General features: G+C 66.9%; 58 protein-coding genes and 1 tRNA gene (2 of these 59 cut by a window edge). 25 read left to right on the top strand and 34 right to left on the bottom strand.

Annotated features, from left to right (window positions below):
- From topA to LOK44_RS05790, 3 genes are all read right to left on the bottom strand, one after another.
- A protein-coding gene (gene topA / locus LOK44_RS05800; protein WP_237569083.1) for a type I DNA topoisomerase crosses the window boundary here: on the bottom strand, window positions 1-1,926 show its 5' portion. Its footprint begins 894 nt before the window's first position; only the first 1,926 of its 2,820 coding nucleotides appear in the window; it begins with the start codon at window positions 1,924-1,926; its stop codon lies off the left edge, out of view.
- Between the two features lie 134 nt (window positions 1,927-2,060).
- Window positions 2,061-2,651, bottom strand: coding sequence for a hypothetical protein (locus LOK44_RS05795; protein WP_237569082.1), 591 nt, complete (start codon window positions 2,649-2,651; stop codon window positions 2,061-2,063).
- 148 nt (window positions 2,652-2,799) lie between these two features.
- A complete protein-coding gene (locus LOK44_RS05790) occupies window positions 2,800-3,003 on the bottom strand; it encodes a cold-shock protein (RefSeq protein ID WP_163921351.1) in 204 nt (67 codons plus the stop codon).
- Between the two features lie 337 nt (window positions 3,004-3,340).
- Between LOK44_RS05790 and sftH the strand changes: the two genes are divergently transcribed.
- Both sftH and LOK44_RS05780 read left to right on the top strand, forming a co-directional pair.
- Complete coding sequence (gene sftH / locus LOK44_RS05785) at window positions 3,341-5,680, top strand: DNA 3'-5' helicase SftH (RefSeq protein ID WP_237569081.1); 2,340 nt, start codon at window positions 3,341-3,343, stop codon at window positions 5,678-5,680.
- 273 nt (window positions 5,681-5,953) lie between these two features.
- Window positions 5,954-7,024, top strand: coding sequence for a PAS domain-containing protein (locus LOK44_RS05780; RefSeq protein ID WP_237569080.1), 1,071 nt, complete (start codon window positions 5,954-5,956; stop codon window positions 7,022-7,024).
- A 34-nt stretch (window positions 7,025-7,058) separates the two neighbouring features.
- On the opposite strand, the gene LOK44_RS05775 is transcribed toward LOK44_RS05780, so the two are convergent.
- The 7 genes from LOK44_RS05775 to ssd form a co-directional block, all read right to left on the bottom strand.
- Window positions 7,059-7,415: an Rv3654c family TadE-like protein gene (locus LOK44_RS05775; protein WP_283817748.1), complete on the bottom strand. Its 357-nt coding sequence runs from the start codon at window positions 7,413-7,415 to the stop codon at window positions 7,059-7,061.
- A complete protein-coding gene (locus tag LOK44_RS05770; protein WP_237569078.1) occupies window positions 7,393-7,686 on the bottom strand; it encodes a TadE family type IV pilus minor pilin in 294 nt (97 codons plus the stop codon). Before LOK44_RS05770 ends, LOK44_RS05775 begins: the two co-directional genes overlap by 23 nt.
- Before the next feature lie 23 nt (window positions 7,687-7,709).
- On the bottom strand, window positions 7,710-7,910 hold the full coding sequence (locus LOK44_RS05765) for a DUF4244 domain-containing protein (RefSeq protein ID WP_237569077.1): 201 nt from the start codon (window positions 7,908-7,910) through the stop codon (window positions 7,710-7,712).
- A 66-nt stretch (window positions 7,911-7,976) separates the two neighbouring features.
- Window positions 7,977-8,540 carry a type II secretion system F family protein gene (locus LOK44_RS05760; RefSeq protein WP_237569076.1) on the bottom strand — a complete coding sequence of 188 codons (564 nt, stop codon included), beginning with the start codon at window positions 8,538-8,540 and terminating at the stop codon, window positions 7,977-7,979.
- Window positions 8,537-9,337, bottom strand: coding sequence for a type II secretion system F family protein (locus LOK44_RS05755; RefSeq protein WP_237569075.1), 801 nt, complete (start codon window positions 9,335-9,337; stop codon window positions 8,537-8,539). The genes LOK44_RS05760 and LOK44_RS05755 overlap by 4 nt, the downstream gene beginning before the upstream one ends.
- Window positions 9,334-10,494 carry a TadA family conjugal transfer-associated ATPase gene (locus LOK44_RS05750; RefSeq protein WP_237569074.1) on the bottom strand — a complete coding sequence of 387 codons (1,161 nt, stop codon included), beginning with the start codon at window positions 10,492-10,494 and terminating at the stop codon, window positions 9,334-9,336. Before LOK44_RS05750 ends, LOK44_RS05755 begins: the two co-directional genes overlap by 4 nt.
- Complete coding sequence (gene ssd / locus LOK44_RS05745) at window positions 10,491-11,549, bottom strand: septum site-determining protein Ssd (RefSeq protein WP_308192715.1); 1,059 nt, start codon at window positions 11,547-11,549, stop codon at window positions 10,491-10,493. Before ssd ends, LOK44_RS05750 begins: the two co-directional genes overlap by 4 nt.
- Window positions 11,550-11,669: 120 nt before the next feature.
- Between ssd and LOK44_RS05740 the strand changes: the two genes are divergently transcribed.
- The 3 genes from LOK44_RS05740 to LOK44_RS05730 all read left to right on the top strand — a co-directional run bounded on the left by LOK44_RS05740 (window position 11,670) and on the right by LOK44_RS05730 (window position 15,020).
- Window positions 11,670-11,987, top strand: coding sequence for a DUF6317 family protein (locus LOK44_RS05740; RefSeq protein ID WP_237569073.1), 318 nt, complete (start codon window positions 11,670-11,672; stop codon window positions 11,985-11,987).
- Window positions 11,984-13,750 carry an alpha/beta hydrolase gene (locus LOK44_RS05735; protein ID WP_237569072.1) on the top strand — a complete coding sequence of 589 codons (1,767 nt, stop codon included), beginning with the start codon at window positions 11,984-11,986 and terminating at the stop codon, window positions 13,748-13,750. The genes LOK44_RS05740 and LOK44_RS05735 overlap by 4 nt, the downstream gene beginning before the upstream one ends.
- Before the next feature lie 412 nt (window positions 13,751-14,162).
- Window positions 14,163-15,020, top strand: coding sequence for an HAD-IB family hydrolase (locus LOK44_RS05730; RefSeq protein WP_237569071.1), 858 nt, complete (start codon window positions 14,163-14,165; stop codon window positions 15,018-15,020).
- A gap of 432 nt (window positions 15,021-15,452) precedes the next feature.
- On the opposite strand, the gene LOK44_RS05725 is transcribed toward LOK44_RS05730, so the two are convergent.
- A complete protein-coding gene (locus LOK44_RS05725; protein WP_237569070.1) occupies window positions 15,453-16,199 on the bottom strand; it encodes a Fic family protein in 747 nt (248 codons plus the stop codon).
- Window positions 16,200-16,369: 170 nt separating this feature from the next.
- On the opposite strand from LOK44_RS05725, the gene acs reads away from it, so the two are divergent.
- Complete coding sequence (gene acs, locus LOK44_RS05720) at window positions 16,370-18,322, top strand: acetate--CoA ligase (protein ID WP_237569069.1); 1,953 nt, start codon at window positions 16,370-16,372, stop codon at window positions 18,320-18,322.
- Window position 18,323: 1 nt separating this feature from the next.
- Here the strand turns inward: acs and LOK44_RS05715 are convergent, their stop codons facing one another.
- On the bottom strand, window positions 18,324-18,986 hold the full coding sequence (locus LOK44_RS05715; protein WP_237569752.1) for a S1 family peptidase: 663 nt from the start codon (window positions 18,984-18,986) through the stop codon (window positions 18,324-18,326).
- A gap of 191 nt (window positions 18,987-19,177) precedes the next feature.
- On the opposite strand from LOK44_RS05715, the gene LOK44_RS05710 reads away from it, so the two are divergent.
- Together LOK44_RS05710 and LOK44_RS05705 are read left to right on the top strand one after the other, a co-directional pair.
- Entirely contained in the window at window positions 19,178-19,684 is a 507-nt protein-coding gene (locus LOK44_RS05710; RefSeq protein WP_237569068.1) for a phage holin family protein, read from the top strand.
- Window positions 19,685-20,659, top strand: coding sequence for an alpha/beta fold hydrolase (locus LOK44_RS05705; protein WP_237569067.1), 975 nt, complete (start codon window positions 19,685-19,687; stop codon window positions 20,657-20,659).
- On the opposite strand, the gene marP is transcribed toward LOK44_RS05705, so the two are convergent.
- The 4 genes from marP to nth are packed head-to-tail and all read right to left on the bottom strand — an operon-like array spanning window position 20,656 to window position 24,048.
- Complete coding sequence (gene marP / locus LOK44_RS05700) at window positions 20,656-21,843, bottom strand: acid resistance serine protease MarP (protein WP_237569066.1); 1,188 nt, start codon at window positions 21,841-21,843, stop codon at window positions 20,656-20,658. The two genes, LOK44_RS05705 and marP, sit on opposite strands and share 4 nt — an antisense overlap.
- The gene (locus LOK44_RS05695) at window positions 21,840-22,622 is read right to left on the bottom strand and encodes an NUDIX hydrolase (protein ID WP_237569065.1); all 783 of its coding nucleotides are present in this window, start codon (window positions 22,620-22,622) and stop codon (window positions 21,840-21,842) included. Before LOK44_RS05695 ends, marP begins: the two co-directional genes overlap by 4 nt.
- Entirely contained in the window at window positions 22,619-23,266 is a 648-nt protein-coding gene (locus tag LOK44_RS05690; protein ID WP_237569064.1) for a TlpA family protein disulfide reductase, read from the bottom strand. The genes LOK44_RS05695 and LOK44_RS05690 overlap by 4 nt, the downstream gene beginning before the upstream one ends.
- A gap of 29 nt (window positions 23,267-23,295) precedes the next feature.
- On the bottom strand, window positions 23,296-24,048 hold the full coding sequence (nth, locus tag LOK44_RS05685) for an endonuclease III (RefSeq protein WP_237569063.1): 753 nt from the start codon (window positions 24,046-24,048) through the stop codon (window positions 23,296-23,298).
- A gap of 94 nt (window positions 24,049-24,142) precedes the next feature.
- Between nth and LOK44_RS05680 the strand changes: the two genes are divergently transcribed.
- On the top strand, window positions 24,143-24,481 hold the full coding sequence (locus LOK44_RS05680) for a hypothetical protein (RefSeq protein ID WP_237569062.1): 339 nt from the start codon (window positions 24,143-24,145) through the stop codon (window positions 24,479-24,481).
- 104 nt (window positions 24,482-24,585) lie between these two features.
- Window positions 24,586-25,260 (top strand): Crp/Fnr family transcriptional regulator, encoded by a 675-nt coding sequence (locus tag LOK44_RS05675; RefSeq protein WP_163795365.1) that lies wholly within the window; start codon window positions 24,586-24,588, stop codon window positions 25,258-25,260.
- A gap of 49 nt (window positions 25,261-25,309) precedes the next feature.
- On the opposite strand, the gene LOK44_RS05670 is transcribed toward LOK44_RS05675, so the two are convergent.
- The 3 genes from LOK44_RS05670 to sp36 are packed head-to-tail and all read right to left on the bottom strand — an operon-like array spanning window position 25,310 to window position 26,796.
- Window positions 25,310-26,128, bottom strand: coding sequence for an MBL fold metallo-hydrolase (locus LOK44_RS05670; RefSeq protein ID WP_237569061.1), 819 nt, complete (start codon window positions 26,126-26,128; stop codon window positions 25,310-25,312).
- Window positions 26,129-26,167: 39 nt separating this feature from the next.
- Complete coding sequence (locus tag LOK44_RS05665) at window positions 26,168-26,638, bottom strand: RidA family protein (protein ID WP_237569060.1); 471 nt, start codon at window positions 26,636-26,638, stop codon at window positions 26,168-26,170.
- Window positions 26,635-26,796: a Sp36 family protein gene (gene sp36 / locus LOK44_RS05660; RefSeq protein WP_237569059.1), complete on the bottom strand. Its 162-nt coding sequence runs from the start codon at window positions 26,794-26,796 to the stop codon at window positions 26,635-26,637. Before sp36 ends, LOK44_RS05665 begins: the two co-directional genes overlap by 4 nt.
- Window positions 26,797-26,870: 74 nt before the next feature.
- Between sp36 and bagA the strand changes: the two genes are divergently transcribed.
- Together bagA and bagB are read left to right on the top strand one after the other, a co-directional pair.
- Entirely contained in the window at window positions 26,871-27,899 is a 1,029-nt protein-coding gene (bagA, locus tag LOK44_RS05655) for an ATPase BagA (protein WP_237569058.1), read from the top strand.
- A 67-nt stretch (window positions 27,900-27,966) separates the two neighbouring features.
- Window positions 27,967-29,091, top strand: coding sequence for an ATPase BagB (bagB, locus tag LOK44_RS05650; protein WP_237569057.1), 1,125 nt, complete (start codon window positions 27,967-27,969; stop codon window positions 29,089-29,091).
- Window positions 29,092-29,095: 4 nt separating this feature from the next.
- On the opposite strand, the gene LOK44_RS05645 is transcribed toward bagB, so the two are convergent.
- A complete protein-coding gene (locus LOK44_RS05645) occupies window positions 29,096-29,452 on the bottom strand; it encodes a WhiB family transcriptional regulator (RefSeq protein WP_163921279.1) in 357 nt (118 codons plus the stop codon).
- A 314-nt stretch (window positions 29,453-29,766) separates the two neighbouring features.
- Here LOK44_RS05645 and ponA2 point away from each other — a divergent pair, with 314 nt between their 5' ends.
- The 4 genes from ponA2 to LOK44_RS05625 all read left to right on the top strand — a co-directional run bounded on the left by ponA2 (window position 29,767) and on the right by LOK44_RS05625 (window position 34,823).
- Window positions 29,767-32,232, top strand: coding sequence for a transglycosylase/D,D-transpeptidase PonA2 (gene ponA2 / locus LOK44_RS05640; RefSeq protein WP_237569056.1), 2,466 nt, complete (start codon window positions 29,767-29,769; stop codon window positions 32,230-32,232).
- A 95-nt stretch (window positions 32,233-32,327) separates the two neighbouring features.
- Window positions 32,328-33,287, top strand: a complete 960-nt coding sequence (locus LOK44_RS05635; RefSeq protein ID WP_237569055.1) for a metallophosphoesterase — start codon at window positions 32,328-32,330, stop codon at window positions 33,285-33,287.
- Window positions 33,284-34,408 carry an L-cysteine desulfhydrase Cds1 gene (cds1, locus tag LOK44_RS05630; RefSeq protein WP_237569054.1) on the top strand — a complete coding sequence of 375 codons (1,125 nt, stop codon included), beginning with the start codon at window positions 33,284-33,286 and terminating at the stop codon, window positions 34,406-34,408. Before LOK44_RS05635 ends, cds1 begins: the two co-directional genes overlap by 4 nt.
- A gap of 341 nt (window positions 34,409-34,749) precedes the next feature.
- Window positions 34,750-34,823, top strand: a tRNA-Pro gene (locus LOK44_RS05625).
- Window positions 34,824-34,876: 53 nt separating this feature from the next.
- Here the strand turns inward: LOK44_RS05625 and LOK44_RS05620 are convergent.
- A complete protein-coding gene (locus tag LOK44_RS05620; protein ID WP_237569053.1) occupies window positions 34,877-35,941 on the bottom strand; it encodes a tyrosine-type recombinase/integrase in 1,065 nt (354 codons plus the stop codon).
- Window positions 35,942-36,213: 272 nt separating this feature from the next.
- Here LOK44_RS05620 and LOK44_RS05615 point away from each other — a divergent pair, with 272 nt between their 5' ends.
- The 3 genes from LOK44_RS05615 to LOK44_RS05605 all read left to right on the top strand — a co-directional run bounded on the left by LOK44_RS05615 (window position 36,214) and on the right by LOK44_RS05605 (window position 38,648).
- On the top strand, window positions 36,214-36,411 hold the full coding sequence (locus LOK44_RS05615; protein WP_078316144.1) for a helix-turn-helix transcriptional regulator: 198 nt from the start codon (window positions 36,214-36,216) through the stop codon (window positions 36,409-36,411).
- 134 nt (window positions 36,412-36,545) lie between these two features.
- Complete coding sequence (locus LOK44_RS05610) at window positions 36,546-38,114, top strand: AICE element replication initiation protein (RefSeq protein ID WP_237569052.1); 1,569 nt, start codon at window positions 36,546-36,548, stop codon at window positions 38,112-38,114.
- Between the two features lie 75 nt (window positions 38,115-38,189).
- Window positions 38,190-38,648, top strand: a complete 459-nt coding sequence (locus LOK44_RS05605) for a transposase (RefSeq protein WP_372481193.1) — start codon at window positions 38,190-38,192, stop codon at window positions 38,646-38,648.
- Between the two features lie 32 nt (window positions 38,649-38,680).
- Here the strand turns inward: LOK44_RS05605 and LOK44_RS05600 are convergent, their stop codons facing one another.
- Both LOK44_RS05600 and LOK44_RS05595 read right to left on the bottom strand, forming a co-directional pair.
- Window positions 38,681-39,574, bottom strand: a complete 894-nt coding sequence (locus LOK44_RS05600) for a hypothetical protein (protein WP_163795376.1) — start codon at window positions 39,572-39,574, stop codon at window positions 38,681-38,683.
- Window positions 39,575-40,114: 540 nt separating this feature from the next.
- Window positions 40,115-40,801: a TetR/AcrR family transcriptional regulator gene (locus tag LOK44_RS05595; RefSeq protein WP_163795377.1), complete on the bottom strand. Its 687-nt coding sequence runs from the start codon at window positions 40,799-40,801 to the stop codon at window positions 40,115-40,117.
- 102 nt (window positions 40,802-40,903) lie between these two features.
- Here LOK44_RS05595 and LOK44_RS05590 point away from each other — a divergent pair, with 102 nt between their 5' ends.
- From LOK44_RS05590 to LOK44_RS05580, 3 genes are all read left to right on the top strand, one after another.
- Window positions 40,904-41,416 carry a PaaI family thioesterase gene (locus LOK44_RS05590; protein WP_163801367.1) on the top strand — a complete coding sequence of 171 codons (513 nt, stop codon included), beginning with the start codon at window positions 40,904-40,906 and terminating at the stop codon, window positions 41,414-41,416.
- Window positions 41,413-42,084 carry a TetR family transcriptional regulator gene (locus LOK44_RS05585; RefSeq protein ID WP_163795378.1) on the top strand — a complete coding sequence of 224 codons (672 nt, stop codon included), beginning with the start codon at window positions 41,413-41,415 and terminating at the stop codon, window positions 42,082-42,084. Before LOK44_RS05590 ends, LOK44_RS05585 begins: the two co-directional genes overlap by 4 nt.
- Before the next feature lie 77 nt (window positions 42,085-42,161).
- The gene (locus LOK44_RS05580) at window positions 42,162-42,599 is read left to right on the top strand and encodes a DUF6188 family protein (protein WP_163795379.1); all 438 of its coding nucleotides are present in this window, start codon (window positions 42,162-42,164) and stop codon (window positions 42,597-42,599) included.
- Window positions 42,600-42,674: 75 nt separating this feature from the next.
- Here LOK44_RS05580 and LOK44_RS05575 read toward each other — a convergent pair whose 3' ends face one another.
- The 11 genes from LOK44_RS05575 to LOK44_RS05525 all read right to left on the bottom strand — a co-directional run bounded on the left by LOK44_RS05575 (window position 42,675) and on the right by LOK44_RS05525 (window position 53,845).
- A complete protein-coding gene (locus LOK44_RS05575) occupies window positions 42,675-43,724 on the bottom strand; it encodes an LLM class flavin-dependent oxidoreductase (protein ID WP_163795380.1) in 1,050 nt (349 codons plus the stop codon).
- A complete protein-coding gene (locus LOK44_RS05570; RefSeq protein WP_163801368.1) occupies window positions 43,721-44,317 on the bottom strand; it encodes a TetR/AcrR family transcriptional regulator in 597 nt (198 codons plus the stop codon). Before LOK44_RS05570 ends, LOK44_RS05575 begins: the two co-directional genes overlap by 4 nt.
- Before the next feature lie 239 nt (window positions 44,318-44,556).
- On the bottom strand, window positions 44,557-45,096 hold the full coding sequence (locus LOK44_RS29660) for a PaaI family thioesterase (RefSeq protein WP_163795381.1): 540 nt from the start codon (window positions 45,094-45,096) through the stop codon (window positions 44,557-44,559).
- A gap of 181 nt (window positions 45,097-45,277) precedes the next feature.
- Complete coding sequence (locus LOK44_RS05560) at window positions 45,278-45,940, bottom strand: transglutaminase-like domain-containing protein (protein ID WP_011895428.1); 663 nt, start codon at window positions 45,938-45,940, stop codon at window positions 45,278-45,280.
- Between the two features lie 10 nt (window positions 45,941-45,950).
- Complete coding sequence (locus tag LOK44_RS05555) at window positions 45,951-47,036, bottom strand: BtrH N-terminal domain-containing protein (protein ID WP_011895429.1); 1,086 nt, start codon at window positions 47,034-47,036, stop codon at window positions 45,951-45,953.
- A gap of 389 nt (window positions 47,037-47,425) precedes the next feature.
- Window positions 47,426-48,532 (bottom strand): NDMA-dependent alcohol dehydrogenase, encoded by a 1,107-nt coding sequence (locus tag LOK44_RS05550; RefSeq protein ID WP_163795382.1) that lies wholly within the window; start codon window positions 48,530-48,532, stop codon window positions 47,426-47,428.
- Between the two features lie 42 nt (window positions 48,533-48,574).
- Entirely contained in the window at window positions 48,575-50,203 is a 1,629-nt protein-coding gene (locus LOK44_RS05545; RefSeq protein ID WP_197748315.1) for a fatty acid--CoA ligase, read from the bottom strand.
- 36 nt (window positions 50,204-50,239) lie between these two features.
- On the bottom strand, window positions 50,240-50,650 hold the full coding sequence (locus tag LOK44_RS05540; protein WP_163795384.1) for an SCP2 sterol-binding domain-containing protein: 411 nt from the start codon (window positions 50,648-50,650) through the stop codon (window positions 50,240-50,242).
- Window positions 50,651-50,913: 263 nt separating this feature from the next.
- On the bottom strand, window positions 50,914-52,116 hold the full coding sequence (locus tag LOK44_RS05535) for an NAD(P)/FAD-dependent oxidoreductase (RefSeq protein WP_163795385.1): 1,203 nt from the start codon (window positions 52,114-52,116) through the stop codon (window positions 50,914-50,916).
- The gene (locus LOK44_RS05530) at window positions 52,113-53,504 is read right to left on the bottom strand and encodes a cytochrome P450 (protein WP_174266741.1); all 1,392 of its coding nucleotides are present in this window, start codon (window positions 53,502-53,504) and stop codon (window positions 52,113-52,115) included. Before LOK44_RS05530 ends, LOK44_RS05535 begins: the two co-directional genes overlap by 4 nt.
- A gap of 20 nt (window positions 53,505-53,524) precedes the next feature.
- Window positions 53,525-53,845 (bottom strand): 2Fe-2S iron-sulfur cluster-binding protein, encoded by a 321-nt coding sequence (locus tag LOK44_RS05525; protein WP_163795386.1) that lies wholly within the window; start codon window positions 53,843-53,845, stop codon window positions 53,525-53,527.
- Window positions 53,846-53,966: 121 nt separating this feature from the next.
- On the opposite strand from LOK44_RS05525, the gene LOK44_RS05520 reads away from it, so the two are divergent.
- The 3 genes from LOK44_RS05520 to LOK44_RS05510 form a co-directional block, all read left to right on the top strand.
- A complete protein-coding gene (locus tag LOK44_RS05520; protein WP_163795387.1) occupies window positions 53,967-54,974 on the top strand; it encodes a helix-turn-helix domain-containing protein in 1,008 nt (335 codons plus the stop codon).
- Between the two features lie 217 nt (window positions 54,975-55,191).
- Complete coding sequence (locus LOK44_RS05515) at window positions 55,192-56,700, top strand: carboxylesterase/lipase family protein (protein ID WP_163795388.1); 1,509 nt, start codon at window positions 55,192-55,194, stop codon at window positions 56,698-56,700.
- A 239-nt stretch (window positions 56,701-56,939) separates the two neighbouring features.
- Window positions 56,940-57,225 carry the start of an enoyl-CoA hydratase/isomerase family protein gene (locus LOK44_RS05510; protein ID WP_163795389.1) on the top strand. It continues 482 nt past the right edge of the window, so only the first 286 of its 768 coding nucleotides appear in the window; the start codon lies at window positions 56,940-56,942; the stop codon falls past the right edge of the window.

The following is a 57,225-nucleotide window of genomic DNA, read 5'->3' as shown; positions in this document are numbered from 1 at the left end:
GTCGAAGAGCTTGATGGAGTTGACTTCTCGGGCGTCGATGTCCTCGAGGTTGCCGCCGACGAGCTTCTTCAGACCACCCGAACGGGCAATCGAGCCGTCGGCGCCGTGCTCGCCACCGAAGTAGAAGTTGTTGAGCCAGTTGGTCCGCTGCTCGGTGCCCGACGCGATCTGGTCGAGTTCGTCCTCCATCGCGGCGGTGAAGTCGTAGTCGACGAGACGGCCGAAGTGCTGTTCGAGCAGCCCGATGACGGCGAACGCCACCCAGGACGGCACCAGCGCGCTGCCCTTCTTGTGGACGTACCCGCGGTCCTGGATCGTCTTGATGATCGAGGAGTACGTCGACGGGCGACCGATGCCGAGTTCTTCCAGCGCCTTGATCAGCGAGGCCTCGGTGTAGCGGGCGGGCGGGCTGGTGGTGTGGCCGTCGGCGGTCAGGTCGGCGGCGTCGACGCGCTGGCCCTGGGTGAGGTTGGGTAGCCTGCTCTCGGCGTCGTCGGCCTCACCGCCTGCCTGCTCGTCGACGGTCTCGACGTAGGCCTTGAGGAAGCCGGGGAACGTGATGGTGCGGCCGCTGGCGTTGAAGACGACCTGCTCGCCCGAACTCGCCGTGCCGGAGATGCGCAGCGACAGCGTCGTGCCACGCGCGTCGGCCATCTGCGAGGCCACGGTGCGCTGCCAGATCAGCTCGTAGAGCCGGAACTCGTCGGTGTCGAGCTGCGCGTGTAGCTGGCCCGGCGTCTGGAACACGTCGCCGGCTGGGCGGATGGCCTCGTGGGCCTCCTGCGCGTTCTTCACCTTGCGGGTGTACTGGCGCGCCGTCGGGTGGACGTACTCCTCGCCATAGAGCTGACGGGCCTGGTTGCGCGCGGCGTTGATGGCCGACTCGGACAGCGTCGTCGAGTCGGTGCGCATGTAGGTGATGTAGCCGTTCTCGTACAGCCGCTGCGCGATGCTCATCGTGCGCTCGGAGGAGAAGCGCAGCTTGCGGCCGGCCTCCTGCTGCAGCGTCGACGTCATGAACGGCGGGTACGGCCGGCGGGTGTACGGCTTCTGCTCGACCGAGGACACCTCGAGCTGCGCCCCGCGCAGGCCGGTGGCCAGACCGGTCGCCGCGGCCTGGTCGAGAACCAGCACCTCGTTGGGCTTCTTGACCCCGCCGAGCGAGTCGAAGTCCCGACCGCTGGCGACCCGGCGGCCGTCGACGGTGTTGAGCTTCGCCGTGAACTTCGGCGGCGAGGCCTCGGGATCGGAGACGCTCGCGTCGAGTTCGGCGGTGACGTCCCAGTAGCCGGCGCTGCGGAACGCCATGCGCTCCCGCTCGCGCGACACGATGATGCGCGTCGCCACCGACTGCACGCGTCCCGCCGACAGCTTCGGGGCCACCTTCTTCCACAGCACGGGGCTGACCTCGTAGCCGTAGAGGCGGTCGAGGATGCGTCGCGTCTCCTGGGCGTCGACCAGGTCGATGTCCAGGTCGCGGGGGTTCTCGGCGGCTGCGCGGATCGCAGGCTCGGTGATCTCGTGGAAGACCATCCGCTTGACCGGGACGCGCGGCTTCAGCGTCTCGAGTAGGTGCCAGGCGATGGCCTCACCCTCGCGGTCACCGTCCGTCGCGAGATACAGCTCGTCGACGTCCTTGAGCAGCGCCTTCAGTTCGGTGACGGTGCTCTTCTTCTCCGGGCTGACGATGTAGAGGGGTTCGAAGTCGGCGTCCACGTTCACGCCGAGGCGCGCCCACGGTTCCGACTTGTACTTCACGGGGACGTCGGCGGCTGCTCGAGGCAGGTCGCGGATGTGTCCACGCGACGATTCGACGATGTAGTTGGAGCCGAGGTAGCCCGCGATTTTGCGCGCCTTGGTCGGCGACTCGACTATGACGAGTCGCCGCACCCTCCCGTTGCCGCTGCCACCATCCTGGTCAGCCAACCTCGTACACGCTCCACTCTTGAGTCGCGATGGGTGTCCGGATCAGGTAGTAGATACCCACCCTGGGCCATCGGCAACTGACAATTTCGCATTACGCGGCAGCGTACGCAAACCGGCTCGCTTCGAGACAGACGTCAAGTACGTGGCCACATGGAGAACGCCTCGGTGTCCCCCGGAGGTTCCCCCACGTTCTCTACCAGGCGTAATAGCCTTCGGCGACCACTGATGCGCAGTGCCGGACGGGACCCCCTGGTACCGATCAGGGTCGGAGCGATGCCGATCCGCATCATGGCCGATGCGAGTGCGGAATGCGTATCGGGTGCGTGCGGGTCGAGGCCGAGCAGGTATCGGTCGGCCTCCGGGTAGCCGGCCGCCAGCGTCCACGCCCGAAGTTCCCGCGGCCCGGGCAGCCACTGTGGCGGCACCGTCTTCACCGCGCCGCGCGTCCACGCGGCCGCGATCGGCGTCAGGCGCTCGTCCACGGCCGTGCGCACCAGCGGACTGTCCTCGTCGGTGCGGGCGATCTCGGCGGTGAGACCCGCCTCGTTGATCATGTCGGCGAGCGCCTCGGCCCGCCACAGCCGATCCACGACCACCGAGAGTCGCGCTGCCCGCTGCCCACCCTCAGTCACCAGCACCGCCTGGCCCGGCGCGGCGAGGATCCCCGTCAGATCGGAGACCGCAGGCGGCACCGACTCAGCCGAGAAGAAGGACAGCTGACTCATCAGCGTCGGTTCCTCGCGAAGGCGCTCGTCACGATCCCGACCCTAGGCCAGCGAGCGCCCGGTCACGCCTCACCGGGCCGATGACAGATAGGGAAACCCCCGCAGTCCCGGACGAGAGCTGCGGGGGTTCTCTGTCAGCCGGCGTCGCTCAGACGGTGCGAACGCTGAGCGCTTGCGGGCCCTTGGGGCTGTCCTCGATCTCGAACTCGACCTTCTGGTTCTCTTCGAGGGTGCGGAATCCGTTGGACTGGATCTGCTTGTAGTGAACGAAGACGTCGCCGCCACCGTCCTCCTGTTCAATGAATCCGTAACCCTTCTCCGGGTTGAACCACTTGACAGTTCCCTGTGGCATTTGGTGCTTCTTTCCTTCTACTACAGCGGGTGCGGTCCACCGTGCTTCGGTGGGCCGGGCCCGTTCCGACCGCCATACCAACGCGTGAGTCGTCGGAACGATCCGGCTTCGACCCTCGCAGGGACCGCGACCGCAACGACGTTCCTGCGAGTGCTGACACACGAACACAGAAGCTGCGACCGCCATAAGTCAATCACGTAGAACGCCCACGCGACAGGTTCCCGATCAGTAGGTGGGGAACAATTGTCAGGGGGTGCCGGGAAGGGCCTGAACGCACCGCGATCGGACCGTTCGCGAACCGCACGGGGACCACCCCAATAACGTAAGGAGGCAACCCGTGTCGGGTCTGGCGCCGGACTTCGGTCGAGAGCTTCTCGACTGCGCCGTCGCGGGCGGCGAAGCCGACGAACACCCGCTGCGCCACGTCGCCGATCTGGCCGCGCGCAGCGCCCGCAGGCGGCCGTGGCCGCACTGGGCGCCGCGCGACGTCGTCGACGCATTCATCGCGCGCGGCATCACCGAACCGTGGACCCATCAGGTGACCGCAGCCGACCTCGCGCACTCAGGGCGCCACGTCGTGCTGAGCACCGGCACGGCGTCGGGTAAGTCACTGGCCTACCAGCTTCCGATCCTCACGGCCCTCGCGGACGATCCCCGGGCCCGCGCGCTCTACCTGTCCCCGACGAAGGCGCTCGGCCACGACCAACTGCGCGCGGCGCAGTCGCTGACCGACGCCGTCGAGAGACTGTCGAGCGTGGCACCGTGCCCGTACGACGGCGACAGCACCACCGACGCCCGGCAGTTCGCCAGGGAACGGTCGCGCTGGTTGTTCTCCAACCCGGACATGATCCACTTCTCGATGCTGCGCAACCACGCCCGCTGGGCAGTCTTCCTGCGCAACCTACGATTCATCGTCGTCGACGAATGTCATTACTACCGCGGAATCTTCGGCTCCAACGTTGCGATGGTGCTGCGCCGTCTGATCAGGCTGTGCGCCAGGTACTCGGCCGACGGATCCGAGCCCACGGTGATCTTCGCCAGCGCCACCACCGCACAACCCGCGGAGACGGCGTCGGAACTGCTGGGCCACACCGTCGCCGAGGTCACCGAAGACGGCTCCCCGCACGGCGGACGAACGGTCGCACTGTGGGAACCCGCGCTGCGGACGGACCTGGTCGGCGAGAACGGGGCGCCGGTCCGGCGGACCGCGGGCGCCGAAGCCGCCCGCGTGATGGCCGATCTCGTGGTCGAGGGCGCGCGCACGCTGACGTTCGTGAGGTCGCGCCGCGGAGCAGAACTCACGGCGCTCGGAGCCCGCGCCCGGCTCGAGTCGGTGGCACCCGATCTGACCGATCAGGTGACGTCGTACCGGGCGGGCTACCTATCCGAGGAGCGCCGCGCACTGGAGACCGCCCTCGCCGACGGCACGCTGCGCGGGCTGGCCACCACCAACGCACTCGAACTGGGCGTCGACATCGCGGGCCTCGATGCCGTGGTGCTGGCAGGCTTCCCGGGCACCGTGGCGTCGTTCTGGCAGCAGGCCGGGCGGGCGGGCCGACGTGGTCAGAGCGCCTTGATCGTGATGATCGCCCGCGACGACCCGCTCGACACCTACCTGGTCCACCACCCGGCGGCGTTGTTGGACAAGCCGATCGAACGCGTCGTGATCGATCCGGCCAATCCGTACGTACTCGGCCCGCAGCTGCTGTGCGCCGCGACCGAACTCCCCCTCACCGAGGCGGAGGTCCGGACGTGGAACGCCGAGGAGGTCGCGGCGGCACTGGTCGACGACGGCCTGTTGCGCAAGCGCCCCAGCGGCTACTTCCCCAGCCCCGGCGTCGATCCCCATGCCGCAGTGGACATCCGCGGCTCCTCCGGCGGGCAGATCGCGATCCTCGAGGCCGAGACCGGCCGCATGCTCGGCACCACCGGTGCCGGACAGGCCCCCTCGACCGTGCACCCGGGCGCGGTGTACCTGCACCGCGGCGAGACCTACCTGGTTGACTCGCTCGACTTCGAGGACGGCATCGCATTCGTCCACCCGGAGGATCCCGGATACAACACGTCCGCACGGGAAGTCACCGACATCGTCGTCACGGGCCCCGGCGAACGCAGCAGCCACGGCGACGTCACCATCGGGCTGGTTCCCGTGTCGGTGTCGCACACCGTGACGAGCTATCTGCGGCGCAGACTCAACGGCGAGGTGATCGACTGCGTCGAACTCGACATGCCCACGCACACGCTCGACACGATGGCCGTCATGTGCACGATCACGCCGGAAGCCCTGCAGCGCAGCGGGATCGATCCGCTGCGGTTCCCCGGGTCGCTGCACGCCGCCGAGCATGCGTCGATCGGCCTGCTGCCGCTGGTGGCCAGCTGCGACCGCGGCGACATCGGCGGCGTGTCGACGGCGGTGGGTCCGGAGGACGGGCTGCCGACGATCTTCGTCTACGACGGGTATCCGGGCGGGGCGGGTTTCGCCGACCGAGGATTCCGTCAGATCGTCACCTGGTGGTCGGCGACGGCCGACGCGATCGAGGCCTGCGAGTGCCCGAACGGATGTCCGTCCTGCGTGCAGTCGCCCAAGTGCGGCAACGGCAACGATCCCCTGGACAAGGCGGGCGCGGTGACGGTGCTGCGGCTGGTCCTTCGCGAACTCGGTCGCCGGCGTACGTGAACCCGGCCGTGGCGACGACCCACCCCTCGATGGTCGTCGGCCACGGATGCCGGTTCGCCCCGGGCCGAGCCAAGGGACAACGGACGCCACAACGTGATCCGTCGTTCGCCACGGCCAGCAGGGCGTAGTCGGAAAGTACCCCTCAGCTGGAGCAAGGGCAAGCCGTTTCGGCCCATCGACCGACGGTTGGACCAGGCAGAACGGGGAACCGGTACGAAATTCGCATCGGTCGATCCGCCCGGTCCGAAAAGTTCGCGCCGTTAGAATTCGCCCATGACCCCCGACTGGCTCCTGGTGGAGACTCTCGGCACCGAACCGGTGGTGGTCGCACAGGGCAACCACACCTTGAACCTGGTGCCGGTGAGCGCCTTCCTGCGTCGCGACCCGAACTCGATGACGATCCAGACGGCGATCGCCGAGACCGTTCGTGCAGGTCAGGGCTTGAGCAGCATCACGCCGAAGAACGACCGGGTGGTGCGCACCGAGGTGGTGCAGATGACCGACGGCACCATTCACGGCGTGCACCTGTGGGTCGGGCCCCCGAGCGTCGATCCGCCGGCACGGCCGCTCCCGGGGCCGCTGAAGTGGGACCTCACCGACGGCGTTGCCACCGACACGACGGAATCACTCGCCAACAGCGGCCGCGACCCTTCGGTCGAGACGACCCACGGCCGGGCCTTTGCCGAAGACTTGCCGACCCGTGACTTCAACGAACGGGAAGCGCACGTGCTCTCGGCGGCCATCGAGCCCGAGCCGGGCAAGGTCTACTGCAGTTCGTGGGACCTCACCGACCACGCGGGCAACCCGATCGTCGTCGGCTTCGTCGCACGGATCATGGCCGAGAGCGACGGTGGCCCCGACCGGCTGATCTGCCGCGCGATGAACTGGCGCAGCGTCCGCGACGACTCCACGATGAGTCCCGCCGACGTCGGGCGCAGCGTGATCGACGAGGAGCCCCAGCCTGGCGTGCACCGGGCGCTGGTCGACCTGAAGTCGTGGACGTTGCTCAAGTGGCTCGACGAGCCGTGCCCCTACTACGACTGGCGGCACCGCGACGACGGCGAGCCGATGGTGCATCCCGACGACGCCGACGACGTCGCCGCGATGACGGCGGACTTCGGGTCGAGGGACTTCGGATCGCAGTCCGCGTCGCGGGTGCTGCGCCTGCACGGCAACGACGGCGGCTGGACGCCGATCCACGTGACGGTGAACCGCGTCGAACTCGGCGACGGCGTCTACGCGGGGATGCTGTCGCTGCGCGAGCCGACCGAGGCCGAGCGTGCCGACTACGAGGGCCGCCCCTCGCGGCTTCGCCTGCTGCGCAACAGGATCGCGCGGTCCTGAGCCGTACTCATCCGGGACGGGCCGCCCGGCCGGCTCATTCCTCGGGCCCCGCTCTGGCCGCTGCTCGCGCCGTCCCGAAATCCCACCGCCCCACTTGGGCGGTGACGTCCACCCGGACCACGACGTCGAGACCGTCCACCACGCACTCGGCCACGCGTCCGTGCATCGCGGCGGCGATCGACTCCGCCCACGCACACGCGGCGTCAGGTCCGAGCCCGAGCCGGCCTGCGGCCGCCAGAGCGGCGAGGTCGGCGGCTGCCTGAGCGCGATGGCGCGCGGAGACGGCCGACCCCACTGCGACACCGCCGAGCGCCACGGCCACCAGTACCGCGACCATCGCTGCCGCCACCACGGTCGCCGAGCCACGGTCATCGGTTCTCCAGCGCGGCAACGGCTTCGGCGGAGATGACGATCCCCGGCAGCAGCGGCGACGTCGAGGTGACGCGCGCGACGACTCGACCCGCATCGTTGCGCACCTCGAGCCGCGCGCCCGTTGGGCCCGCACGGTCGAGCACCCCCGACGCGTCGTCACCGCGAGCCGCGAGCCGGGCGGCCTCGCGCGCCGCATCCACGCAGCGCACGTGCGTCGCCACCGCGGTGAGACCCGCCAGGCACAGCACCAGCACCGCCACCAACGACGCGACCGCCAGGGCCGCCTCCACGGTGACGCTGCCGGCATCACGGGTCAGACGTTGGTCGTGAGCGCGCGGCTGATGATGTTCGTCAGCGCACTGACGATCGAGTCGCCGGTCACCACCGAGTAGAGGATGGCGCCGAACGCGGCGGCCGCGATGGTACCGATCGCGTACTCGACGGTCGACATGCCCGTCTCGTCGACCGCCAACAACGTCAGCCTCGTCCTCAACCATCGAATCGCGTTGCCCATGATCGTTCTTCCTCTCCTTCATCGTGACCGCGGGCCGTCCGCAAGCCAGTCCGTCGTCGTGCGATCTCACAGCACACCGGAGGTCAGCACGTCGCCCGCGAGCCCGACCACCACCGGCACGATGCCGAGGCACAGGAACGCAGGCAGGTAGCAGAGTCCGAGCGGACCGGCGATCAGCACCGAGGCACGTTCGGATGCGCCCGTCGCCGCGTCGGCCGCGTCGTGCCGCGCTTGCTCGGCGAGTTCGATGACGCCCTGGGCGAGGGCGGTGCCCGACGCGGCCGACCGCCTGGCGAGCCGAACAAGTGCCGCGATCGCCACGTGGTCGCTGGTCGGGTCGGCCCACGCGCGGGCCGGATCGGCGCCCATCGCAAGCAGATCCGCTGCTCGCGACAGCACCTCGGCCAACGGCTGCGGCGCCGACCACGCCGCCGCGGACGCAGCACCTGCCACCGTCATCCCGGACGACAGACACGCCGCGAGGACGTCGAGGCTCGACGCCATGGCCAGCGGGTCGTCGGAGTCGTCCGTCCGCGCGCCCGAGACGGGACGACGGCGAGACGTCCCGGGTCGGCGCGACGTTCCGCCGAGGAGCACCGCAGTTGCCAGTAGTAATGCCGCCCACGTCACGAGACGACCCGGTTCACGATGCCGTCGGACCACAGCAGCCCCGCGCAGACCAGTCCCGTGCCAACCAACAGCAGCCACCCGCCCAGGCCGTCGCTCAGCAGGAAGCGCACGGGGTCTGCGCCGATGAGCTGACCGAGGGCGATCCCGAGCATCGGCAGACCGGCGAGTATCGCGGCGGTGGCACGCGCGCCCGCCATGCCCGCCCGCACCCGGGACGCGAACCGTTCGCGCTCCACGATGTCGCGCTGCGCAGTGCGCAGCAGCGTCGCGATGGCCAGACCGTGGGCCTGCGCCAGCCCCCAGCACGCCGAGAGTCGCTCCCAGTACGCCGGCGACGCCGAACCATCCGCAACCGCCAGCAGTCCCGACCCGACGTCCGCACCGAGGCGCGCCCGCGCGGCGACGTCGCTCAGGGCCGCGGCGACCGGCCCGTGGGTCTCGCGGGCGGCGGTCTCGAACGCCGCGACGGGATGCGCGCCCACCCGGAGTTCGCCGATGAGGACGGCCAGGCCACTCTGCAACACGCCGGCCTCCTCCGACCGCAGGCCGTCCCGCCGGGACGCGTACCTGCGCCTGCCGAGCGTCGCCGCCAGGACCGCGGCCGCCGCGACCACCGGGATGGGCACGACGACGACCAGGGCCACGAGCGCGGTCAGCGCCGCCACCGTCACCGGTCCACGCCCCAGACTTCGCCGTGGGGCCTCGCGCCGGACCAGCCGGGTGCGCGGCGACGCCGGCGCCAGCAACACAGCGGAGGCGAGCGCGAGAGCTGCCACCGCCACCGTCGACCCCGTCACCGCCGACCCCGTTCGGCCAGCATCGAGCGCAGCCGCACCATGCCCGCCCCCGCGCCGCCGTCTGCATGCCAGGCCGTCTCGGTCGACACCTCGCCGCCCGATCCCCTCACGAGCACGGCGATCTCGGTGAGACGCCGTCGCCCGCCTGCGTCTCGGCTGACGTGCAACAGCACCTGGACCGCGGCGGCAAGCTGGCTGTGCAGTGCCCTGCGGTCGAGTCCGCCGACGGCGGCGAGCGCCTCGAGCCGCGCGGGCACCTCGGCCGGGTTGTTGGCGTGGACCGTTCCGGCTCCCCCGTCGTGGCCGGTGTTCAGCGCGGCAAGCAGGTCGACGACCTCGGCACCGCGCACCTCGCCGACGACGATGCGGTCGGGTCGCATCCGCAGTGCCTGGCGAACCAGGTCGCGCACGGTGACCTCGCCGATCCCCTCGACGTTGGCGGCGCGGGCGACGAGCTTGACCAGATGCGGGTGGCGCGGCGCCAACTCGGACGCATCCTCGACGCACACGATGCGCTCGTCGGCGGCGACCGCGCCGAGCGCTGCCGACAGCAGCGTCGTCTTGCCCGCCCCGGTCCCGCCCGCCACCAAGAAGGCCAGCCGGGCCGCGATGATCTCGTCCAGCAGTCCCGCCGCCTCCCGTGCGATCGCGCCCGACCGCACCAGCGCGGCGAGGTCTTGGCTGGCGGGCCGAAGCACCCGCAGCGACAGGCAGGTGCCCGCCTCCGCAATGGGCGGCAGCACCGCGTGCAGCCGGACCGTGAACGCACCGAAACCCGTGAGCTGGCCGTCGACCCAGGGCTGCGCATCGTCGAGCCGACGGCCGACCGCCAACGCCAGCCGTTGCGCGAGCCGTCGCACCGCTGCCTCGTCGGCGAAGCGAATCATGCTGGGCCGCAGTCCAGAACCGTCGTCCACCCATACCCCGTCCGGCGCGGTGACGAGAACGTCGGTGGTGCCGTCGGCCCACAGCAGCGGCTCCAAGATGCCCGCACCGGTCAACTCGGTCTGCATGACGCGCAGCTCGTTGAGCACCTCGGTGTCGCCGAGCACGCCGCCCGACTCGGCGCGGATGGCGGCCGCGACGACGTTGGGCCGCAGCGTGAGTGCCTCACCAGCCAGCCGCTCGCGCACCCGCTCGACTCGCGAAGCGCTCACGCCGCACCCACCGCGGACTGACCGCCCAGCACCTGGTGCACCTGGCGCGCCGCTACTGCGAGCGGCGACCGGGCCCGCACGGACAACCCACCGTGCTCGAGGACGTTCGACAGCTGGGGTTGTGGCCGCATGGCCGCCAGCAGAGGCAGCCCGGTCAGAGCCGCGACGTCGGTGGCGCGCAGTCCGCCGGGCGCCGGCCCACGCACCACGATGCCGACGTTGGGGTTGAGCCCCGTCACCCAACTGCCGACTGCCGCCGTCGCTGCACACGACCGCACGTCCGCAGACGTGACGAGCACGACCAGATCGGCTGCCTCGAGCACCACTTCGGTAGCAGGACAGGCGCGCCGGGCGACGTCGCAGACCGTCACCACGCCGCCGCGCGTCGCTGCGTCGAGCACCGCAGCGAGCGCCCGGGCGTCGATCTCGTGGGCGGTCCGGCCGGCCGAGAGCACGGTGACCCCGCGCTTGCTGGGAAGCGCATCGTGCAACGCGGCATAGGCCAGCCGACCGCCCTGTAGCGCCAGGTCGGGCCAGCGCAGACCCGCCGACGACTCGCTGCCCACGACGAGGTCGATACCGCCGCCCCACGGGTCGACGTCGACCAGGAGTGCCTCGGTGGCGACCATCGCGACCGCCGTTGCGAACACCGACGCACCCGCCCCACCCCGGCCTCCCAGGACGGCGATCACCGTGCCGCGACGGCCGCGCTGCGGCTCCCCCGCATCCGACAGCTCCGCCACCAGTTCGGCCTCGCCGTCCGGCAGCGTCAGCACCCGCCGCACCCCGACCGCCATCGCCGCGCGCCATTGCTCAGCGTCGAGTTCGCGGCGGCTCACCAAATACACGTGGTCGCGCCGGGCCAGTGCGAGATCGAGGCAGCGACGCGCGGCCTCGGCGTCCACGACGACGGCTGATGCGGCCGACCAAACCTGCTGTCCCGACGGCTGTTCGGCGTGCACCACCCGTAGGCCGACAGCAGCCGCGATGCGGTCGACGTCGGATCGCAGACCGGTATCGAGGACCACGCAGAGGATGCCACCACTCGAACTCACGACGACCACTCTGCTGCGGTGGACCGACGGAATGCGATACCCAGAACGACATCTGGGGATGAATCCGGGACTGTGGATGAATCCGACACCACCTACGAGCGCGGCCATAGAGTTTCCGCCATGGCTTCGTCGTCGAAAGTCGACCCATCCGCACTGTGTGCCACTGCCGCCACGAATTCCGAGGTCGCCGGGTTCATGTCCGAACTCCCTGTCGCGCAGTCGATGACGCGCGTAGCGGGGGACCTGGTCGATCTAGTGAGCGGATCGGCCTGCCGGTTCGTGGGCGACGTGCTGGACGGCGTCGCTCGCTCCCTGGCCGACGAGCTGTCGACCCACTCGGAGCGCCTCGTCGCCGCGGCCGAGCGGTATCGACGAGCCGACGAGGATCTCGGCCGGCGCCTCCGGATGACCGACTGCCATTCAGTGTCGCCGCCATGAGCCTCACGATCAGCGCGGTCCGCGCCTCCCGACCCGGAGAACTCCGTCAGGCCGGGCTCGACGTCGCCGACGCCGTCGGCGCCTTGGCGGCGCAGGAGTGCTCCCACCGTGCTGCGGTGCACGGGCTGCGCGCAACGTGGCACGGGCCGGCATCGGACGCCGCCACCCGTGTCGCGGAGTCGACGACCGAGCGGATGGCGGTCGTGTTTGCCGCGCTGACCCGATTGCAGTCCGCGCTCCGCACCGGCTCCGACGCGTTGACCTCCGAGCGCAGCGCCATCCTGTACGCCGTCGATCGACTCGACGGTCAGGGCTGGTCCGTCGCGCCCGACGGTTCGGTCTCGGTGCGCCCGGGCAGCGCGCTGGCGACCTTCGCCGCGACGAGCCCGGTCGACGCGATGCGCGTGCGAGCGTTGGCCACGGACCACACCGCTCAGCTGACGGAGCTGCTGTCGTTGTTCGACGTAGCCGACCGCCGCCTCGACCGGACCCTTCGCGACGCCATCAGTGGCGTGCGGTTCGGCGACATCCCGATCGCCTCCGGCGACCCTCCGGACAGCGGGGAGCACGGACCGGCCGTCCCGGTCGACGGCGACCCCGTCGAAGTGAGGGACTGGTGGAACGCGCTCACGCCCGCCGAGCGCATTCGGATCGTCGCCGAACACCCGGATCAGCTCGGCGGCCTCGACGGCGTTCCCGTGTCTGCGCGCAGCGACGCCAACGTGCGAGTCATGACCCGGGACGTCGACCGAGTCGAACGGCGGGCCGCCGTCACGGGCGGCACCGTGGATCAGCTGAGAGCGAACGCCGAGCGATTCGGCCTGACCTCGGCGGCCGTCACGCGGTACGACAACGCACTGCGGGTGCGGTCGGCGCTGGCCGCGAACTCCGCTAAGACCGGTGGCGTTCCGGCCTTCCTATACGTCTACGAGCCAGAGACATTCGGTGGCGAGGGGCGCGTCGCGGTGGCGATCGGCAACCCCGACGAGGCCGACAACACCACCGTCGTGGTGCCGGGCGTCGGCAACGGAGTGCACACCGGCTGGCTGTCGGGTGACGACGCGGTGAACGTCTACGCGGAAACGTTCGCCGCAGATCCGAGCCGCAAACTCTCGGTCGTGGCCTGGATGGGCTACGACGCACCGGACAGCCTGGTCGATCCCCAGATCGCGCAACCGGCTCAGGCCCGCCACGGCGGCAACCTGCTCGCCAACGACGTCAACGCCCTGGACGTCACCAACCGCGGCGACTCGCACGTCACCGTCGTCGGTCATTCCTACGGATCGACCACCGTGGCCGACGCATGCGCCGGCTACGACATGCGCGCCGACGACGTCGTGCTGATCGGGTCGCCGGGCACCGACCTCGCGCGCACCGCAGACGACTTCGGCCTTCCACCCGGGGGCCAGGTCTTCGTCGGTGCGGCGTCCACCGACCCGGTCACGTACCTCGGCGTAGACACCCGAGGCACGGACGTCGGCATCGCCCTAGGAGCCGACCCGGCCCAGGCCGATTTCGGCGCCACCCGCATCAAGGCCGAGGTCACCGGACTGTCGACACCGTGGGATGACCACAGCGGATATCTCGCGCTCGGCGGCGAGTCGCTCTACGGCATCGCCGAGATCGCCTCCGGCCACGCCGATCTGCTGGACGATCGCGGCATGATCGCCGGCCGACGGCGCACCGTGGCGCTGCCGGGCATGCCCGATCTCGAGTTCGATCCCGAACTGTTCCGGCCGGCCACCGGCGGACACGCACATTGACCGGGCTCGAGGGATTGGCGAGCGGGCGACTTCCGCGTTGGTTGCCCGGAACGTCGAAGTGATTCAAAGGAGTATGAGGTGACGTGGCTGCCCGGCTACCTCTGGAGCGGCACTAGCGAGTGCGTCCGAGCGGGGGTGCCAGCAAAATCTTCCCCAGAAAAGGGACGACCCCCGCCAGGGGGGGAGGAGGCGGAGGTCGTCGTGTATCAGCCCCGGGGGGTCGGGCTGATCCACACCCGGCATAAGCCGAGTGATGTTCACTATACACACGCCGACAGGTCGCAGCGCAAGACTTGCCCGTTGCCGAAACCACGTCGTGACCTGGAATGTTGCAGCCACCCGCAGGTGGCTGACTCTGCCACCCCGCCGGCGGCTCGGGGGCGGGTCACACCCGGCCACCTATGCTGAGATCGTGACCGCCTCCGACTCGGCCTCGGACGACGCCCGCACGGTTCCACCGGCGCCCGAGGCCGACCACCCGGTGCGTACGGCCGCGTTCTTCGACCTGGACAAGACCGTGATCGCCAAGTCGAGCACTCTCGCGTTCAGCAAACCCTTCTTCGATCAGGGCCTCATCAACCGGCAGACGGTGCTCAAGTCGGCCTACGCGCAGTTCCTGTTCCTGATGTCCGGCGCCGATCACGAGCAGATGGACCGGATGCGCTCGTACATCACCAACATGTGCACCGGGTGGAACGTCGACCAGGTGAAGTCGATCGTCGCCGAGGCGCTGCACGACATCGTCGATCCGCTGGTCTTCGCGGAGGCCGCGAATCTCATCGCCGACCACAAGCTCTGTGGCCGCGACGTCGTCGTCGTCTCGGCGTCCGGCGAGGAGATCGTCGCGCCGATCGCGCGCGCCATCGGGGCAACGCACGCCATGGCCACCCGCATGGTGGTCGAGGACGGCAAGTACACCGGCGAGATCGCGTTCTACTGCTACGGCGAGGGCAAGGTCGACGCCATTCGCGAGCTGGCTGCGCGCGAGGGTTATTCGCTCGAGCATTGCTACGCCTACTCCGACTCGATCACCGATCTGCCGATGCTCGAGGCCGTCGGCCACCCCACCGTGGTGAACCCCGACCGGGCGCTGCGCAAGGAGGCCGCGGCACGCGGTTGGCCGGCGCGCACCTTCAACCGGCCGGTTCCCCTGCGCGATCGGATCCCCGCTCCGTCGGGCGCCGCCGTCGCCACCTCGGTCGCGGTCGGCGCCAGCGCGTTGGCAGCCGGTGCGCTGACGTACTCGCTGCTGCGCCGATTCGCGTTGTGAGCCGCCGGACGACGTAGCTGAGCGCTTCGGCCGTAACGATCCGGCGACGCGCTGCTTTTGGCCCTTGATGTGACCGCCGTCACGGAGTACAAAGGAAGCACGGAAGCTCGACGAGGCCAAGACCGCACCGGAAGAGAAGGTACGTTCTCCCGACTCGAGTTACCCAGCACGGATCCCCGGTACCCACGCGGAGCACGCCGCGATATGGCAAAAGTGTTGCGGGCCTGCGGAATCGAGGAAAGCGAGCGGTGACGACGACTTCTTGGGTGGAGTCACAGCCGTAGCGCATCGCGAGAACGCCGAGGCCAACCCACGCAGCCCACCAAGCACGCTTGGTAACCGGGTTCCGTGCTAGCGGGCGACGAGCAGAGTCACATCTCGAATGTGGATCGGAGCGTCGCCCGCTTTACGTTGCTGGGACCGCCCGGCCGCTCACTCGGACAGCGCCTGAGCGATGCTCAACGCTTCCCGCGCGCCGGCATGCAGACCGCGCGCACTATTGATCAGCCAGGCCGTCAACCCATCGGGCGTACCGGCGGCGAACCCGCGAGCCGAGGCCTTGTAATCGCCCGACTGCCGCATCCAATACATCTCCGGCACGCCGAGGCCGTGCGGATCCAGTCCGCTGTTGATGGTGATGAGCCGGGACACCGCCCGCGCCACCACGCCGTCGGCCACGCCGAACGGCGCCAACGTCAGCAGCTCACCGTGTGCGACCGCCGCCAGGACGTGGGCGGGCACCTTCGTGCCGCTGGTCATGATGTCGCCGAGCAGTTCGAGGCGACGTGCCGCGTCACCGTCGGCCCGCGGCCTGCCCAACCGGTCGTCCTCGGCGAGATCCGACGCCGCCAGCGCGTGTAGCCGCGCGATCGCCTGCAGTGGCGCGCGCTGCCACACCCCGACCAGCGCCGTCGCACCGCCTTCCAAAGCCTCGGCGACCCGCAGCGCGCCGGAAAGTATGGGGTCGGCCTCCCCCGCGTTGGCCAGGTCCAGGGTGCCGCCGTCCAGCACCGACGATGCCCGAGCGGCGCGCACCGACGCCTCGGCGGCCGCCGTGGGCCAGCCCCGCAGGTTGTACTTGTGACGGTGCGCGCGGCCGAGGGCTTCACGCGCCTCGTCGCCTGCCGCGGCCACACCGGGGAGGTCCGCGAGCGGGGCAAGGGGATCGAAGTCGGCCACGACCGCACACGGTAATCCCCCTCGTGACACGGTCTCCGCACGGTGTCCGGGCCGCAGCGACGACCGTTGAGCCCGGCTCTCCGCTCGCTCGTCGCTCCTGCAGCACCGCCCGCAGCCGACGATGTGAGTCAGCAACCGCAGTGCAACCTCTGGTGACTACAGTCACATCCATGTCCGACACGCACACCGAGGCCCAGTCGTCCTACGCGCCTTCCGCCGACTTTGCCTCGAACGCCAACGCCACCGGTGAGCTGTACGACGCGGCCGAGCGGGACCGGCTCGCCTTCTGGGCCGACCAGGCCAACCGGTTGTCCTGGGAGACACCGTTCACCGAGGTGCTCGACTGGTCGGAGGCACCGTTCGCCAAGTGGTTCGTCGGCGGCAAGCTCAACGTTGCCTACAACTGCGTCGATCGCCACGTCGAGGCAGGCAACGGCGACCGGGTCGCCATCCACTGGGTCGGTGAACCGGTCGACGATCAGCGCACCATCACCTACGCCGAACTCAAGGACGAGGTGTGCAAGGCCGCCAACGCCCTGACGGATCTCGGCCTGGTCGCCGGTGACCGCGTCGCGATCTACATGCCCATGGTTCCCGAAGCCATCGTCGCGATGCTGGCGTGCGCGCGACTCGGCGTCATGCATTCGGTGGTGTTCGCCGGCTACTCCGCGTCTGCGCTGCGGGCGCGCATCTCCGACGCCGAGGCCAAGGTCGTCATCACCACCGACGGGCAGTACCGCCGCGGCAAGGCGGCGTCGCTCAAGGAAGCCGTGGACGAGGCCGTCAAGGGCGAGACCACCGTCACGAACGTTCTGGTGGTGCGCCGCACCGGGATCGACGTCGAGTGGACCGACGGTCGGGACCTGTGGTGGCACGAGGTCGTCGATCGCGCCTCGACCGACCACGCGTACGAGGCGTTCGACGCCGAGCACCCGCTGTTCCTGCTGTACACCTCGGGTACGACCGGCAAGCCCAAGGGCATCATGCACACGACCGGCGGCTACCTGACGCAGTCCTCGTACACCCATTACAACGTCTTCGACGTCAAGCCCGAGACCGACGTGTACTGGTGCACAGCCGACATCGGCTGGGTCACCGGGCACACCTACATCGTGTACGGCCCGCTGTCGAACGGCGTGACGCAGGTGGTCTACGAGGGCACGCCGACGTCGCCGACCGAGCACCGGCACTTCGAGGTCATCGAGAAGTACGGCGTCACGATCTATTACACGGCGCCGACCCTGGTCCGCACGTTCATGAAGCTGGGCAGGCAGATCGCCGCCGAGCACGACCTGTCGAGCCTGCGCCTGCTGGGCTCGGTGGGCGAGCCCATCAACCCCGAGGCGTGGCGCTGGTACCGCACGGTGTTCGGTGCCGATACGACGCCGATCGTCGACACGTGGTGGCAGACCGAGACCGGCGCCATCATGATCTCGCCGCTGCCCGGCGTCACCCACGCCAAGCCGGGTTCGGCCATGACGCCGCTGCCGGGCATCTCGGCCAAGATCGTCGACGACGACGGCAATCAGCTCGAGCCGGGCACCGATCACGGCGAGCAGGCCAACGGCTACCTGGTGCTCGACAAGCCGTGGCCGTCGATGCTGCGCGGCATCTGGGGCGACCCGGAGCGGTTCAAGGAGACCTACTGGTCGCGGTTCGCCGAGCAGGGCTGGTACTTCGCCGGCGACGGCGCCCGGTACGGCAAGGACGGCGAGATCTGGGTGCTCGGCCGCATCGACGACGTCATGAACATCTCCGGGCACCGCATCTCGACCGCCGAGGTCGAGTCGGCACTCGTCGGACACTCCGGCGTCGCCGAGGCCGCCGTAGTAGGGGCGACCGACGAGCACACCGGTCAGGCCATCTGCGCGTTCGTCATCCTCAAGGCCAGCGCCCACGGCGGCGCCGAGGACATGGTCGACGAACTGCGTGCCGAGGTGGCCAAGGAGATCTCCCCGATCGCCCGGCCCCGCGAGATCCACGTCGTGCCGGAGCTGCCGAAGACCCGCAGCGGCAAGATCATGCGCCGACTGCTGCGTGACGTGGCCGAGGGCCGCGAACTCGGCGACACCTCGACGTTGGTCGATCCGAGCGTCTTCGAGGCGATCCGCGCCAGCAAGTAGGTCAGGCCGCGGGGACCGCACCGACCGGGACGAAACCGGATCCGGGGCGGTTCTTGGCGGTGATGTCGGCCAGCACGGCGTTGATCGACATCGTGACGGCAGGCGTGTGCAGCGGGACGAACTTCACCACGCACGTGGGCAGTTCCTCGCTGAAGGCGCCGTGAATCATGCCGACGAGCCGGTTGTTGACCGTGACCGGCGCGCCCGAGTCACCGGGCTGGCCGCACACCTGGCTGACGATGGTGCCGGGCTCCTTGCCGGGGCCCCACGTGACGCCGCAGGAGTAGCCGGTGGTGCGGCCGAGCTTGCACGACACCTCGCCGAACGCGGGGTCCGGGCCGATGCCGTCGATCTGGAAGCCGTTGACGTTGTTGACCGGCAACACCCGGGCGCGGTCGAACTGGATGACGGCGTAGTCGAGCGCGTCGTTGCCCGCCACCATCGTCCCGAGGATGCCCTGGTCCTCGGCGGCCTCGGACGCGACCTGTGCGCCCGGGCCTCCGCAGTGTGCCGACGTGAAACCGATCAGGTTGCCCCGGCTGTCGTTGCCAATCGCGGTCAACGTGCAGAACGCCTCGCCGTTGATCACGATGCCGGAGCCACCGCCCAGCGGCACCAAGTCCGCGGCCCCGGCCGGCGTGACCGTCGGAGAGAGCAGCGCCATCGCGACGGCGACGACGCTCGCGACGACGGCGCCGCGCCACCACTGTGTTCTTTGCTGCACTCCTGGCACCTCTAACGTCTGCCCCGACCCGCTGAACGCGAAACTCGGTCAGTCTAGGCCGGGCGGGACGGTTGAGCCCCGCGCGACATGGCAACATGATCCGCAATGACCCCGACGCGGAGGACCCGTCCATGAGCGCTGGCGACCGTAAGAACGGCGTGCCGACCACGGTGGCGTCGATCCCTCTGGTGGATCCGCATGCCCCCAAGGCCGACCCATCGGTCGGCGACCTGGTGAAGGATGCGACGGCACAGGTGTCGACGCTGGTGCGGGCCGAGGTCGAACTGGCCAAGGCCGAGATCACGCGCGACGTGAAGAAGGGCCTGACCGGCAGCGTCTACTTCATCCTGGCGCTCGTCGTGCTGTTCTACTCGACATTCTTCCTGTTCTTCTTCGCCGCCGAGCTGCTCGACACCTGGATCTGGCGGTGGGCGGCGTTCCTGATCGTGTTCGGCGTCATGGTGCTGACGACCATCCTCTTCGCGCTGCTGGGCTACCTGAAGGTCCGCCGGATCCGAGGTCCGCAGAAGACGATCGAGTCGGTCAAGGAGGCCCGGGAGGCGTTCACCCCCGGCGGCCACGACCCCAAGCAGCCAGCCATTCCGGCGCAGTCGACCACAGACCCCTCGGGCTGGTAGGTGGCCGGCCGCTCACGCGGTGACGTCCGGCAGCCGCCCGACCCGTCGGTCGTGCGGATCGACGGGCCATGGCGGCATCTGCAGGTGCACGCCAACGGGATTCGGTTCCACGTCGTGGAGGCACATTCCGAGCCGGTCCCGGCCAACGCGGAACGGCCGCTGGTCATCCTGTTGCACGGGTTCGGTTCCTTCTGGTGGTCGTGGCGGCACCAGTTGCGCAGCCTCACCGGCGCACGCGTCGTCGCGGTCGACCTGCGCGGGTACGGCGACAGCGACAAACCGCCGCGCGGCTACGACGGCTGGACGCTGGCCGGCGACACGGCCGGTCTGATCCGCGCGCTCGGCCACGAGCGGGCCACGCTCATCGGGCACGCGGACGGTGGGCTGGTGTGCTGGGCGACGGCGATGCTGCACCCGCGGGCGGTCCGCGCGGTCGGTCTGGTCAGCTCACCGCACCCGGTCGCGCTCCGGTCGTCGGCGCTGCGCCGGCGCGATCAGGGCCTGGCACTGCTGCCGTGGATGCTGCGCTACCAGGTTCCGTTCCTGCCCGAGCGCAGACTGGTCCGCCACGACGCCGCGCAACTCGAGTCGCTGATCCGCAGCCGGTCGACCGCGAAGTGGCAGGCATCCGAGGACTTCGCCGAGACCATTCCGCACCTGCGCAAGGCAATCCAGATCCCGTTCGCCGCGCACACCGCGCTGGAGTACCAGCGCTGGGCCGTCCGCAGTCAGCTCCGCGGTGAGGGCCGGCGCTTCATGAAGTCGATGAAGCGTCCGCTGACGGTGCCGATGCTGCATCTACGCGGCGACGCCGATCCCTACGTGCTGCCCGACGCGGTGCACCGCACGCAGCGCTACGCCCCGCACGGTCGGTACGCGACCATCGAGGGCGCTGGGCACTTCGCCCACGAGGAGGCGCCCGAGGCGGTCAACGAACAGTTCACCAGGTTCCTCACCCAGGTGTACGGCACCTAGGAGATGCAGGTGCCGGTGGCGACGCGCTCGCTGCTGCCGACCTTCGCCATCTGCTTGGCCACCTCGTTGGCGGTCAGCACGAAGCCGGTGTCGACGTCGTCGACCGCGGCACCGAACACCACGCCCAGCACCCGGCCCTCACGATCGATGAGCGGTCCACCCGAGTTGCCCTGCCGCACAGTGCCCCTGATCGTGTAGACCTCGCGGGTCACCGTCGTGGTGTGGTAGATGTCCGGCCCGTTGAGCTGGATGATCTCGCGGATCCTGGCCGGGGTGGCGGTGAAGTCCCCGCCGCCCGGGTAGCCGAGCACGACCGAGTCCGTCCCGGAATCCGCCTCGGCCATGTGGAATTCGAGCGGTGCCGATGGCAGGTTCGGTACGTCGAGGATCGAGATGTCGGCGTTCGGGTCGTAGGACACCACGCTGGCGTCGTAGCTCTGCCCGTCGACCTCGACGGTCACGGTTTCCGATCCGGCGACCACGTGCGCGTTGGACATCACCCGGTTGGGCGCGACTACGAAACCGCTGCCCTCCAACACCTTTTGGCAACTCGGCGCCACGCCGCGGATTTTCAGCACGCTGGGCCGGGTGGCAGCGACCACCTGGTCGGTGGCGAGCGCGGCGTCGGGCACGTCGACGTTGGCGATCGGCGTCCGGCCGAACGGTTGCAGCACGTCGGGCAGTCCCGAGGTGTCCAGCAGCGCCGACAGCCGCGCGGGCACCCGCTGCAGCCACGGCGGGGCGACGTCGTTGACCTCGGCGAGCACGCGCGAACCACGTACGGCGGCAGCGAGATCCGGCTGATCCGACGACGTCAGCGGTGTGGCGAGCAGCCACGCGGCGATCAGCACGGCCACCAGTTGCAGGGCCACGCCGACCACGGAGTCGGCCGTGCGCATAGCCCGGTTGCGGATGGCGCCGCGCACGGCGCGGCCCAGCACCACGCCGGCGATCTCGCCGATCACCACCAGCCCGAGGATCAGGAACAGCGTCACGAACAGCTTCGAGCGCGGGCCGTCCACGTGGCTGACGACGTGCGGTGCGAGCAGGACGCCTGCCACTGCGCCGAGGATCACGCCGACGAAGGACAGCAGGGAGCCCAGCGCCCCGGAACGCCAGCCGGAGACGGCGGCGACGAAGGCGACGGCGAGAACGGCCAGATCCAGCCACTGCGAGGAAGTCATCGTTGGCCCTCACCGTAGCTGCTGGTGGCGCCGACGAGCGCCATTGCCGAGTCGAGTTCGCGCACGTCGTCGGTGTTCCACGGCTTGGCCCAGCCCGCGACGTCGAGCAGCGCGGAGATGACCTGACCGGTGAAGCCCCACACCAGCATCTGGTTGAGCAGGAACGCCGGGCCCGCGTAGCGGCGCGACTTCTGCTTGCGGTAAACCATCAGCCGGTTCTCCGGGTTGATGAAGGCCCGCACCGGCACGCGCGCGACGATCGCGGTCTCACCGGGGCTGACGACGCCGACCGGGCCCGGGTCCGGCGAGTACGCGAGCACCGGTACGACGTGGAAGTTCGACGGCGGGATGAACATCCGCTCGAGGACCGTGAGCGGGTGCAGTCGGTCGGTGTCGATGCCGGTCTCCTCGCGTGCCTCGCGCAATGCCGTGAACACCGGTCCGGTGTCCTCCGGATCGCTGGCGCCGCCGGGGAAGGCAGCCTGGCCGGCATGGTTGCGCAGCGTCGAGGCTCGCACGGTGACGAGCAGGTCGGCGTCGTCGGGCAGTGTGCCTGCGGGCGCCTCGCGCGGACCGGAGAAGAGGACGAGCACGGCGGCGTCGCGTCGGGTGCCCGTCACCGTCGCGGCGGTGCTGGCCACCTCGAAGGCGGCGCGGACGTCAGGTGGAACGCGCCGGGTGTAGGCGTCGGGGATGTCGCTGACCTTGTCGACGAGACCCCTCAGCCAGGCCGGGGCGGCATCGGGGGTCAACTGATCCCCGTCGTGCTCCGCGCTCAACCCTGCACTCCAATCCGTGGGTTCACCGCCTCCGCGATCTCGTCGGCAGTGGCGAATGACCGGGGCAGGATCTCGGCAACGCTACCGTCCATGCGCAGCACGACGGTCGCGGGCATCACGTTGGGCACCTTCAGTGCCGAGGCGACGAGGCGGCGTCCGTCCTGCAGTGTCGGCAGGCGAACGCCCAGTTCGGCGAGACGCAGCAGCGCCGCCGTCTCGTTCTCGTCCTGATGGACGGTGATCACCGAGACCGCCGGACCCATCCGGCGCTGGTACTCGGCCATCGCGGGCAGTTCGTCGGCGCACGGCCCGCACCAGTAGGCCCACAGGTTGAGCACGACGGGGCGGCCGTCGACGGCGCGGCCCACGTTCACCGGCGCACCGTCGCCCGCGCACTCGAGGGTGACGTCGCGCAGTGACTGCGGTCCCGCGCCGGGTCCTGGACCGGGGCAGGGTGGGAGGTCGGCCTCGGCGCGGGGGCCCGCAAGCGCCTCGGGGGTGTCGGCGTCGCGGTGGTCGCGGGCCACGTAGGAGTCCCGCGGTCCGGCCGTTGGCTCGGTGCCGTCGAGTTCCCGCCAGAAGGCGACGCCGAGGCCGACGAGCACCACCAGCACCACGACCGTCCAGCGCGCCGACCTGCTCATCGTCGCGTTCCTCGCGTCACGACGCCGACCTACAGACCGGCCAGGGCCAGCAGGTGTTCGGTCTCCGGTCCCTTGACCAGCGGGGCGGCCAATGCCGGGTCGGTCGGCCCCGTGCCGAACGACGGGCAGTCCTTGGCAAGCACGCAGACCCCGCACGCCGGCTTGCGGGCATGGCAGACACGCCGACCGTGAAAGATGACTCGGTGACTCAAAAGCGTCCACTCCCGGCGCTCGATGAGTTCACCGATCGCGTGCTCGACCTTGACCGGGTCCTCGAGTTCGGTCCACCGCCACCGCCGCACCAACCGGCCGAAGTGGGTGTCGACCGTGATGCCGGGGATGTCGAACGCGTTGCCGAGTACGACGTTCGCCGTCTTGCGTCCGATGCCCGGCAGCGTGACGAGTTCTTCGATGGTCTTGGGCACCTCGCCGTCGAAGCGTTCGACGAGTTCCTGACCGAGCCGGAGCAACGACGTGGCCTTGTTCCGGTAGAAGCCGGTGGGGCGGATCAGCTCCTCGAGTTCGATCCGGTCGGCCTGGGCGTAGTCCAGCGCCGTTCGGTACCGCTTGAACAGTGCGGGAGTGGTGAGGTTCACCCGCTTGTCGGTGCTCTGCGCGGAGAGGATCGTGGCGACCGTCAGCTCCAGCGGCGTGGTGAAGTCCAGCTCGCAGTAGACTTGCGGAAAGGCTTGCGCCAGAGTGCGATTCATCCTGCGCGCCCGGCGCACCAGCCCCAGGTGAGTTTCGTCGTCCCATTTCCCACCGGGTGCCCGCACAGTCACGTCCTCCAGCCTACTGACGAGGCCGTTCTACGATGCTGGGACCGGTGGCAATTCGTGATCCCGCTGAGATGTTCGGCGTGTTTACTTCAGCGTTGTGTCGTGGTTGCTCGTCGCCTTCATCCCAGCATTGTTGATGCTGGCGACGTTCGGGCTGAGCCGCCTCGAGGAGAATCTCGTCGACGATGCCGTCTCCCCCGCCGACGTGGTCGCCGCACTGGAGAAGGCCAAGGCCGACTGCGCCCGTCCTGCGGTGCCCCGGGACGGGGTCGACGAGTACGACTCGGACGCGTTCTACGAACCTTACGAGCCCTTCGGTGGGTGCTACGGCGACCCCGTACTCGCCGAAGCGCCATCCGGTTTGCCGGCTCGGATATACGTTCATCACCGGACCAATCCGGAATTTCAGCCGACTCGCCAGGCGGATCGTGTGTAGCGTTGGCACGTCGAGAAGCGGCCAACCACTAGACTGAATTCGCCAATCCAAACCGGTTTTGGCCTGCGCGTGTCGTGATGACCCGAGAACATAAGAGGGGCAACGTGGACGAGATCCTGGCTAGGGCCGGAATCTTCCAGGGAGTCGAACCAGCAGCGGTCTCCGCGCTGACGAAGGAACTTCAACCTGTCGACTTTCCGCGCGGGCACACCGTCTTCGCCGAAGGTGAACCCGGTGACCGGCTGTACATCATCATCACCGGCAAGGTGAAGATCGGTCGCCGCTCCCCCGACGGTCGCGAGAACCTGCTGACGATCATGGGTCCGTCGGACATGTTCGGCGAGCTGTCGATCTTCGATCCGGGGCCTCGTACCTCCAGTGCCACCACCATCACCGAGGTTCGCGCCGTCGCGATGAACCGCGATGCGCTCAAGGCGTGGATCAAGGATCGGCCCGAGATCGCCGATCAGCTGCTGCGCGTGCTGGCACGCCGGCTGCGCCGCACCAACAACAACCTCGCCGACCTCATCTTCACCGACGTGCCGGGCCGCGTGGCCAAGCAGCTGCTGCAGCTCGCGCAGCGCTTCGGCACCCAGGAGGGTGGTTCGCTGCGGGTGACGCACGACCTCACTCAGGAGGAGATCGCTCAGCTCGTCGGCGCCTCGCGCGAGACGGTGAACAAGGCGCTGGCCGACTTCGCCCACCGCGGCTGGATCCGCCTGGAGGGGAAGAGCGTGCTGATCAGCGACTCCGAGCGGCTGGCTCGCCGAGCGAGGTAGGCGATTCGTGGAACATTTCCTGCGTTCACCGCGGGAGATCTTCCACGAATCACTCGCGCAGGTAGTCGAGCTGCGCCTGCACCGACCACTCCGCGTGGTCCCACAGCTTCTCGTCGACGTCGGTGTACACGTGCTCGACGATCTGGCGGGCCGTGGCGTCCTCGCCGAGCACCCGTAGCGCGTCGCGCACCTGTCCGAGCCGTTCCTCGCGGTGCTGCAGGTACGTCTCCGCCACGGCCTCGAGGTCGGGAAGGTCGGGCCCGTGTCCCGGCAGCACCGCACGCCGACCCAACCCCCGGAGTCGACGCAGCGACTCGAGGTAAGCGCGCAGGCTGCCGTCCTCGTTGTCGATGACGGTGGTGCCGCGGCCGAGCACGGTGTCGGCGGTGAGCACGGCGCCGTCGTCATCACCCCCATCGACCAGGAACGACAGCGAATCGGCGGTGTGTCGGGGCGTCGCGAGCACGGTGATGCGTAGCCCGGCGGCGTCGATGACCTCGCCGTCGGTCAGCGGACCGCCGAGCCCACGCAGGAAGCCGCTGCCGACCGCACGAACCACCGCACCGGTGCGGTCGACGAGTGCGTCTATCGCGTCGGTGTGGTCACCGTGCTTGTGGCTGATCAGGACCAGCGGGATCGTGCCGAGGGCGGCGATGCGCTCGACGTGCGCGTCGTCGTCGGGTCCCGGGTCGACGATCACTATCTCGTCGCTGCCAGGTCCGCGAAGCACCCAGGTGTTCGTCCCGTCGAGCGTCATCATGCCCGGGTTGTCGCACAGCAGGACCGACGCGGTGTCGGTGACGCGGCGCAGCGTCCCGTAGGCCGGATGCACCGGCTCCGGGTTCTCGGCAGCGTCGCCGGACGTCACGCCACCTCTGCGCTCACGCGACCTCCGCCCGATCGTCGCTCACGCGACCTCGACGATGAGTTCCACCTCGACCGGCGCGTTGCGGGGCAGCTCAGACACCCCTACTGCGGAGCGGGCGTGGGCGCCGGCCTCGCCGAAGATCTCGCCGAACAGCTCGGAGGCGCCGTTCACGACGCCGGGTTGTCCGCCGAACCCTGGCGCGGACGCCACGAAGCCGACGGCCTTCACGACGCGGACGATCGCGTCGATGCCAACCAGCGCGTGGATCGCGGCCAGGGCGTTCAGTCCGCAGGTGCGGGCGAGAGCCTGTGCGTCCTCGGCGGTGACCTCGGCGCCGACCTTGCCCGTCGCGACGAGTTCGCCGGCGACGATGGGTAGCTGACCTGCGGTGTAGACGAGGTTGCCGGTGCGCACCGCGGGGACGTAAGCCGCCAGCGGGGCGACCACGTCGGGCAGTTGGATGCCCAGTTCGGTCAGCCGCTCCGACCACGCCTTGTTGGCTGAGGTCACTTGGGCCGCTTCAAGTAGGCGACGTGCTGCTCGCCGGTGGGGCCCTGAAGCACCGACACCAGCTCCCAGCCGTCTGCGCCCCACTGATCGAGGATCTGCTTGGTCGCATGGGTCAGGAGGGGGACCGTGGCGTACTCCCACTTGGTCGTTTCGCTCACGCGGTCCACCTCGTCATTTCAGTCATGTCGCTGAGCTTATCGGGCGCGAGCACCGCCTTGGATAGCATGCTGGTGTGACTACGTCGTCCCCGTCCAGCAGCCGCAGCACGGTCGGCTGGCCATCTCGGCTGTCCAAGGCGAAGCTGCACTTCGTCACGGGGAAGGGCGGCACCGGCAAATCCACGGTCGCGGCCGCGCTGGCGCTGACGCTGGCCGCCGGTGGACGCAAGGTGCTGCTGGTCGAAGTCGAGGGGCGCCAGGGAATCGCGCAACTGTTCGACGTGCCGCCGCTGCCGTACGAAGAGGTCAAGATCGCGACGGCCGACGGCGGTGGCCAGGTCAACGCGCTGGCGATCGACACAGAGGCGGCGTTCCTCGAGTACCTCGACATGTTCTACAACCTCGGCATCGCCGGACGCGCGATGCGACGCATCGGTGCAGTGGAATTCGCGACGACGATCGCACCCGGACTGCGCGACGTCCTGCTCACCGGCAAGCTCCGCGAGATCGTGACGCGCGGCGACAAGCCCGGCAAGCAACAGGTCTACGACGCGGTGGTCGTGGACTCGCCGCCGACCGGCCGCATCGCGCGCTTCCTCGACGTGACGAAGGCCGTGTCGGATCTAGCGAAGGGCGGGCCCGTGCACGGTCAGGCCGAGAGCGTGGTCAAGGTCCTGCACTCCGACCTCACCACCATCCACCTGGTGACGTTGCTCGAGGCGTTGCCGATTCAGGAGACGGTCGAGGCGATCGAGGAACTCCGACAGCTGGACCTGACGATCGGCAGCGTCATCGTCAACCGGAACATCCCGGCCTACCTGTCGCCCGAGGATCTGAGCAAGGCCGCCGAGGGCGTCATCGATGCCGATGCCGTCCGGGCCGGGCTGACCAAGGTGGGAATCACGTTGTCCGACGACGACTTCGCGGGCCTGCTCACCGAGGCAATCGAGCATGCGACGCGCATCGCCGCGCGTGCCGAGAGCGCCGAGCAGCTCGACGAGATCGACGTGCCCCGGCTGGAACTGCCTGCGATCCGCGACGGCGTGGACCTGGGCAGTCTGTACGAACTCGCCGAGGAACTCGCCGCCCAGGGCGTGCGATGAGCGCTTGCGCGAAGAGCCGACGACCTGCGATGAGCACCCGTGCCCCGATGAACAGAGGAAACGTCTGATGAGCAGCACGGCACGCGCACTCGATCTGAGCGCGATCCTGAAGGACCGGTCCAATCGGGTCGTGGTCTGTTGTGGCGCAGGCGGTGTCGGCAAGACGACCACCGCTGCGGCGATGGCGATGCGGGCCGCCGAGTACGGACGCACGGTCGTGGTGCTGACCATCGACCCGGCCAAGCGACTCGCGCAGGCGTTGGGCATCAAGACCCTTGGCAACACTCCGCAGCGGGTACCGCTGGCGCCGGAGGTGACCGGCGAACTGCACGCGATGATGCTCGACATGCGCCGCACGTTCGACGAGATGGTTCTCCAGTACTCGGAAGGCGACCGCGCCGAGGCCATCCTGGAGAACCAGTTCTACCAAACCGTCGCGACGTCGCTGGCCGGTACGCAGGAGTACATGGCGATGGAGAAGCTGGGTCAGCTTCTGGCGCAGGACAAGTGGGACCTCGTGGTCGTCGACACTCCGCCGTCGCGCAATGCGCTGGACTTCCTCGACGCGCCGAAGCGGCTCGGCAGCTTCATGGACAGCAGGCTGTGGAAGCTGCTGCTGGCACCGGGCCGCGGCATCGGCCGGCTGGTGACGGGCGCGGTGGGGCTGGCCATGAAGGCGTTGTCGACGGTGCTGGGATCTCAAATGCTCGCCGACGCAGCCGGTTTCGTGCAGTCCCTCGATGCCACGTTCGGCGGTTTCCGCGAGAAGGCCGATCGCACATACGAATTGCTGAAGCGGCGCGGTACCCAGTTCGTCGTCGTATCGGCCGCGGAGCCCGACGCGCTGCGCGAGGCATCGTTCTTCGTGGACCGGTTGACGCAGGAGAGCATGCCGCTGGCGGGGCTGATCCTGAACCGGACCCATCCGACGCTGTGCGATCTCAAGCCCGATCAGGCCAGGGACGCCGCCGAGACGCTTGAATCCGATGACCCGTTGACCGCGGGTGTGCTTCGTATCCACGCCGACCGCGCCTTGACCGCCAAGCGGGAGGTGCGGCTGCTGTCGCGCTTCACCGGCGCGAACCCGCACGTCGCGATCGTGGGCGTTCCGTCACTGCCGTTCGACGTGTCCGACCTCGACGCGCTGCGCGCCATCGCCGATCAGATCACCGGCGACGTCGACGCTGCGTGAGGAGCTAGACGGCGCTGCGCTGCTTGCGCTGACCGGCGAAGAAGTCGGCCCAGGAGACGACCTCGGGATGCTGCTTGAGCAGGGCGCGGCGCTGACGTTCGGTCATGCCGCCCCACACGCCGAACTCGACGCGGTTGTCGAGGGCGTCGGCGCCACATTCCTGGATCACCGGGCAGTGCCGGCAGATCACGGCCGCCTTGCGCTGTGCGGCGCCGCGAACGAACAGTTCGTCGGGATCGGCCTGGCGGCACCGTGCTTGCGAGACCCACGCGATGCGAGCTTCCGCTTCCGCGCTCTGTACTACTGCGTTGACTGGGGAACTAGTTATGGTCCTGCGCGCCGCGGGCCGAGTAGCTGACACCTGCGATCCCTCCGTCCAGCCGCCGCCATCTCGACGGTCCGTTCCAGGTGTAGAACGCCGGTGCGATCTACGCCACAATGCGACCTGAAGTGTTACCTAGATCGCACTGTGTGTCCAAGCTAGGTGGTCAGGGGTCTTTTGCGCAACAGTCAAATCACGATTTTTTGGCACGACCGTGCCGTGATGCGTACCAAACCGGGGCTGGCGCCCGCGCAGCGTCTCCGACCGGCGGCGATGCAACCGCAGCGCCCGCCGTTGCCGACGATGCAACGGCTCGGGAGCTGACGTCCCGCGACCTCGCTAGTCTGTAACCCATGTCCGAGAGTCCGACGTCTCGACCGCCGGGTTCGCCACCCCGCGCCGTCACGTTGATCAAGTTGTTCTGGTGCTGCGTGTTGGCCAGCGTGGTGGCTGCGGCTCTCATGTTCCCGCTCGTCGGCGGCTTCGGCCTGATGTCGAACCGGGCGTCCGACGTGGTCGCCAACGGTTCCTCCCAGCTCGTCGAGGGCGAGGTTCCCGCGGTCTCGACGATGGTCGACGCCAAGGGCAACACGATCGCGTGGCTGTACTCCCAGCGCCGGTTCGAGGTGCCCAGCGAGCAGATCGCCAACACGATGAAGCTCGCGATCGTCTCGATCGAGGACAAGCGCTTCGCCGATCACAACGGCGTCGACTGGCAGGGCACGCTGACCGGTTTGTCCGGCTATCTGTCCGGCGCCCCCGATACCCGCGGCGGGTCGACGCTGGAGCAGCAGTACATCAAGAACTACCAACTATTGGTGGTGGCGCAGACCGACGCCGAGAAGCGCGCGGCCATCGAGACCACTCCAGCGCGCAAGCTGCGCGAGATCCGCATGGCGCTGACGCTCGACAAGACGTTCACCAAGCCCGAGATCCTCACCCGCTATCTCAACCTGGTGTCGTTCGGCAACGGTGCGTTCGGCGTGCAGGACGCCGCGCAGACCTACTTCGGCATCAACGCCTCCGAGCTGAACTGGCAGCAGGCCGCGCTCCTCGCCGGCATGGTGCAGTCCACCAGCACACTCAACCCGTACACCAACCCCGACGGTGCGCTGGCTCGCCGCAACGTCGTACTCGACACCATGATCGACAACGTCCCGCAGGAGGCCGCGGCGCTGCGTGCGGCCAAGGAGCAGCCGCTCGGCGTGCTGCCCCAGCCGCAGGAGTTGCCGCGCGGCTGTATTGCCGCGGGTGACCGCGCGTTCTTCTGCGACTACGCGCTCGACTACCTGGCGCGCGCGGGCATCAGCAAGGAGCAGGTCGCCAAGGGCGGCTATTTGATCCGCACAACCCTGGACCCCGACATCCAGAACACGGTGAAGTCGTCGATCGACGGCATCGCCCCACCTGACCTCGATGGCGTGGCCAGCGTCATGAGCGTCATCAGGCCCGGCAAGACGGCGCACCCGGTGGTGGCCATGGCGAGCAACCGCACGTACGGACTGGACCTCGAGGCCGGTCAGACGATGCAGCCGCAGCCGTTCTCGCTGGTCGGCAACGGCGCGGGCTCGGTCTTCAAGGTCTTCACCACCGCCGCCGCGATGGACATGGGGATGGGCATCAACGCCAAGCTCGACGCTCCCTCGCGTTTTCAGGCCAAGGGTCTCGGCAGCGGCGGAGCGAGGGGCTGCCCGCCCGCCACCTGGTGCGTGGAGAATGCGGGGGCCTACCGCGGCCAGATGAGCGTCACCGACGCCTTGGCCACCTCGCCGAACACGGCGTTCGCGAAGCTGATCTCGACGGTGGGCGTGCAGCGCGTCGTCGACATGGCGGTCCGTCTGGGATTGCGCTCCTACGCCCTCCCGGGCACGGCGCGTGACTACGACCCGGAGAGCAACGAGAGCCTCGCCGACTTCGTCAAGCGGCAGAACATCGGGTCCTTCACCCTCGGGCCCATCGAGGTCAACGCCCTCGAACTCTCGAACGTGGCGGCGACGTTGGCCTCAGGCGGCACGTGGTGCCCACCGAGCCCCATCGACAAGGTCTTCGACCGCAACGGCGAAGAGGTCTCGGTGACCACCGAGACGTGCGATCAGGCCGTGCCCGAGGGCCTGGCCAACACCCTGGCCAACGCCATGAGCAAGGACGACACCGGTTCCGGCACCGCGGCGAGCGCCGCCGGGTCGGTGGGCTGGAACCTGCCGATGGCGGGCAAGACCGGTACCACCGAGAACAACAAGTCGTCGGCGTTCCTCGGCTTCACCAGTGAGTTCGCCGCCGCCAACTACATCTACGACGACTCGACCGCCCCGGGTGAGCTGTGCTCGTTCCCGCTGCGGCAGTGCGGGTCGGGTGACCTGTTCGGCGGCAACGAGCCCGCCAGAACGTGGTTCACGGCGATGAAGCAGTTCACGCCGGAGACGGTCTCCCTTCCGCCGACCGATCCGCGGTACGTCGACGGTGCGCCCGGCTCGCGCGTGCCCAGCGTCGCGGGCATGAGCGAAGGCCTGGCCAGGCAGCGTCTGAAGGAGGCCGGTTTCCAGGTCGCGGAGCAGACCACGCCGGTCAACAGCGGGTCGTCCGCGGGATCGGTCGTCGGCACCTCCCCGTCGGGCGAGACCGTGCCGGGCTCGACGATCACGATCCAGGTCAGCAACGGCATCGCGCCGGCACCACCGCCGCCGCCGGTGGGGGTCCCGATCCCCGGCCTCCCGCCACCACCTCAGGTGGGGTCGACGGTCGTGCAGATTCCGGGCCTGCCGCCGATCACGGTGCCGGTGCTCGGACCGCCCCCGCCGCCGCCTCCGCCGCCACCGTGACCGTGAGGGTGGCCGTGTCCGTCGGACCTGGGGGTCGACCCCGTCGACTGGCACGGAAACCCGACCGCGCGCGCCGGTGGCAGTAAGCTGCCTATATGCCCGACCCTTCCACCGTTCTGAAGAGTTCGGCGGCGGCAGCCACAGGCACGCTGGTCGCCGGGCTGGCATATGGCTCGCTGATCGAGCGCAATGCGTTCGTCGTCCGCGAGGTCACGATGCCGGTCTTGACTCCCGGTTCGTCGCCGCTGCGCGTCCTGCACCTCTCGGACTTCCACATGCGGCCCGGACAGCGCCGCAAGCAGGCGTGGCTCCGCGAGCTGGCGCAGTGGAGTCCCGACCTCGTCGTCAACACCGGCGACAACCTCGCACATCCGAAGGCGGTGCCCGCCGTCGTTCAGGCGATGGGCGACCTGCTGTCGGTGCCGGGGCTGTTCGTGTTCGGCAGCAACGACTACTTCGGGCCGCGGCCGAAGAATCCGGCGAGCTACCTGTTCGACAAGTCGCGGCGCGTCACCGGCTCCCCGCTGCCCTGGCAGGATCTGCGCGCAGCGTTCAGCGAGCGCGGGTGGCACGACATGACGCACAACCGCCGTGAGATCGACGTCAACGGACTGGTGATCGCGGCGGCGGGCGTCGACGATCCGCACCTCACCCGGGACCGGTACGACACGATCGCCGGCAGGCCGAACCCGGCCGCCAACCTGTCGCTGGGTCTGGTCCACGCGCCCTACACGCGGGTGCTGGACCGGTTCGCCGACGACGGCTATCAGCTGGTCATGGCCGGTCACACCCACGGCGGTCAGCTGTGCGTGCCGTTCTACGGCGCCGTCGTCACCAACTGCGATCTCGATCCGTCGCGGGCCAAGGGTCCGTCGCAGTGGGGTGCCAGGACCCAGCTGCACGTCTCGGCGGGCATCGGCACGTCGCCGTACTCGCCGGTGCGGTTCTGCTGCCGGCCGGAAGCGACGTTGCTGACTCTGATCGCGGCTCCCACCGGAGGCGGTTTCGCGGGCTCCACGGCGAGCCAATCGCAGCCCACCATGTCGGCGCGTTGACCGACGGGTCGTCGGTCGCTTCCCGAAGCCAGCCACGTCAGTGGGCCGACGATGCGGTCCGGTTGATCGAAGCCGACGCTCGCCGCAGCGCCGACACCCATCTGCTGCGGTATCCGCTGCCTTCGGCGTGGAGCGCGTACCCGGGGCGGAACAGCTCCGCCGGGCCGGACGTCCAGCTGTATCTGAAGGACGAGACCACCCACATCACCGGCAGCCTCAAGCACCGGTTGGCGCGGTCGCTGTTCCTGTACGGCCTCTGCAACGGCTGGATCACCGAGGGCACCACGGTCATCGAGGCGTCATCGGGCTCGACGGCGGTGTCGGAGGCGTACTTCGCGGCGATGCTGGGTCTGCCGTTCATCGCGGTGATGCCGACGTCGACCAGTGCCTCGAAGATCCGCCTGATCGAATCTCAGGGCGGCCGTTGCCACTTCGTCGCCGAGGCATCTCAGGTGTACGCCGAAGCGGAGCGGCTGGCGGACGAGACCGGTGGGCACTACCTGGATCAGTTCACCAACGCCGAGCGGGCGACGGACTGGCGTGGCAACAACAACATCGCCGAGTCGATCTATCAGCAGATGGGCTCCGAGGCGCATCCCTGCCCGGAGTGGATCGTGGTGGGCGCGGGAACCGGCGGGACGAGCGCGACCATCGGTCGCTACATTCGCTACCGGCGCCATCAAACCCGGTTGTGCGTCGTGGATCCGGAGAACTCCGCGTTCTTCCCGTCGTACGCCCAGGGGCACGCGGTCGGCGGTTCGTCGTCGCGCATCGAGGGAATCGGTAGACCGCGGGTCGAGCCGTCGTTCCTACCAGATGTCGTGGACCGGATGGTTCAGGTCCCCGACGCGTCCTCGGTGGCAGCAGCCCACCACGTGAGCGCAGTGCTGGGGCGCCGAGTGGGTCCGTCGACGGGGACGAACGTGTGGGGCGCGTTCGGCTTGATCGCCGAGATGATCGCCAATGGCCGTAGTGGGTCGGTCGTGACGCTGATCGCCGATAGCGGCGACCGCTACTCCGACACCTACTTCAGCGACGAGTGGCTGGCCAGCGCGGGGCTGGACCCCTCCGCCTCGGCGGCGACGTTGGTCGAGTTCGAACGCTCGGGCGCCTGGCCCTGATCTTCCCGTCGGCCGACCGCGTCGGACGTCAGGAACAACCACAGGGCTGCAAGACCGAAGAATCCACCGTAGAGGGCAGCTCCCAAACCGGTCATCGATCTCTCCTTCTCCGGGTCGTGCTCGTGCACGTCCTTCGATTGTCATCAACGCCACGATCTGCCACTTTCATCCCGCGCCGGGTCGTTACCCGATGGTGATCTCCGTGGTCGCAACGTTGCCGTCGCGGCGCTTCATGCTGCATTCGGGCTACCCACCCGCGTCGGGCACTACACGCGTCGTGGGTGTGACGTCGGCGTTTGGCTTCCATCGGCCCCCGTGCGATACGCTGTCGTGGCTCTCCGCGGGGTGTGGCGCAGCTTGGTAGCGTGCTTCGTTCGGGACGAAGAGGTCGTGGGTTCGAATCCCGCCACCCCGACTCGCAGGATCGCAGGTGAGAGGCCCTGACCGGGAGATTCGGTCGGGGCCTTCTTACTTCTCAGTCCGCAGCTGGTCCGCAGTGGCTGCCAAAGACCGCATGCGCGCCGCATCTAGTGCAACCGAAACCTGCTCCAGGTCGTCCGGGAACAGGTCGGCATAGGTATCCAAGGTGAGGACCGCAGACGCGTGTCCGAGCATCGTTTGGACCGCCTTCACGTTGGCCCCCGCACTGATCGACAGGGATGCCGCCGTATGACGGAGATCATGGGGCGTGACGGTGGGGTACGCCGGGTCTGCTTCCTGGAGGCGTTGGACAGCCACGTTGAAGACTCGCGGCCGCCAGGTCGACACTCGGAGCAGCGCTCCCCCTGGTGATGTGAACACCAAGTCCTCACGCTTTTTGCCGATCATTTGCGCGGCCAGCAGCTTGGCGAGGAACGCCGGGAAGGGCACCGAGCGACGTTCATGGGATTTCGGCGTGGACCACACCACCCGTCCGTTGACCTCGGCGATTGCCTCGCGGATGTTGACCCGGCGACGCAACATGTCGAATGACTCCACCCGCAGCGCTGCCATCTCGCCCCAACGCAACCCGGTGTAAGCGAGAAATCGGACAACGGTGGCGTACTCGCCAACCTCGCATGCCAGAAGCTCCACCTGCTGGTGCGTCAGATAGCCCCGCGATCGGTGCTGTCGTCGCGGCGACTTCACTCCCGTGCACGGATTCCGGGGGATCCGGCGGTCCTCGACGGCCATCTCGAGGATCTGGCGCAAGACGCTAAGCGCGTTCTCGATGGTGGCGGGCTTGGCTCCGCCGGCCGCCAGTTCCTGCACCCACGCTCTGATGTCCGACGACTGCACGTCGGCCACCGCAACGGCGGACCACCGTCCTTCCACGTAGCCCGACCAGGCGAACGCGCGTGTCGCGACCGTGGTCTCCTTCAAATGGCTCTGCGTCCCAAGCCATTTGGTATGCACCTCGCGGACGGTGATGCGGCCCGCTTTCGGCGCGACATAGGTGCCGATCGTCTGGGCGGCAGTGATCTCGTTGAGAAAGGCCTGCGCATCGACCTTGCGTTCGAATGACCGCGTGTTCTCTCCACCCTGGTCGTCCACATACCGGGCCAACCACCGGCGTCCCCTACCACTGCGCGCGGAAGGGCTTCCGTCTGATCGACGCCACCTGTCCTCGACGCCCGCGCGGCGGTTTCGTCGCTGCATGTGAGCCACCTCCCTTGGTGCCCAGTTTCACATCGACTACCGACAGCCGACGAAACCGTTCGGCTGGAGTCAATTTGCAAGTGATCTGCAGGGTAGTGGTGGACAAATACGGGGCGCCACCACCAGCGTTGGATTCGTTGACAGAACACACCTTTGAGGAGCATCAGATGGATCTACTGAACGCGAAACAGGTTTCGGAAATCATCGGCGTCCCCGTCGGGACCCTGCGCTACTGGCGCCACTGCGATATCGGGCCTGCCAGTTTTGCCTTGGGCCGCCGCGTCGTCTACCGCCGCGACGAGGTGCTGCGGTGGATCTCGGAGCAAGAAATTGCAACTCGGCGTGGAGGCGGCGACGCCGCGTGAGATCCGCAATTGAGAAAGACCCCGGGTCCTAGCCGAGGTCTTTCATTCGAACCACCCGATCGCTCAACCGGAGGACTCCTCATGAGAATAACCTGCCATGCCCGCCTTCAGAAGCTTCGTAGGCGGGAAAAGCATTGAGTGCCAGGGCCGAGACCGACAAAAAGTCCGTTGCCGTTCGGCTGGTGGAGATGGCCCAAGAGCGATATTGCCTCGGCGTCTCCGAGGACGGTGAACCCTTCGGCGCCGAACGCACGCGGCCGCACCTGGCGATGCTGCTACGCGCCGGCAAGGCCGGCCTGCGAGCCGAACTCGCCTCGCGCTACTTCCGCGACACCGGCACTGTCGCCGTCGGCCAGGCACTCACTGACGCCACGTTGATCCTCGAAGGCATGGCCGCCATCAAGGCTCCGGAGAAGTTGTATCTGCGCGTCGCAGAACTGGACGGTATCAACTACATCGATACTGGACGACCTGACGGCAAGGTGATCCGCATCGGCCAGGGACGGTGGACTGTCACCGATTCCGCCCCGGTTCGTTTCTTGCGAAGCAAGCTGACGGCCGCGATGCCACTGCCGTCGGTGGGTGATTTGGATCGACTGTGGGATTTCGTCAACATCAACGTCGAGGACCGACCCGTCCTCCTCGCGGTGCTCGTCGCCGCGCTCGTCCAGTGCGATGTCCCGCATCCTGTGTTGGCACTCTTCGCCGAACAGGGCAGCGCCAAGAGCACGACGACGCGCATGCTGGTCGATCTGATCGATCCCTCCCCCGTCCCGTTGCGCCAAGCGCCGCGCGACGCTGACTCTTGGGTGACCGCGGCATCCGGGTCATGGGTAGTCGCCCTCGACAATCTGTCCACCATCCCGCCGTGGCTGTCGGACTCGCTGTGCCGCGCCGCCACGGGCGACGGCAACGTCAAACGAGCGTTGTACACCGACGCCGACCTAGCGGTCATCAAGTTCCGTCGGTGCGTCATCATCAACGGCATCGACGTCGGCGCTGTGCGACCCGACCTTGCAGAACGACTGGCGACGGTCGAGCTGCGACGCATTGATCGCCACATGCGACAACCGGAGGCCACGATGCGACAACAGTGGCGCACGGCTCTACCAGGCATTCTGAGTGGGCTGCTCGATCTGGCCGCCTTAGTCCATCAACGCCTCGAGACCATCTCGGTCGATGTGTCGCCACGGATGGCGGACTTCAGTCGCACGCTGGCGGCCGTCGATGAGTTTCTGTCGACCAATGGCTTCCGTCGTTACTTGTCGCGCGCCAGCCAACTCTCCGAAGACAGTCTGTCCGCCGACCCGTTCATTGAACGGCTGCGCCAACACATCGAGGAGCCAATCATCGCGGGATCCGGAGCGGACCTGCTTGCGGCAGTCACACCGGCCGGCGACACCTGGCGCAGGCCGAAGGAGCGGCCCAGGAACGGTCGGGACGTCACAGCGCTTCTGAAACGGCACGCGCCCGCGCTTCGAAGCCTTGGCTGGGTGATCGAGGACGATGGCGCGCGGAATCACCGGAATGTGCTGCTGTGGACCGTTTACCCGCCCGCCAAAGATGTGTCGGCAGATCAAGCCTCGCAACCCTCGCGTCCCTCGCTGCTGCGGGGTAGCCGCGGCGGGCTGGGCAACGCGGATATCGCGCCGGACTCAGTTCCTGAGGAGCCTGTCGAAGACCTGTCCATAGAAGCCTCCTGAGTCACCGTCCGCCAGCACACAATGCGGTGTGTTGTCGGTGCCGGCGAGCATCATCGGAGATGGAACCGGGAGGCGATGGTCGTGAGTCTCGAAGACGATGTGAAGAAACTGGCCGACGCGGCAGTTGCGGATTGGCCCGACATCCAGTTCTCCGGGGACTTCGACAGAGCAATCAGGGACCTCTACCGATCGCACTTGCAATTCCCGCCATCCTGGCCCCAGGAGGACTGCGACGAGTACATCGCAGAGAACGCGGACATGGCCGCGACTCGTTTGATCACCACGCTTGACGACGTGATCGACACCGTTGTTGATGGCTATGAACGCCAACACGGGATCCGACCCCACCACGACGACGCAAGCGAAATGATCAAGGCCAAGCGTCGATCGGCAATTCACGAGCTGGAGTGGGACATCGAGGACCTCGCAGCCGAACTCGCCGGATGGTCCATTCATAGCCTCGGTCGTGCCGTCGCGAGTATGACCGGATGCAGTCCTGCCAGCCGAAGACACCGCCGGCGTAGGACACGCTGACCGACTGCTGCCTGGTGCGTGGGCGGGACTGCTCACCAACTACGCAGCGGGTGTACGACTTTTGCGAGTTCTCTCGCGGCGGTCAGTGTTGGGCGATTCAGGTTCTTGAGTCGAGCTTGTTCTGTCATGCGTGCTAGCAACGCGTGCAGCGCCTCGTCGTTCTCGAGCATGATCCCGACGGCATCGAGCGGCTCGATGGGTGCCGGCTCCGGCCCTGTGGACTCCGCAGTCGGCTTGGAGGAGTCAACGGGTTTTCGCACCTCGACCACTCGTATGGGTGACCCGTAGCGCTCTGCGGCCGTACGTGCCGCCGAGGCGTCACGTCGGCATGTGTCGGAGCAGTACAGCCGACGACGTCCGCGTCGCGGCCCGTCGTCGATATCAAGCATCACTGCCTCGCAGCGGACACACCGAGTTGGGTCGTAGGAACCGGCGCCGTTGTCGTCACCGCTGGCTGAACGTCGAGCGGCGTTGTCGGACAGCGGGTCTCTGCTCTCGAAGTCCCCGCCTTGCGGTGCGGAGCGAGCAGACCGCGTACCCGCACCCGAGATGCCCGCCATCCCGCGTCCTCCCTCGTCTGCGGTGCGAGCCCTGCGCAGCGCGGCTTTGATCTCGCGAACATCGACATCGACGAGCGCAGCAATCTTGGCCAAAGTCTCGCCCCGGTCCCTCATCTGCTCGACGGCAGCCTGCAGGCCGGCGAGATAACCTGCACGCCTCTTAGCCCCCTCTGCGCGGACACGCTCCTGCGCCTGATCGAGTCGCACCCGTTCCCATGTGTCGACAGACTCGACTCGGTGCAGCGTGAGTCGGATCGTCGCGGCGGCGTCGGCATTGGCGCGCTCCCGCCGAGCCCTTTCCTCGTTCAATCTGCGCTGCGCTTCACGGGCTCGGTACCGCGCGCGGAGCTTCTCATTCGAGTTCATACCGAGAACATAGAAACGTGCGGACGAATCGGTCCACGACCAGAGCCACATTCGCGATGACGAACGTCCGTACTCCGCATCTTCACTCCCCCGAGCCTGTCGACTTAGTTCAGCGTTCCAGCCGACTAACCCTGCATGCCATGCCTCTGCTCGGAGCGTCTCCCCGACGTGCTCAACGACGAGATCCACACACCTCTTGCATTTCGGGGCTACCACGCTCACATATCGACGGACGATATTCGCCACATGGGTCGTGGCGCAGACGCTCCGCGTCGCCGGGGCGCGACGCATGTGGGGTTCGCCGAGACGAGTCGCGGACGGCGGGGCGACGCGTTGGCAAGGTCCGTTCGGACGCTGACGTGGTGTGCGTGGCATTGCGGGAGTGGAAGTGATTGCGAAGCCTGATGCGGCCCAGGGTGCATCGGCGTTCGGGATGACACGAGCATTTCTCCGCTAACATCGCGGACGCCCCTAGAGCGAAGGTAAAACAGCACGAGGCACAGCCGGCTGGGAGGTGTGGATTCCGTTGTGGCTAGTGAGCTAGGCCCGCGGGGCGGCCCGTCCTCTTGGTGGCGGATTCGCCCCCGTGCTGGCGTCGCCGTCGGTCTTGCGGTGGGCGGCGAGAAAGTCATCGACCAGGTTCGCGCAGTCGTCGTGTGTGATGGTGCGAATCCCGGTCATCCGGGCGAAGGCGAGTGGCCCGACGAGCTGACAGATCGCCAGTTCCCGGTCGCAATGTGCGAGTTCGGCCTGCGCTCTCGGGCTGGTGAGTATGGCGTCAAACGGCTGTCGGTATTGGTTAACGACTCGGGTCCGTAGCGCCCCGGATGTGTGGCGCTCATCCACTTCGTTGCTGGAGCCGGTGGGTCCTAGCGAGAGCCACGCGAGTGTCGTGACATGCAGCGGCGCGTCGTTGAACAGGGCGGCTTGGCGGCTGAGCAATTCGAGCAGCTGGTCGCGGATGGGTCCATTGGTCGGTACCGGAGTCGTCACCTGTGGAAGTAGGCGTTCGAACGTGGCTGCGAGTAGATGCGAAGAACTCTGAAAATGCCGGTACAGCGTTGTTCTGGCCACTTTGGACGCCTTGGTGACGGCATCAATGGTGACTGCTTCCACCCCACCGGTGCTCAATAGCGTTGCCGCGGCATCCAGCAGCCGGGTGCGTGACCGGATGAGCCGAGGGTCCACGTCGTCGTCAGGGACTGGCACTGACTGACTGTCGCTCACTCATTCACCTCGGCGGTCGATCTTCACGCGATGCTGTCACGGCAGTCTAGCAGTGTGGTACTAACGGTAGCGGAGCGAAACCGACCGTATTGGAGCGTGATGGTGCCCGAAGGCGTGTTGCCGCCAGAGCGGCTGCCCTCGCACACCACGACGTGCATGGGTTGCGGCCCGGACAACCCCCACGGACTGCAGTTGGTGGTGCATCGCAGCGGCGACGCGGTGTACACCGATGTGACGTTCGACGAGCGCCATGTCGGAGCACCGGGGCTGGCTCACGGCGGCGCAATCGCTGCCGCGTGTGATGACGTCCTGGGCTTCACGTTGTGGATCGCCGGCACCCCGGCAGTGACGCGCACGCTCACTTTGGAGTATCTACGGCCGGTGCCGCTCCATCGGCCCCACCGGATTACTGCTTACATCGTCTCTCATGAAGGACGGGCGTTGCATGTCACGGCGACAGGTACGGGTGAGGGTGGGATCGCCCACTTCACCGCCAATGCAGTGTTCGTCGCAGTCAGCCCTGAGCACTTCGCCGCACACGGCGATGTCAGCGCTTTCGCTCAACTTCTAGAGCACTTCTCGCGCCGGGGTGGCCTCGGCGACGGGCCATCATGACCCTCCCCCAGACACGCAGCCACAGCGGAGCCCGGCCGTCGGGAGACGATCCAGTCGCTGTCGATAAGCGGAGCGCCGTAGCGCCGCGTTCCCGCGCCTCCGCACGGCGCCGGGAAATGATCCTGGATGCGGCACTATCGGTTGCCGCGTCGGGTGGTTACGAGGCAGTCCAAATGCGGGCGGTCGCCGCGCGGGTCGGCATCGCGGTCGGCACGCTCTACCGCTACTACCCGGCGAAAACCCACTTGCTGGTCGCAGGGCTGACACGTGAGTTCCGTCGACTGGACTCAGCCTTCGACTGGGCGAGCGTTGACGGCACACCGCTGGAACGGCTCGAACGCCTAACCGGACATCTCCACGACCGCTGGCAGAGCAATCCCTCGCTGACAGCAGCCATGACACGGGCCTTCGCCATCGCAGACACCAGTGCCGCCGCGGAACTCGACCGTGCCGCCGCCGAGATCCAGGTCCTGCTGGCGCGCACGCTCAAGGGGGGCGAGCCCACCCCCACCAATCTGCACGTCGCGGGGGTCATCTCCGACATCTGGTTGGCCAACCTCGTGACCTTCAGCGGCCACCGCGCGTCAGCTGCCGATACCCGCGACCGTATCGACCGCGCGACCAGGCGTGTCGTAACCAGCGTCTTTACGATCAGCGCGGAACATTAACGATACTTATAGTATCGCAGCGCTACTTGCAGTACTCTTTTGAGATACGGCTCAACGATGCGTCGAAAGAGATTGCCATGTACACCCAGTGGATCGAGAACCTCGTCGTGCAGCGCCTCTCGGTGCGAGATGGCCTGGTTTTGGACTTCGATGACTACAACGAAATCGTCATCTCCTGCCCCCTGTTGTTGACCCTGCCTGCCGTCGGCACCTACCCCGTCGAGGCGGTGCGGATCGACCCCCTCAGGATCGCCACCCACGAACGTCCACTGCTAAACCTCGCTGGCGCGGTGTGCACGCAGGCCTGGTCCAGCGACGATGGAGGGCTACACCTGAGCTTCTCGCGCGGGCACCGCATCGATGTCGACCCCGACGCGGAACAGACAGCGTGGGAGCTCTATGGCATGCGCCACGGCTACATGGCGTGCCTGCCTCGGGGCCGGTTACGCGTGGTCCGCCATGACCTCCCCGACAACGATGACGCGGACATCGTCAACAGCGGCGCGCAACCATAGGCACGGTCGACGCGCCAGACGCTGAAGGCGGATGCGGACGTGGGGACGGGTCGGGCTTCGGCAGCAATGCGTGGATCAGGTTGAACGTGGACCGGACTGCCCTGGCGACATTGAGGGGGGCGAACATTCCCGGATGATGCTGTCGAGGTTTTGCTGCACGCGCTCCGGAGCGATGCCAACCGATGGTGAATACAGCATGATGTGGTCGAGGACGCCGTCGTAGCGTCTCAGTTGTTCTCGGACGTGGTGTGCCGTCCCGGCGACGCCCATGGTGTCGATCATCTCCTCCGACACCGCGGCGAACATCGCCGGGAAATCGCGCTGGGCGAATGCTTCCCGGATGGTTCGGCCCTCGCTGGCGAATCCGTTCACATCGAGTACCGTCTCGTACGATTTGACCGAGGAGTAGAACGCAATCTGCTGCGCCAGTTCGCGTCTGGCAACCTCGGCGTCGTCGTGGATGGCGCACATCACCATGGAAATGATTTCCACGTCATTGGGGTCGCGGCCCGTGTGCGCGGCACCCCGGGCGATAGCGGGCCGGACGATCTCCTCGACGTAGGTGGTCGTGAACAGGGGATGTCCGGCCAGGCCGTCGGCCACCCGCCCCGCCGCCTCGCACATCCGGGCCCGGACACCGGCAGTGACGATCGGGATCGGCCGGCTGGGGGGTCCCACGTCGCCGGTCGGGGTGAGATTCATTCTGTAGAAACGGCCCTCGTGATGGATGGGGCCTTCATGCAGGTTCCAGATCCGGCGCAGCAGCATCACGAGTTCTTCCATCCGCAGCGCGGGTGCGGAAGTGTCGGGCACGCCGTGCCAGTCGCTCATCATCCGTTTGGTGCCGTTGCCGATGCCGAGCACCAGCCGTCCTTCGGAGAGTTCGTCGAGATCACGCGCCTCGGTGGCCAGCACCAGCGGGCTTCGGCCGACGCCGTAGAGAATGGAGGAACCGATCCGGCAGTTCTGTGTGCTGTTGGCCATCGCGGCCATGGAGATCGATCCGGACCGGGAGTAGAACTCCGAGGCCCATACGGCGTCGAACCCGGCCGCGTCGGCGGCCTGGGCGGTCTGGGCCAGTGACTTCAAATCCGCGCCGAGAACCGACAGGCCGTAGGTGCTCATGACTGGTCTCCTGTGCGCGGGCGCAGGCCGTCCAACATGACGGCGCTGAGGGTGCTGGCGACCACCGTCTCGTCGAGGTGGTTCCCCGTCACCAGATACATGAGTGCGTTGATGGTGACCGCACCGAACAGCGCAATGGACGTCGATCGTGCATCAGGCTGGGCGACGAGGGATCCGTCGCGGGCTCCTTCGACGAGCAGGGTCTCGACGGGTTGTTGGTAGGCGGTATTGATCATCTCGGCGATGGCCGGCATGCGGGCCGCTCGTCCCAGTTCGCCGATGAGTGCACGGCAAACGGCTGGCCGCTGCGCCATTGCCCGCAGTTGTGCGCGGATGACGAGTTCGAGGCGTTCGGCACCGGAGCCGTCGGTGTGCACGATCGTGGTCACGGCATCGGAGATGTCCTTGAGGAGGTCTTCGAGCAGGAAGGCAAGGATGTCTTCTTTGCCGGCGAAGTAGTAGTACAGCGTCGCCTCCGGGACGCCGGTCACCGCGGCGACGTCTTCGAAATTCGAGTCGTTGGGCCCCTTTTCGGCGGACAAGTCCGCCGAGGCGGGATGACGGTCACATATTTGAGATGGAGTATCGTGCATCGGCCTATCCAGTTCACTGAGTTCAGACTCGCAGTCTAAATGCTCGTTTCTCGTCACGGTAGGAGGTCATCATGGTCACACGAATCTCTCACTGACCCGCCAAAGTCCGGGGGAACAAAGCCGTTCAGACATCTCCTCATCTGGCGTGCGATACCAACCGTGAGAAATGATGCCTATCTCGGCTCGGCTAGGCGGGCAGTGCTAAGTGCGCTGTTCCTTCTTCGAAAAGACCACCGCCATCAAGGATGACGGTTTCCCATCGCCTCGCGCGAGTCGTCGTTTTCCCCATTGCGTGCCGGAGAGGCCTTGCCCGCGGCATCGGTGAAGTGCGCAAGCGTAACGACCACGAATAACCCGTCCGCGGAGGCCACTAGCTTCTGGGTGGTTTCCTCCCTCAGTTCTGCCCTGACTTCGAGTCTTCGGCCGGTCCGAGACACGAGGTCCGCGCCGACCAAATACGGCGTATGAAGCAGCACCGGCGCAAAGAAATCGGTGTTCAGTTTGCGGGTGACGGCCATCTCACCGACGACGTAGAGCAGCATCCCCACCATGTCGTCGAGAACTGTAATGACCGCGCCGCCATGCGCGATCCCGGGTGCGCCGCGATGTCGGCCATCGAAGACATGCCTGGCAATCACCCCGTTGCCACGCCGACGCGCTCGCAGGCCATGACCGTGTGGATTGTCTTTGCCGCAGCCTAGGCACCACGGGTGGTGCTGCTGGAGATCGTCGCCATCCTCGACAACTGCACGACTCTTGAAATCGTGCCACCACGCCACTGCCGAATCTTCATTCGCTTGCTCGTCGATATGGAACTCCTAACCACCAGAACAAATTACAGTCGTCACCATGGACTCACATTGGTGGCGGCGCCGGCCATGCGCGTAGATGCGAGAGCGCCTATCGTCGACCAAATCGCACTGACCGTGTTTCGGTGTATCGCGATTTCGTCATAGACCCTCACTGCGAAAAGGCGTCGCGCTCGGGGGCGGACTTTTGCATGAGCGGCCCGTACCGGTTATGCAACTCGGTGACGATGTCAGTAAAGGGGAGGTCGTGGTACCAGCCGCGGTCGTTGAGATACTCCATGTGTTTGCTTCCCTCGCCGTCGTGGGCATGAAGAAGCGCATCGCTGTGGCCGTCGAAGTCGATCGGAGGTACACCGAATCGCGCGCAGAGTTCGGCGTTGAACGCCGGCGTCGCCTTCACCCAACGGTCGTTGAGTCGTAGTTCGCTGTATCCGTGGTAAACGAATAAGTCGGTGCCCCCCATCCGGGCACGCAACGTGGGGGTCTGCAGATGATTCCGCACATCTGCGAATCCCAGCCGGGCGGGAATGCCTGCCGCGCGAGCTGCCGCGGTCAGCAGCACCGCCTTCGGTACGCAATACGCTTTCGACGCCGTCGCTACATAGCTCGCCCGATAATGCTCGGGGTCGTCGTCTGTGCTGTAGGGGTCGTACCAAATCCTGTCTCGCACCGCGGCGAAGATCAACCTTGCCTTCTCCACAGGGGCACGGGCGTCACCCACCGCTTCGTCGGTGAAACGCTGAACATCGTCGTGCTGCCAATCCAGGAATTCCGATGTCTCTAAGAACGTGGAATCACTCGGAATTTCGCTCATACAGTGCCTTTCAGTTGGATTCGATGTCGATCTCAACGGCGCTGACCGATCGACTGGCTTTTTCGAGGGCTTCGACGAGACGCACCTCTGCCTCCGGGATCATGGCGGCGACATCGGCCGTGGCTAGGCTCCTGCTTCGCAGCGGGGCATCGACGTTCGTGGCAGCTGCCGCGAGCGCAGACCACGCCTCGGAAGCGTGTTTAGCCGCCGCAGCAGCGTCGGCAGCGGCCGCGTCATGAAGTTGATCGGCGATGCTCTGGCAACCCTGCGCCTGCAACGTACGAAAGAGTCCACCACCGGTGCCGGCTTTCTCGATGAACGCTCCGAGGCCGAACAGTGCTGCGGCGAGTGCATCGTCGTCGAACAGCGTTGGCCAACGACGCAAGTCAGCGGCGAAGTCATGCACGCCGTTCAACCCCGATGATTCGACGTCAGCCGCCTCGACGCGCAGTAGCGGCGCGCCCGCGGCGTCACCTCGCATGAACGCTGCGCTCGCAGCGAGCGCGGCGCCCGCAATCGGACGAAGGTCGGGCATTTGGTCCGGCCAGTCGACGTGATAGGTGGTGTGTCGGGTTGGCGTAGGGAACCCGACTGACGAACGTGCTCGCCGTAGAGCGTCATAGGGAACCAGTTGGGTCGTGTCGCGGTCATTGTCGACTACGTAGGCCACGCGTTGTTCGTCGTCATATCCGACGATGACGATGTCGTGGCGGCTCATCTGCAGTCGGACGCGCAGATAGGGAAGTTCGCCGATGTCCGCCCACACCATGACCGGCCGGCCCTCGTCGATTTCATCGGTCACAAATGCCCATCCCTCGTGTGGGTCATCGGTGGATTGCACGACGAAGTTGGCGCCGACCCGGGTGAGGTAATCGCGCTCCAGGTCGCTTCCTCGTCCGACCAGGTACACCTGGGGAAACAACTGTGCAGATCGGACGTACGAGAAGTCTAGGGCTCCGCCGAGGGCGAAGACCAGTCCTTCACTCAATGCCTCGGTGCCCCAACCGAGTTCGGCCCATTCACTGAGGTCACGAAGCGCACCGGAGCCGCAATGCCCTCCCATTCTATGCCGATAGGGAATCTGAACTTTCGCCATAGCCGCCTCCTTGCGCATCTTATTGGCACTGTAAACCTCTGCAGGAGTTCGCATCACCAGGCGGTTGCCCGAGTACCGCAGGCGTGAAACTCGGGTAGCAGGCGCGGAACACTCCAACGCTTTGACGGCGTGCCACCGGTCCGCCGACCAGATCGAGTGTTCACGGTCCTCGACATCATGTGTGGATCGACAGTCGCGGCGCGAAGATCAGTAACTGCGAGAATCCTCGGCCGAACACACTGACCGCGTACGGCTGTGGATACACGATGTTCACCCCGTTGGCTCCGCACTGAGGCGGCACGCGAGAAAGCCACTCGACGACACCTGTCCGACCGTTGCACCGAGCGTGCAAACTGCAGCTCCTTCCGCCCCCGGATTGTTCTCCTGTATCAGAATCGGATGAGTCCTCTGATGTTGCGGCCTGATCGCATGTCGTCGTAGCCCTCATTGATCTCATCGAGGGTGTACTCACGGGTGATCAGCTCGTCGAGTTTGAGTTGTCCGGAGTTGTAGAGTTCGACGAGCCGCGGGATGTCGTGGGCGGCGTTGGACGAGCCGTAGAGGGCACCGCGAATCTGCTTTTCATACAGCGTTAATTCCAGCAGCGAGCCCGACATCGATGTGTCTTCGGGGTGTCCGATCGCGGTAATGACCACACGGCCGCGTTTACCGACCAGTGATAGCGCCTCAGCGGTGTAGGCCCCTTCGGCGACGTCGGTGGTCAAGACGCAGACGTCGGCGAGTTTGCCACGGGTGATGTCGCTGATCAGTGACCAGGCCTCATCGATGGTGGCAACGGCATGCGTCGCGCCGAAACCGCCAGCTTGTTCGCGCTTGAACTCCACTGGGTCGACAGCCACGATGGTCAACGCGCCAGCGATGCGGGCGCCTTGGATCGCATTCATGCCGATGCCGCCGGCGCCGATCACGACCACGGTGTCCCCGGCGCGCACTTCACCGGTGCGTACCGCCGAGCCGTAACCGGTCGTGACACCGCAACCAATCAAGGCCGCCTTGTCCAGCGGTGTCCCGTGGTCAACCTTGACCAAGGAGGCCTTCGGCACCACGGTGTATTCCGAGAACGTGCCCAGCAAGCACATCTGGCCGACATCCTCACCGCGGGCATGGAAGCGGTAGGTGCCGTCGATCTGTGGTCCCATCATGATCGCCGCGCCCATGTCGCACAGGTTCCCCATCCCGCGCGCGCAGTAGGAGCAGTGCCCGCAGGACGGCAGGAATGTGAGGATGACCGAATCGCCGACGGCGAGGTCCTCGACACCTGCACCCACCTCCACCGCGGTGCCGGCGCCTTCATGACCACCGACTACGGGCAGCGGAAACGGCAGATCACCGGTCACGAGGTGTTCGTCTGAATGGCACAACCCGCTCGCGGTCAACTGGACCAGCACTTCATCCACACCGGGAGGATCCAACTCGATCTCGTCGACCTCCCACTTCTCTCCCAGTCCCCAGAGCACTGCGGCGCGCGTCTTCATGTGTGTCTCCTCAACGTCGATCTTTCCTTGGCAGTGGATGGTTCACGCCAGCGTCTCGACGGCGAGGTCACCGTCGGCGTGCTGGCTGCGCAGCTTCTTCTTGTCGAACTTGCCAGTAGACGTCAACGGAACGTCGGCGACGAACGCCCACCGTTCCGGTAGCCACCACTTGGCCACCCGTGCACGCAGGAACTCGGTCAACTCCGCAGCGGTGGCGGTGCAGTCAGCGGCCAGGACCACCACTGCCAGCGGCCGTTCCTGCCACTTGTCGTCGGGCACTCCAATCACCGTGGCGGTGCGTACTGCAGGGTGAGCGGCCAACTCGTTCTCCAGTTCCACCGAGGAGATCCACTCTCCTCCAGACTTGATCACGTCTTTGGCACGGTCGGTGAGAGTGATGAAGGCATCGGCGCTGATCGTTCCGACATCTCCGGTGCACAACCACCCGTCCGGCGACACCGCCGGACTGTCATACTCGTAATAGGACTGAGTGATCCATGGGCCGCGGATCTGAATCTCCCCAACCGACTTTCCGTCCCAAGGTTGTTCTGCACCGCTGTCATCAACGATGCGGGCCTGCACACCGGCCACTACCCTGCCTTGGGTTCCGCGCAGGTAAAGGGACCTCTCCGGGGTGTCGGTGTTCCGCGGCAGAGCGACCGCAGCCAGCGGGGAGGTCTCGGTCATCCCCCAGGCCTGCACAATGCGGATGCCAAGTTCGTCATAGGCAGTCATCAACGACCGCGGAACCGCCGAACCACCGCACGCCACCATCTTCAGCGAACTCAGGTCGTGGCCGGGATTGTCGCGCAGGTAGTGCAAGACATCGGTCCAGATCGTCGGCACAGCGCCCGCCATCGTGGGCCGGGCCGCCTCGATCATCTCCACCAAGGGCCCCGCCTGCAGGAAACGGTCAGGCAGCAGCAGCTGCGCCCCCGCCATCATCGCCGCATACGGCAATCCCCAGGCATTAGCGTGGAACATTGGAACGATCGCCAACACCGTGTCGTCATGACCGATGCCCAAGGCGTTCGAGGTGCACGCCGCTTGAGAGTGCAGCCACGTCGAACGGTGGCTGTAGACAACGCCTTTCGGGTGCCCGGTAGTACCGCTCGTGTAGCACATCGCTGCGGCCGACTGCTCGTCGACATCGGGCCAGTCGAACGTGCTCGACTGCGCGCCCACCACGTCGTCGTAGCGAAGGACGTCCTTTCCGCATCCCTGCACCGCGGCAAGATCGCCGGTGCCGGTTACCAGCACCGTGCGCACCGAGGTCATCGACGGCAACGCCCCCGCCAACAGGTTCAGCACCGTACCGTCGACGATGATCACCTGATCTTCGGCATGATTGGCGATCCACGTCAGCTGTTCAGGTGGCAGCCGCAGATTCAACGTATGTAGCACCGCACCCATCGACGGCACCGCTGCGTAACAGTCCAGGTGCTCCTGGTTGCTCCACTGCAGCGTCGCGACACGCTCGTCTCCACGAATGCCGATCTCGCGCAATGCATTAGCCAACCGCGCCGCACGCTGCCCCAGCTCGTGATACGAAACCCCAGAGATCTGTTGGGGTCCGCGTGCGGTCAACACCTCGCGATCGCCATGGACTGCCGCAGCATGGGCCACGATCGCGGGCACCGTCAACGCAACGTCCTGCATCGTGCTCCTCATCGCGCACCAGCCCTACAGCCCGCGATGAGACGACGATCACGCATCGATCAGGTCCTGCCGATTCTGACTCTGCAACATCGAACGGTACTCGGGGAACAAGTTCTTCGCCTGCGGGATCAACTTGATCAACTTCGGCACCGGGCCCTTCGCACGCACCGTTCCCTTGGCCATCGCCATCGTCAGGTTCACCTTCCCCAGCCAGAACTTGTTCCCGGTGTCCGCCGACATGAACAGTTCGACATTGGGCACCGCGGTACTGGACGCTCCGGTCTCCACCACCTTGTTCGGCATGTCCACCGTCACCACCGCGTCCGGATCGGTGTAGTGAACCCGCAACACCACACCCGAACTTGCGAGCTTGTCCCCAAGTCCCTCCTTCTCCAAACCCCGCCCAAAGATCCCACCCAAAAAGGCATAGACCTCGTCCTCGTCCTTGAACACCGCCACCGTCAACCTCCACCAACCTCGTTTTCAGAAAACAACATTCGCGAGCATCGACTCCAGACGATGCTGCCTCCGAAGAGAACCGTCACGCTTGTTGGCGACCCCCGCCAGCTCCTGATGCGCTGCGGTAGTACCGCCATGGTGGCCAACTGTGTCCGCTAGCCGTCCCCTTTGCCAGCGGAGTTGGATGGCGGTTGGCCTCGACGTCACCGAGACAAGAATCGCATCGCGGTCGCCGTCCCATCGCACCACCGCAACCATGAACCTCAGGCCGGGCCGGCGAGCATCAGTTCGGCCCGTTCGATCGGGACTTGCTGCGTGATGACCCGCTTGCTGAATACGAAGTCGCGGGGTCGGTTGATGCAGTCGGCGGCAATGAGTTCGCCGGCCCGCAGGTAGAAGCAGGTGAAGTCGCGGTCTCGGGTCGGGTCGCCGCTGAGGACGACCTCGTCGTATCCGGTGTTGAGACCGGCGATCTGGAGCTTCACGTCGTATTGATCGGACCAGAACCATGGCAGCGCTGCGACTTTCTTCGACTTACCGCAGATGGTCGCGGCGGCGACTTTGGCCTGCTCGCCTGCGCCTGGCACGGACTCCAGGCGGATGCGACGGCCGTAACGGGCCATGTGGTGGCTGGCGCAGTCCCCGGCAGCCACGATGTCGGGGTCGGTGGTCCGGGCCTGGTCGTCGATCACGACGCCGTTGTCGATGGCCAGGCCCGCGGCGGCAGCGAGATCGGTGTTCGGCTCGACGCCGATGCCGACGATGACGAGGTCGGCGGGGATTGATTCGCCACTGGCCAGGATTACTTCGCGGACCCTGCCGTCTCCGGACATGGCATCGACCAGCGCGTCCGTCTGGATGTCAACGCCCTCCTCGCGGTGGATCCGGTCGAAGAACGCTGATACCGCGGGGGCGGTGACCCGTTCGAGGACCCGCTCGGTGGCCTCGAGGACGGTGACCTCCAGCCCCAGTGCGCGCAATGAGGCGGCTGCCTCCAGTCCGATGTAGCCACCACCGACGATCACGGCACGACGCCCGGGGCTGGTCCGCTCTCTGATCATCGCGACGTCCGCCGCAGTGCGTAGGTAACACACCCCGGGCAGGTCGGCTCCCGGGATGGAGAGCCGGCGAGGCCGGGCACCTGTGCACAGCGCGAGCTTGTCGTAGGGCAATGCGTCGCCGGTGGTCAGCGAGAGGTGACCGGCGGAGCGGTCGAGCACCTCCACCGTCGCATCCATGAGCTTGATTCGCTGCTTGGTGTAAAACTCGGCGTTGCGGATCGCCAACTCGTCGACTGTGCACTTCCCGGCCAGATATGCCTTCGACAGCGGGGGCCGATGGTGTGGCAACGCCGACTCATTGCCGACGAGGACGATCTCGCCGTCCCATCCTTCTTGACGAAGGCTGGCCGCCAGTTGGGCGCCCGCGTGGCTGGCGCCCACGATGACCGCTCGATGCAAAGTCATGCGCCGGCTTTCGGGGTGAGGCGGACCATCAGCTTGCTGATTCCCCTGACGAAGTTGGACTGCACGTACTCGGGCTCACCGACGACTTCGATGTCTTCGAAACGCGGAAGGAGTTCCTCCCAGAGGATTCGCAACTGCATTTCGGCCAGTCGGTTGCCCATACAGCGATGGACGCCGAAACCGAAGGAGATGTGGTTACGGGCGTTGGCCCGGTCGATGATCAGCTCGTCGGGGCGATCGAATACGCGCTCGTCGCGGTTGCCGGAGGCGTACCACATGACTACTTTGTCGCCCTTCCGGATGAACTGTCCGTTCAAGACGGTGTCCGCCTTGGCGATCCGCCGCATATAGGCGAGCGGGGTTTGCCACCGGATGATCTCCGAGACCATGTTGGGGATCAGGTCAGGGTTCGCCTTCAGCTTCTGAAACTGGTCAGGGAACTCGTTAAGCGCGAGAACACCACCGCTCATGGAATTGCGGGTCGTATCGTTGCCGCCCACGATCAGCAATACCAAGTTCCCCAGAAACTCCATCGGGCGGTCGATCAGGTCCTTGGTGCTCTCGTCACTCTGCAACATGGTGATCAAATCGAAGCCGGGCTGCTCGCCGGCAGCTGTCCGAGCTGCCTTATCCCGCCAATGAGCGCTGAGACCTCGCGCCATATCGACCATTCCACGAAACACCTCATCGTTGTCCGAGGGGCCACCGTTGGCTTGCTCCATCGAGGTGGCCAGATCGGACCATTCGACGAGCTTGCGCCGCTGCTCGAACGGGAAGTCGAGCAGCGTGGCGAGCATGCGCGCAGTTAGCTCGATCGAGACGTGCTGCACCCAGTTGAACGGTTCGCCGAGCGGGAGATCGTCGAGCACGTCACGGACGCGCTCCCGAATGAGGCTCTCCATCTCACGCAGGTTCTTGGGTGCCACCACGCCTTGGACAGCGGCCCGCTGCCTGTCGTGTTCCGGCGGATCCATCGCGATGAACATCGCGATATCGAGAAAACGAGGGGGGGTTCCGATCACGATCAACGGCTCGGCGGAGAAGACCTCGTGGTTCTTGTCGACGGATACGATGTCGGCATGTCTGGTGACGGACCAGAACGGGCCGAACGCGCTGTTGGCCTGATAGTGCACAGGGGCCTCGTTGCGGAGGCGCTCGTAATACGACTTCCAGCGACCCTGACGGTAGAGAAAAGGATCGCTGAGGTCGATGTCGGTCAGTTCGAGTTCGGCAGCCGGCGGGATCGGTCGCTCAGTGAAGATTTTCTCACCGTTGGTGCCGGTAACCCAGCGACGGGTCTTGTCGTAAAGGTGGGCGCCCTGGATCAATCGGTCCAACGGAATGGTGGCCCGAGCCTTGGCGGTAACTGCCTCGCGAATACCGGTCACGTCTGTGTGTCCTCTCGTCGTTACATCTGGAACTCTGGCGTGTGGACGATCAACCCATCCCACGCCTCGGAGACCGGCATCTGGCAGGACAGCCGAGAGGTCGGCTGGCGCTCGGGGTTCATCGCCAGCATCTCCTCTTCACCGGCGCCGGAGGAGCCGACCTCATCGGACCACTGCGGATCGACGACGACGTGGCAGGTCCCGCACGCGGCCTCGCCTCCGCAGTCGCCGTCGATGCCGGGCACTGCATTGTTGGTCGCGACCTGCATCAGTGACTTACCCTCCTCGAGGGGCACCACGTGCTTGTCGCCGTCGTGGGAGACAAAAGTGACAACGGCCATAACCATCTCCTCGGTCGTCCTTGGTGTGAATGCTTGTTAACAAGCCTTGTCGAAGATGGGCGCTTCGGCTATGTTCGCCGGGACCAAGAACTTGTGGATTCGGCTCAGAGGGGGGTGGTCAATGAACCTCGATGACGTGGGTGTGCCCCCACTTGCGTTCGTTCAAATGCTCGAGAGTCAAGCACTCGACCCCGACGCCGTCGCGCAGCTTCGCAACATCATGGCTCGCGAAGGAACCGACGAGGCGACGCTGATCCGGCGTGACATCCAGGCCCCGTTACGGTGGTTTCGCGAGGTCTACCCCGATCTCGAGATCGACCGGGCAACCCTGCTGGGCTTCGCGTTCGCTCGACAAGCCCAGGTAACGTCCTTCGGCCCGTTGAGTGTTCCGCTGGTCAGCGCAGGCTCGGTAGCCGAGATCGTGGAGCTGCTCACCTATCTGCCGCTCATCACCACGGCTATCAATGCACAATTCCGTCCAAGTGACCAAGGCCTCACCGTCGAACTCTTGGGACACACGAGCGATCCGGCCCTGGACTGCCTGGCCGTCACATACACCGGGTTGGCGTTGTTGCGACTGCTGAACATGCTCGTAGGTGACGCGCCCACCGTCACACTCCACCTGGGTTGGCCAGCGCCCGTTGCCCTGAACGATCTCGACGAGGACGTGGTGCCACCCGGGCGCCTCTTCTTTGACGCCCCGAAGTCCTACCTTCACGTTCCCGTCGACACACTTGATGACGTGTGCCGGTTCTCCGATCCCCTCGCGTATCGACTCGTCATCGCCCAATTGAAGCGGGCTCTCGACGAGCGTCGCGGAGCCACATCCTTCTCGGAGAAGGTGAGACGACTGTTGGAGAAGGATCCCGGACGGCGAAGTAGCCAGTGGGTCGCAGACGAACTCGCGGTGTCCACGAGCACACTCAAACGGCGCCTCTCCGAAGAGGGCACCACCTTCCGCGAATTGCGCGAGTCGTGTTTGCGCGAGAGCGCGATGATGCTGTTACTCACACGTTCGGCGAGCCAGGTCGCCACGGAACTCGGGTATGGCGACCTCACCAACTTCTCGCATGCCTTCAAGCGATGGACCGGCCGCTCTCCGAGCGCGTACCGGCTCTCAAAACACTGAGGGTGTCCCAGTGGCCCGGAGATTCCCGGCCATGGGAAGCGTCCCCTCCTGGAATGACACACCCGGTCCTCAAGAATCAGCCAAGATGTCACCGACGGCCGCGGGCTGCTGACCCAACCCGAGTGAGTCATCAGTGGGAGGCACAACCGCGCCCGACACGGCGACTCATGGGCAGAACCGGGCGCTGGTGTGAATGCTCATTCGCTATTGTCGATTGATGCCAGTGAAGCCTGTCCGCACGGACATCGCGCCCGGCGCCATCGAAGGATTCGCGCGAGACGGCGTGAATCGATGGCGGTCCATTCCCTACGCCAAGCCACCGGTCGGCGCCTTGCGATTCAGGGCGCCCCAGCCGGTCGAGCCGTGGGTGGGCGTTCGACGATGTCACCAATTCCGCTACTGCGCTCCGCAGCCCCGCCGGTACACAATCGTCGGTCCGGGCAAGTTCCAGCGTATGAGCGAGGACTGCCTCACCCTCAACGTCGTTGCCCCCGAGGGCGCGTCGGACCGACCTCTGCCCGTGATGTTCTTCATTCACGGCGGGGCGTACTTCCTGGGCAGTTCCGCGACACCGATCTATGATGGTGCGTCGCTTGCCCGCAGCGGTTGCGTGTACGTATCGGCGAACTACCGCCTCGGCGCGCTAGGGGCTGTCGACCTGTCGTCGCTGTCCACCGCACACATCCGTATTGACGACAACCTCTACTTGCGCGACCTCGTGTCGGCGCTCAGGTGGGTACGCGAGAACATCGCGGCATTCGGCGGCGATCCCGATAACGTGACGATCTTCGGAGAGAGCGCGGGCGCGCATGCCGTTACCACATTGCTGGCCGTGCCAGCGGCTAAAGGGCTCTTCGCGCGGGCTATCTCACAAAGTCCGGCCGGCGCGCTATCCCGCTCCAAGGAGTTGGCCGCGGAGTTCGCCGTTAAGTTCGCATCCATTCTCGGCGCCGAGGATCGGGAGCCCGCCCGCCGCCTGCTGGCGGCGCGTCCTGCTCAACTGGTGAATGCATTCGATCGCTTGCTCACCACGAGTGCATCGGACCTTGCCGGCGGTTACCCGGTGGGATGCACCTTCGGAACCGACTATCTACCGCTCGACCCCATTCAAGCGATGCGCGAAGGCAAGGCGTACCGTGTGCCGCTGATCATCGGTACGAACGCCGACGAGGGCCGGTTGTTCACTCGCTTCCTCAAACTCCTTCCCACGAACGAAGCGAAGATCGAAGCGTTACTAGCGGGAGCGGAACCCACCTATCGCGAGCGCATTACCGCTGCTTATCCTGAGTATCCAGCCCCCGATGCCTGTATCCGACTGGGGGCCGACTTCACATTCGGATCGACACTGTGGCAGCTCGCGGACTCCCACAGTCGGCACGCCCCCACATATCTGTACCGCTATGACTTCGCCCCGCGAACTCTGCAATGGGCCGGGCTGGGTGCCACCCATGCGACGGAGCTTCTTGCGGTGTTCGACGCCTACCGCACGCCCCTCGGTCGGCTACTCAGCGCCGGGCGCGACCGCCGCTCGGCCCTGCGCGTGAGCGACGACATGCAAGGGCGCTGGGATGCTTTCGCGCGCACCGGAGTTCCAGGAGACGGCTGGCCGCGCTACACCACCGACGCCCGTCCGGTCCTGGTCTTCGATCGCGCTTGGCGGGTGGAGAACGATCCCCATGCCGACCGCCGGCAAGCATGGGAAGGCTTTCAAGTCCTCGGACGCTGACGAGCGGTTCCCCGCGGCGACTCATGCGTTCACAGCACTTGGGACCGATTGCTCTGAGAGCCGGGTCGAAACGGTGACTAGGAGCGCCTCGGGCGCGCCATTGCGCAGAACGGCGAAGAGGACTCATTCTTGCTGAGGATTTTGACGTACGAATGGGGCGTGACATTCCGCCCGGTAACGTACTGCGAGTGAACGAGCCCTCACATCGGGAGGGCGGGTGCCGATCAGGACGGGGATTGATGAGCGAGGAAGCGATCACCTACGAGGTCGTCGACGGGGTGGCCTGGTTGACGATCAATCGCCCCGAGGCGCGGAACGCGCTCAACGGGGCGGTCCGGCAGGGACTGTTCGACACCGTTCACCGCTTCAACGCCGACGACTCCGCCAAGGTTCTGGTGCTGACCGGGGCCGGCGACAAGGCGTTCTGCGCCGGCGGGGACCTCAAAGAGATGGCGGAGACGGCGCTCACGGTTCCGCCACCAGACTTCGCGCCGCAGTTCGGGCGCAACATCGAGGTCGTCAAGC

It is taken from the genome of Mycolicibacterium lacusdiani (assembly GCF_021916785.1).
Classification (GTDB): domain Bacteria; phylum Actinomycetota; class Actinomycetes; order Mycobacteriales; family Mycobacteriaceae; genus Mycobacterium; species Mycobacterium lacusdiani.
Note: the sequence above shows the minus strand (reverse complement) of the source record. Positions and strands in the feature narration are given on the sequence as shown.

Bases quoted from the DNA above. Each gene is read 5' to 3' on its own strand.
- LOK44_RS05795 (WP_237569082.1), bottom strand. From the start codon at position 2,651: ATGAGTCAGCTGTCCTTCTTCTCGGCTGAGTCGGTGCCGCCTGCGGTC.
- LOK44_RS05790 (WP_163921351.1), bottom strand. From the start codon at position 3,003: ATGCCACAGGGAACTGTCAAGTGGTTCAACCCGGAGAAGGGTTACGGA.
- LOK44_RS05780 (WP_237569080.1), top strand. From the start codon at position 5,954: ATGACCCCCGACTGGCTCCTGGTGGAGACTCTCGGCACCGAACCGGTG.
- LOK44_RS05765 (WP_237569077.1), bottom strand. From the start codon at position 7,910: ATGGGCAACGCGATTCGATGGTTGAGGACGAGGCTGACGTTGTTGGCG.
- LOK44_RS05740 (WP_237569073.1), top strand. From the start codon at position 11,670: ATGGCTTCGTCGTCGAAAGTCGACCCATCCGCACTGTGTGCCACTGCC.
- LOK44_RS05735 (WP_237569072.1), top strand. From the start codon at position 11,984: ATGAGCCTCACGATCAGCGCGGTCCGCGCCTCCCGACCCGGAGAACTC.
- acs (WP_237569069.1), top strand. From the start codon at position 16,370: ATGTCCGACACGCACACCGAGGCCCAGTCGTCCTACGCGCCTTCCGCC.
- LOK44_RS05715 (WP_237569752.1), bottom strand. From the start codon at position 18,986: ATGGCGCTGCTCTCTCCGACGGTCACGCCGGCCGGGGCCGCGGACTTG.
- LOK44_RS05710 (WP_237569068.1), top strand. From the start codon at position 19,178: ATGAGCGCTGGCGACCGTAAGAACGGCGTGCCGACCACGGTGGCGTCG.
- marP (WP_237569066.1), bottom strand. From the start codon at position 21,843: ATGACTTCCTCGCAGTGGCTGGATCTGGCCGTTCTCGCCGTCGCCTTC.
- LOK44_RS05690 (WP_237569064.1), bottom strand. From the start codon at position 23,266: ATGAGCAGGTCGGCGCGCTGGACGGTCGTGGTGCTGGTGGTGCTCGTC.
- bagB (WP_237569057.1), top strand. From the start codon at position 27,967: ATGAGCAGCACGGCACGCGCACTCGATCTGAGCGCGATCCTGAAGGAC.
- ponA2 (WP_237569056.1), top strand. From the start codon at position 29,767: ATGTCCGAGAGTCCGACGTCTCGACCGCCGGGTTCGCCACCCCGCGCC.
- LOK44_RS05635 (WP_237569055.1), top strand. From the start codon at position 32,328: ATGCCCGACCCTTCCACCGTTCTGAAGAGTTCGGCGGCGGCAGCCACA.
- LOK44_RS05615 (WP_078316144.1), top strand. From the start codon at position 36,214: ATGGATCTACTGAACGCGAAACAGGTTTCGGAAATCATCGGCGTCCCC.
- LOK44_RS05605 (WP_372481193.1), top strand. From the start codon at position 38,190: ATGGTCGTGAGTCTCGAAGACGATGTGAAGAAACTGGCCGACGCGGCA.
- LOK44_RS05600 (WP_163795376.1), bottom strand. From the start codon at position 39,574: ATGAACTCGAATGAGAAGCTCCGCGCGCGGTACCGAGCCCGTGAAGCG.
- LOK44_RS05585 (WP_163795378.1), top strand. From the start codon at position 41,413: ATGACCCTCCCCCAGACACGCAGCCACAGCGGAGCCCGGCCGTCGGGA.
- LOK44_RS05580 (WP_163795379.1), top strand. From the start codon at position 42,162: ATGTACACCCAGTGGATCGAGAACCTCGTCGTGCAGCGCCTCTCGGTG.
- LOK44_RS05575 (WP_163795380.1), bottom strand. From the start codon at position 43,724: ATGAGCACCTACGGCCTGTCGGTTCTCGGCGCGGATTTGAAGTCACTG.
- LOK44_RS05570 (WP_163801368.1), bottom strand. From the start codon at position 44,317: ATGCACGATACTCCATCTCAAATATGTGACCGTCATCCCGCCTCGGCG.
- LOK44_RS05560 (WP_011895428.1), bottom strand. From the start codon at position 45,940: ATGAGCGAAATTCCGAGTGATTCCACGTTCTTAGAGACATCGGAATTC.
- LOK44_RS05555 (WP_011895429.1), bottom strand. From the start codon at position 47,036: ATGGCGAAAGTTCAGATTCCCTATCGGCATAGAATGGGAGGGCATTGC.
- LOK44_RS05550 (WP_163795382.1), bottom strand. From the start codon at position 48,532: ATGAAGACGCGCGCCGCAGTGCTCTGGGGACTGGGAGAGAAGTGGGAG.
- LOK44_RS05545 (WP_197748315.1), bottom strand. From the start codon at position 50,203: ATGAGGAGCACGATGCAGGACGTTGCGTTGACGGTGCCCGCGATCGTG.
- LOK44_RS05535 (WP_163795385.1), bottom strand. From the start codon at position 52,116: ATGACTTTGCATCGAGCGGTCATCGTGGGCGCCAGCCACGCGGGCGCC.
- LOK44_RS05525 (WP_163795386.1), bottom strand. From the start codon at position 53,845: ATGGCCGTTGTCACTTTTGTCTCCCACGACGGCGACAAGCACGTGGTG.
- LOK44_RS05520 (WP_163795387.1), top strand. From the start codon at position 53,967: ATGAACCTCGATGACGTGGGTGTGCCCCCACTTGCGTTCGTTCAAATG.
- LOK44_RS05515 (WP_163795388.1), top strand. From the start codon at position 55,192: ATGCCAGTGAAGCCTGTCCGCACGGACATCGCGCCCGGCGCCATCGAA.